This window comes from Shewanella marina JCM 15074 (assembly GCF_000614975.1).
GTDB lineage: Bacteria > Pseudomonadota > Gammaproteobacteria > Enterobacterales > Shewanellaceae > Shewanella > Shewanella marina.
This window is the reverse complement of sequence record NZ_BALM01000004.1, coordinates 1-57,671: the sequence shown is the minus strand read 5'-3', so window position 1 is coordinate 57,671 and position 57,671 is coordinate 1. Positions and strand designations below refer to the sequence as shown.

The 57,671-nt window shown below is 40.2% G+C and carries 49 protein-coding genes and 6 pseudogenes (1 of these 55 running past the window's edge); 21 read left to right on the top strand and 34 right to left on the bottom strand.

Features of this window, described 5'->3' with window-relative positions:
- From hisD to JCM15074_RS20925, 7 genes and pseudogenes are all read left to right on the top strand, one after another.
- Nucleotides 1–1,605, top strand: the 3' portion of a protein-coding gene (gene hisD, locus JCM15074_RS25465) for a histidinol dehydrogenase (protein ID WP_025820163.1). The gene continues 747 nt to the left of window position 1, outside the view; 1,605 of the gene's 2,352 nt are visible here — the last part of the coding sequence; its start codon lies off the left edge, out of view; its stop codon occupies nt 1,603–1,605.
- Nucleotides 1,602–2,674 (top strand): annotated as a pseudogene (hisB, locus tag JCM15074_RS20935) (bifunctional histidinol-phosphatase/imidazoleglycerol-phosphate dehydratase HisB). Before hisD ends, hisB begins: the two are co-directional and overlap by 4 nt.
- Nucleotides 2,640–3,278, top strand: coding sequence for an imidazole glycerol phosphate synthase subunit HisH (gene hisH / locus JCM15074_RS04655; protein WP_025820162.1), 639 nt, complete (start codon nt 2,640–2,642; stop codon nt 3,276–3,278). The pseudogene hisB and the gene hisH overlap by 35 nt, the downstream one beginning before the upstream one ends.
- Nucleotides 3,275–4,023: pseudogene (hisA, locus tag JCM15074_RS20930) on the top strand (1-(5-phosphoribosyl)-5-[(5-phosphoribosylamino)methylideneamino]imidazole-4-carboxamide isomerase). Before hisH ends, hisA begins: the two are co-directional and overlap by 4 nt.
- On the top strand, nt 3,993–4,769 hold the full coding sequence (hisF, locus tag JCM15074_RS04645) for an imidazole glycerol phosphate synthase subunit HisF (protein ID WP_025820161.1): 777 nt from the start codon (nt 3,993–3,995) through the stop codon (nt 4,767–4,769). The pseudogene hisA and the gene hisF overlap by 31 nt, the downstream one beginning before the upstream one ends.
- Nucleotides 4,770–4,780: 11 nt before the next feature.
- A complete protein-coding gene (gene hisIE / locus JCM15074_RS04640; RefSeq protein ID WP_037469104.1) occupies nt 4,781–5,419 on the top strand; it encodes a bifunctional phosphoribosyl-AMP cyclohydrolase/phosphoribosyl-ATP diphosphatase HisIE in 639 nt (212 codons plus the stop codon).
- 324 nt (nt 5,420–5,743) lie between these two features.
- Nucleotides 5,744–6,945: pseudogene (locus JCM15074_RS20925) on the top strand (aromatic amino acid transport family protein).
- Nucleotides 6,946–7,019: 74 nt separating this feature from the next.
- On the opposite strand, the gene lpxM reads toward JCM15074_RS20925, so the two are convergent.
- The 4 genes from lpxM to pheS all read right to left on the bottom strand — a co-directional run bounded on the left by lpxM (nt 7,020) and on the right by pheS (nt 11,780).
- Complete coding sequence (gene lpxM / locus JCM15074_RS04630) at nt 7,020–7,958, bottom strand: lauroyl-Kdo(2)-lipid IV(A) myristoyltransferase (RefSeq protein WP_025820159.1); 939 nt, start codon at nt 7,956–7,958, stop codon at nt 7,020–7,022.
- Between the two features lie 135 nt (nt 7,959–8,093).
- On the bottom strand, nt 8,094–8,393 hold the full coding sequence (ihfA, locus tag JCM15074_RS04625; protein WP_025820158.1) for an integration host factor subunit alpha: 300 nt from the start codon (nt 8,391–8,393) through the stop codon (nt 8,094–8,096).
- Between the two features lie 3 nt (nt 8,394–8,396).
- Nucleotides 8,397–10,784: a phenylalanine--tRNA ligase subunit beta gene (pheT, locus tag JCM15074_RS04620; RefSeq protein WP_025820157.1), complete on the bottom strand. Its 2,388-nt coding sequence runs from the start codon at nt 10,782–10,784 to the stop codon at nt 8,397–8,399.
- A 15-nt stretch (nt 10,785–10,799) separates the two neighbouring features.
- On the bottom strand, nt 10,800–11,780 hold the full coding sequence (pheS, locus tag JCM15074_RS04615) for a phenylalanine--tRNA ligase subunit alpha (protein ID WP_025820156.1): 981 nt from the start codon (nt 11,778–11,780) through the stop codon (nt 10,800–10,802).
- A gap of 732 nt (nt 11,781–12,512) precedes the next feature.
- Here pheS and JCM15074_RS23430 point away from each other — a divergent pair.
- Together JCM15074_RS23430 and JCM15074_RS20920 are read left to right on the top strand one after the other, a co-directional pair.
- Entirely contained in the window at nt 12,513–13,124 is a 612-nt protein-coding gene (locus tag JCM15074_RS23430) for a PDC sensor domain-containing protein (RefSeq protein WP_051536817.1), read from the top strand.
- The gene (locus JCM15074_RS20920; protein ID WP_051536816.1) at nt 13,082–14,269 is read left to right on the top strand and encodes a PAS domain-containing protein; all 1,188 of its coding nucleotides are present in this window, start codon (nt 13,082–13,084) and stop codon (nt 14,267–14,269) included. Before JCM15074_RS23430 ends, JCM15074_RS20920 begins: the two co-directional genes overlap by 43 nt.
- A 46-nt stretch (nt 14,270–14,315) precedes the next feature.
- Here the strand turns inward: JCM15074_RS20920 and JCM15074_RS04605 are convergent, their stop codons facing one another.
- The 8 genes and pseudogenes from JCM15074_RS04605 to speE all read right to left on the bottom strand — a co-directional run bounded on the left by JCM15074_RS04605 (nt 14,316) and on the right by speE (nt 21,814).
- The gene (locus tag JCM15074_RS04605) at nt 14,316–15,209 is read right to left on the bottom strand and encodes a putative ATP-dependent zinc protease (RefSeq protein ID WP_025820155.1); all 894 of its coding nucleotides are present in this window, start codon (nt 15,207–15,209) and stop codon (nt 14,316–14,318) included.
- Nucleotides 15,210–15,232: 23 nt separating this feature from the next.
- A complete protein-coding gene (locus tag JCM15074_RS04600; protein ID WP_025820154.1) occupies nt 15,233–15,808 on the bottom strand; it encodes a YceI family protein in 576 nt (191 codons plus the stop codon).
- Between the two features lie 47 nt (nt 15,809–15,855).
- Nucleotides 15,856–16,311, bottom strand: coding sequence for a YaiI/YqxD family protein (locus tag JCM15074_RS04595; RefSeq protein WP_025820153.1), 456 nt, complete (start codon nt 16,309–16,311; stop codon nt 15,856–15,858).
- A 9-nt stretch (nt 16,312–16,320) separates the two neighbouring features.
- A pseudogene (gene pdxH, locus JCM15074_RS20915) lies at nt 16,321–16,961 on the bottom strand (pyridoxamine 5'-phosphate oxidase).
- 103 nt (nt 16,962–17,064) lie between these two features.
- Nucleotides 17,065–17,994, bottom strand: a complete 930-nt coding sequence (speB, locus tag JCM15074_RS04585) for an agmatinase (protein WP_025820152.1) — start codon at nt 17,992–17,994, stop codon at nt 17,065–17,067.
- A gap of 27 nt (nt 17,995–18,021) precedes the next feature.
- Nucleotides 18,022–18,951 carry an adenosylmethionine decarboxylase gene (locus tag JCM15074_RS04580; protein WP_025820151.1) on the bottom strand — a complete coding sequence of 310 codons (930 nt, stop codon included), beginning with the start codon at nt 18,949–18,951 and terminating at the stop codon, nt 18,022–18,024.
- Nucleotides 18,952–19,002: 51 nt separating this feature from the next.
- Nucleotides 19,003–20,915 (bottom strand): annotated as a pseudogene (gene speA, locus JCM15074_RS20910) (biosynthetic arginine decarboxylase).
- Between the two features lie 23 nt (nt 20,916–20,938).
- Nucleotides 20,939–21,814 (bottom strand): polyamine aminopropyltransferase, encoded by an 876-nt coding sequence (speE, locus tag JCM15074_RS04570; protein ID WP_025820150.1) that lies wholly within the window; start codon nt 21,812–21,814, stop codon nt 20,939–20,941.
- Nucleotides 21,815–22,591: 777 nt separating this feature from the next.
- Between speE and JCM15074_RS04565 the strand changes: the two genes are divergently transcribed.
- The 4 genes from JCM15074_RS04565 to JCM15074_RS04550 all read left to right on the top strand — a co-directional run bounded on the left by JCM15074_RS04565 (nt 22,592) and on the right by JCM15074_RS04550 (nt 25,970).
- Complete coding sequence (locus tag JCM15074_RS04565) at nt 22,592–23,425, top strand: CvfB family protein (protein ID WP_025820149.1); 834 nt, start codon at nt 22,592–22,594, stop codon at nt 23,423–23,425.
- A gap of 109 nt (nt 23,426–23,534) precedes the next feature.
- Nucleotides 23,535–24,167, top strand: coding sequence for a YceH family protein (locus JCM15074_RS04560; RefSeq protein WP_025820148.1), 633 nt, complete (start codon nt 23,535–23,537; stop codon nt 24,165–24,167).
- A 67-nt stretch (nt 24,168–24,234) separates the two neighbouring features.
- Entirely contained in the window at nt 24,235–25,068 is an 834-nt protein-coding gene (locus JCM15074_RS04555) for an ABC transporter permease subunit (protein WP_025820147.1), read from the top strand.
- Entirely contained in the window at nt 25,065–25,970 is a 906-nt protein-coding gene (locus tag JCM15074_RS04550) for an ABC transporter ATP-binding protein (protein ID WP_025820146.1), read from the top strand. Before JCM15074_RS04555 ends, JCM15074_RS04550 begins: the two co-directional genes overlap by 4 nt.
- A 142-nt stretch (nt 25,971–26,112) precedes the next feature.
- Here JCM15074_RS04550 and JCM15074_RS04545 read toward each other — a convergent pair whose 3' ends face one another.
- The 4 genes from JCM15074_RS04545 to JCM15074_RS04530 form a co-directional block, all read right to left on the bottom strand.
- Nucleotides 26,113–26,322, bottom strand: a complete 210-nt coding sequence (locus JCM15074_RS04545) for a cold-shock protein (protein WP_025820145.1) — start codon at nt 26,320–26,322, stop codon at nt 26,113–26,115.
- A 310-nt stretch (nt 26,323–26,632) separates the two neighbouring features.
- The gene (rlmA, locus tag JCM15074_RS04540; protein WP_025820143.1) at nt 26,633–27,448 is read right to left on the bottom strand and encodes a 23S rRNA (guanine(745)-N(1))-methyltransferase; all 816 of its coding nucleotides are present in this window, start codon (nt 27,446–27,448) and stop codon (nt 26,633–26,635) included.
- An 87-nt stretch (nt 27,449–27,535) separates the two neighbouring features.
- A complete protein-coding gene (locus JCM15074_RS04535) occupies nt 27,536–28,600 on the bottom strand; it encodes a HoxN/HupN/NixA family nickel/cobalt transporter (RefSeq protein ID WP_051536815.1) in 1,065 nt (354 codons plus the stop codon).
- Between the two features lie 192 nt (nt 28,601–28,792).
- Nucleotides 28,793–29,704: a LysR substrate-binding domain-containing protein gene (locus JCM15074_RS04530; protein ID WP_025820139.1), complete on the bottom strand. Its 912-nt coding sequence runs from the start codon at nt 29,702–29,704 to the stop codon at nt 28,793–28,795.
- Nucleotides 29,705–29,841: 137 nt separating this feature from the next.
- Between JCM15074_RS04530 and JCM15074_RS04525 the strand changes: the two genes are divergently transcribed.
- On the top strand, nt 29,842–31,008 hold the full coding sequence (locus JCM15074_RS04525; RefSeq protein WP_025820138.1) for a DSD1 family PLP-dependent enzyme: 1,167 nt from the start codon (nt 29,842–29,844) through the stop codon (nt 31,006–31,008).
- A 1-nt stretch (nt 31,009) separates the two neighbouring features.
- Entirely contained in the window at nt 31,010–31,927 is a 918-nt protein-coding gene (locus JCM15074_RS04520) for an ornithine cyclodeaminase family protein (protein ID WP_025820137.1), read from the top strand.
- A gap of 118 nt (nt 31,928–32,045) precedes the next feature.
- Here JCM15074_RS04520 and JCM15074_RS04515 read toward each other — a convergent pair whose 3' ends face one another.
- Entirely contained in the window at nt 32,046–32,576 is a 531-nt protein-coding gene (locus JCM15074_RS04515) for a beta/gamma crystallin-related protein (RefSeq protein ID WP_025820136.1), read from the bottom strand.
- Nucleotides 32,577–32,953: 377 nt separating this feature from the next.
- Between JCM15074_RS04515 and ppnP the strand changes: the two genes are divergently transcribed.
- The gene (gene ppnP, locus JCM15074_RS04510; protein ID WP_025820135.1) at nt 32,954–33,235 is read left to right on the top strand and encodes a pyrimidine/purine nucleoside phosphorylase; all 282 of its coding nucleotides are present in this window, start codon (nt 32,954–32,956) and stop codon (nt 33,233–33,235) included.
- A 68-nt stretch (nt 33,236–33,303) separates the two neighbouring features.
- Here ppnP and hypB read toward each other — a convergent pair whose 3' ends face one another.
- From hypB to JCM15074_RS04420, 17 genes are all read right to left on the bottom strand, one after another.
- The gene (hypB, locus tag JCM15074_RS20905; RefSeq protein ID WP_025820134.1) at nt 33,304–34,266 is read right to left on the bottom strand and encodes a hydrogenase nickel incorporation protein HypB; all 963 of its coding nucleotides are present in this window, start codon (nt 34,264–34,266) and stop codon (nt 33,304–33,306) included.
- Nucleotides 34,266–34,607: a hydrogenase maturation nickel metallochaperone HypA gene (gene hypA, locus JCM15074_RS04500; protein WP_025820133.1), complete on the bottom strand. Its 342-nt coding sequence runs from the start codon at nt 34,605–34,607 to the stop codon at nt 34,266–34,268. Before hypA ends, hypB begins: the two co-directional genes overlap by 1 nt.
- A gap of 47 nt (nt 34,608–34,654) precedes the next feature.
- Entirely contained in the window at nt 34,655–35,485 is an 831-nt protein-coding gene (fdhD, locus tag JCM15074_RS04495) for a formate dehydrogenase accessory sulfurtransferase FdhD (protein ID WP_148300728.1), read from the bottom strand.
- A gap of 22 nt (nt 35,486–35,507) precedes the next feature.
- Nucleotides 35,508–37,577 carry a sigma 54-interacting transcriptional regulator gene (locus JCM15074_RS04490; RefSeq protein WP_025820131.1) on the bottom strand — a complete coding sequence of 690 codons (2,070 nt, stop codon included), beginning with the start codon at nt 37,575–37,577 and terminating at the stop codon, nt 35,508–35,510.
- Between the two features lie 305 nt (nt 37,578–37,882).
- A complete protein-coding gene (gene fdhF / locus JCM15074_RS04485) occupies nt 37,883–40,027 on the bottom strand; it encodes a formate dehydrogenase subunit alpha (RefSeq protein ID WP_084266954.1) in 2,145 nt (714 codons plus the stop codon).
- A gap of 52 nt (nt 40,028–40,079) precedes the next feature.
- Nucleotides 40,080–40,628, bottom strand: a complete 549-nt coding sequence (locus tag JCM15074_RS04475) for a 4Fe-4S dicluster domain-containing protein (RefSeq protein ID WP_025820128.1) — start codon at nt 40,626–40,628, stop codon at nt 40,080–40,082.
- A gap of 234 nt (nt 40,629–40,862) precedes the next feature.
- Nucleotides 40,863–41,387, bottom strand: coding sequence for a hydrogenase maturation peptidase HycI (hycI, locus tag JCM15074_RS04470; RefSeq protein WP_234400163.1), 525 nt, complete (start codon nt 41,385–41,387; stop codon nt 40,863–40,865).
- Between the two features lie 2 nt (nt 41,388–41,389).
- Nucleotides 41,390–41,839: a formate hydrogenlyase maturation HycH family protein gene (locus JCM15074_RS04465; RefSeq protein WP_025820126.1), complete on the bottom strand. Its 450-nt coding sequence runs from the start codon at nt 41,837–41,839 to the stop codon at nt 41,390–41,392.
- Entirely contained in the window at nt 41,836–42,096 is a 261-nt protein-coding gene (locus tag JCM15074_RS25380) for a hypothetical protein (RefSeq protein ID WP_304621824.1), read from the bottom strand. The genes JCM15074_RS04465 and JCM15074_RS25380 overlap by 4 nt, the downstream gene beginning before the upstream one ends.
- The gene (locus JCM15074_RS20900) at nt 42,093–42,674 is read right to left on the bottom strand and encodes an NADH-quinone oxidoreductase subunit B family protein (protein ID WP_304621823.1); all 582 of its coding nucleotides are present in this window, start codon (nt 42,672–42,674) and stop codon (nt 42,093–42,095) included. The genes JCM15074_RS25380 and JCM15074_RS20900 overlap by 4 nt, the downstream gene beginning before the upstream one ends.
- The gene (locus tag JCM15074_RS04455; RefSeq protein WP_025820125.1) at nt 42,671–43,219 is read right to left on the bottom strand and encodes a formate hydrogenlyase complex iron-sulfur subunit; all 549 of its coding nucleotides are present in this window, start codon (nt 43,217–43,219) and stop codon (nt 42,671–42,673) included. Before JCM15074_RS04455 ends, JCM15074_RS20900 begins: the two co-directional genes overlap by 4 nt.
- 9 nt (nt 43,220–43,228) lie before the next feature.
- Nucleotides 43,229–44,983, bottom strand: a complete 1,755-nt coding sequence (locus JCM15074_RS04450) for a hydrogenase large subunit (RefSeq protein WP_025820124.1) — start codon at nt 44,981–44,983, stop codon at nt 43,229–43,231.
- A gap of 9 nt (nt 44,984–44,992) precedes the next feature.
- Nucleotides 44,993–45,946, bottom strand: a complete 954-nt coding sequence (locus JCM15074_RS04445; RefSeq protein WP_025820123.1) for a respiratory chain complex I subunit 1 family protein — start codon at nt 45,944–45,946, stop codon at nt 44,993–44,995.
- Nucleotides 45,946–47,877, bottom strand: a complete 1,932-nt coding sequence (locus JCM15074_RS04440) for a proton-conducting transporter transmembrane domain-containing protein (RefSeq protein ID WP_025820122.1) — start codon at nt 47,875–47,877, stop codon at nt 45,946–45,948. The genes JCM15074_RS04445 and JCM15074_RS04440 overlap by 1 nt, the downstream gene beginning before the upstream one ends.
- The gene (locus tag JCM15074_RS04435; protein ID WP_025820121.1) at nt 47,874–48,488 is read right to left on the bottom strand and encodes a 4Fe-4S dicluster domain-containing protein; all 615 of its coding nucleotides are present in this window, start codon (nt 48,486–48,488) and stop codon (nt 47,874–47,876) included. Before JCM15074_RS04435 ends, JCM15074_RS04440 begins: the two co-directional genes overlap by 4 nt.
- A 306-nt stretch (nt 48,489–48,794) precedes the next feature.
- Nucleotides 48,795–50,654 carry a selenocysteine-specific translation elongation factor gene (selB, locus tag JCM15074_RS04430; protein ID WP_025820120.1) on the bottom strand — a complete coding sequence of 620 codons (1,860 nt, stop codon included), beginning with the start codon at nt 50,652–50,654 and terminating at the stop codon, nt 48,795–48,797.
- A 757-nt stretch (nt 50,655–51,411) separates the two neighbouring features.
- On the bottom strand, nt 51,412–52,380 hold the full coding sequence (locus JCM15074_RS04420) for a LysR family transcriptional regulator (RefSeq protein WP_025820118.1): 969 nt from the start codon (nt 52,378–52,380) through the stop codon (nt 51,412–51,414).
- Nucleotides 52,381–52,934: 554 nt separating this feature from the next.
- Here JCM15074_RS04420 and JCM15074_RS04415 point away from each other — a divergent pair.
- The 5 genes and pseudogenes from JCM15074_RS04415 to JCM15074_RS20895 form a co-directional block, all read left to right on the top strand.
- Complete coding sequence (locus JCM15074_RS04415) at nt 52,935–53,546, top strand: thiol:disulfide interchange protein DsbA/DsbL (protein ID WP_025820117.1); 612 nt, start codon at nt 52,935–52,937, stop codon at nt 53,544–53,546.
- Nucleotides 53,546–54,160, top strand: coding sequence for a disulfide bond formation protein B (locus JCM15074_RS04410; RefSeq protein WP_037469096.1), 615 nt, complete (start codon nt 53,546–53,548; stop codon nt 54,158–54,160). Before JCM15074_RS04415 ends, JCM15074_RS04410 begins: the two co-directional genes overlap by 1 nt.
- A 24-nt stretch (nt 54,161–54,184) precedes the next feature.
- Complete coding sequence (locus JCM15074_RS04405; RefSeq protein WP_025820115.1) at nt 54,185–55,945, top strand: aryl-sulfate sulfotransferase; 1,761 nt, start codon at nt 54,185–54,187, stop codon at nt 55,943–55,945.
- A 63-nt stretch (nt 55,946–56,008) separates the two neighbouring features.
- Entirely contained in the window at nt 56,009–56,986 is a 978-nt protein-coding gene (locus JCM15074_RS04400) for a porin (RefSeq protein WP_025820114.1), read from the top strand.
- Nucleotides 56,987–57,211: 225 nt separating this feature from the next.
- Nucleotides 57,212–57,466: pseudogene (locus JCM15074_RS20895) on the top strand (transposase); the annotation flags it as partial.
- Nucleotides 57,467–57,671: the final 205 nt, after the last annotated feature.

Here is a 57,671-nt window from a genome sequence, read left to right as displayed (position 1 = left end):
GCTGCTGATTTATTGTCTCAGGCAGAACACGGACCAGATTCGCAAGTGATGCTCGCTACAGACAGTCAATTATTAGCAGAACAGGTGGTACAACAAATAGCGCAACAGTTAACATTATTGCCGCGTAAACAGATAACCGTGCTTGCGCTTGAGCAAAGCCGTATTTTTGTGACCCCCAATATGCAGCTTGCTTGCCAAATCAGTAATGCTTATGCACCTGAACACCTTATCATTCAAACTCAAAATCCAAGACAAACACTTACGCAAATCCGCGCTGCGGGTTCAGTATTTTTAGGGGCTTATACACCTGAATCTGCCGGCGACTATGCCAGCGGCACTAATCACGTGTTGCCTACCTATGGCTACAGCAAAAGTGTTTCTAGCTTAAATCTAGCTGATTTCCAACGCCGTTTTACGGTACAAGAGTTAACGCCTACGGGCTTAAAACAGCTAGGCCCGAGTATTATGCAATTGGCACAAGCAGAACGGTTAGACGCCCACAGTAATGCGGTGCAATTAAGGCTAGCAACCTTAGCGCAACCATCAGAAGGTATCAGCCTAAATGAACCAATTAACTGCGCTGAACAATTAGTGAGAGCCAATATTGCTGCACTTAAGCCCTATCAATCTGCACGTCGTATTGGTGGACAAGGTGATATATGGATTAATGCCAATGAATCCCCCTTTAATAACAGCAATATTGCCAATATAAATCGTTACCCTGAACCACAACCCCCCGAGCTCATTGAGGCTTATAGCCGCTATTGCGGCCTAAGCAGCAAACAAGTGCTCGTAAGCCGCGGCGCAGATGAAGCAATTGAGTTAATCATTCGCTGTTTTTGCCAGCCAGGCCAAGATGCCATCGCCCTATTTGGCCCCACTTATGGCATGTATGCCATCAGTGCTGAAACCATAGGCGTGGATTGTTTTAAGCTAGCCCTTAACGATGAGATGCAACTGCCAACCGATGCGAGCATACGTGCCAGCGCAGCCAAGGTGATTTTTATCTGCAATCCCAATAATCCTACTGGCGATATTATTCAAACCAGTATTATTGAAGAGTTGCTGCAACAAAATCCTAATAAGTTAATTGTGGTTGATGAAGCTTATATTGAGTTCTGCCCTGAATTTAGTATGAGTGCTTTTATCAATCAATATGACAACTTAATCGTATTACGCACTCTATCTAAAGCCTTTGCCTTAGCTGGCGCAAGAGTGGGCTTTACGCTGGCAGATAGCAGCATCATTGCACAGCTCAATAAAGTGATAGCCCCTTATCCATTGCCATTACCGAGCAGTCAGTTAGCAATCAATGCGCTTAGCCAATCAGGAATTGCATTAATGCAAAGCCAAGTGGCGACACTGCAACAACAAGGACAAATATTACAGCAGACGCTCACAGATTATGGCGCTCACGTAAGACCCAGTTTTGCCAATTTCATACTGGCAGAGTTTGATGATGTAGATGCTGAATTAAATAAGCTAACCCAAGCAGGCATTATTGCTCGCCACTATCAAACACCGCGTCTCGCCAATGCGATTCGCTTTAGTTTTAGTGACCAACAACAAACCCAACAAATCTGCAGTTTATATTGTAAAGGATGACTAGCATGCCACAAAAAATACTCTTTATTGACCGCGATGGCACCCTAATTGAAGAGCCCGTTATTGATAAACAGGTCGATAGACTCGATAAAGTCAAATTGGAAACTAATGTCATCCCCTGTTTGCTTAAATTACAACAGGCTGGCTATCGATTAGTGATGATCAGTAACCAAGATGGATTAGGGACATCTTCTTTTCCACAAGCTGAATTTGAAGCACCACATCAATTAATGATGCAGATCTTTACTAGCCAAGGCGTGCAATTTGATGATGTCTTGATCTGCCCACACTTTGAACAAGATAACTGTAGCTGCCGTAAGCCTAAACTAGGATTAGTGAAAGATTATTTGCAACAAGCCAAAATCGATTTTAGCCAAAGTGCCGTTATTGGTGATCGGGCTACAGATATGCAAATGGCACAAGCAATGGCAATTCAAGGCCTACTTTATCAAGCCGACTTTGGCTGGCCACAAATTTGTGATGCACTGTTAAATAAAACCCGAACAGCCAGTGTACGCCGCACCACCAAAGAAACCGATATACAGGTCGATGTTGATTTAGATAATTCGGGGCAAATATCCATTGCTACTGGGATAGTTTTTTTGACCATATGCTAGAGCAAATTGCCACTCACAGTAATTTTAACCTCAGCATCAACATGAGTGGCGACTTACATATTGATGACCACCATTCAATTGAAGATGTCGCGCTGGCCTTAGGTGATGCCATTAAACAAGCGCTGAGTGATAAGCGTGGCATCGCTCGCTTTGGCTTTAGCTTACCTATGGATGAAACCGAAGCGCACTGTCTACTCGATATATCTGGCCGCGCCTTATGCCGAGTTGATGCTAGCTTTACACGCGAAATGGTCGGCCAAATGGCGACTGAGATGGTGCCACATTTCTTCCGTTCATTTGCAGATGGCTTAGCTGCCACATTACAGCTAAAAGTCATAGGCGATAATGATCACCATAAAGTTGAGGCTTTATTTAAAGTGTTAGGTCGCACATTAAGACAAGCCATCAAGATTGAGAGTGATAACTTACCTTCCAGCAAGGGGGTGTTATGAGTCAATCCTTAGTGATAGTGGATACGGCTGCGCCAATATTGCTTCCGTATATTTTGCTTGCCAAAGATTAGGCATTAAAACTGAAGTTAGTGACAACAAACAACGAATTAAGGCTGCGTCACGACTGATATTGCCCGGTGTTGGTCACGCGCAAGTGGCGATGGATAATCTTAAGCAAAAAGATCTTATAGAAACACTGACACAGCTACAGCAACCTGTACTTGGGATCTGTTTAGGTATGCAATTAATGACAAGCCATACCGCAGAAAACAATCAACCAGCACCATTGGCGACGTTAAACCTAATTGATACTCATATTGAGCCATTAATAACAGCCAATTTGCCCTTACCTCATATGGGCTGGAATCAGATTACTCAGCTTAAACATCCCATATTTAAAGGAATTGCAGCACAAAGCTATGTCTACTTTGTCCATAGTTACGCAGCCCCCTTATCTACTGCAACTATTGCGCAATGCAAGTATGGTCAACCATTTAGCGCGGCAATAGCTGAACGTAATTTTATTGGTGTGCAATTTCACCCAGAAAAAAGCGCTCGAGTTGGCCTAACCCTGTTACAAAACTTTATGGAGTATAACGGATGATTATTCCAGCTATAGACCTTATCAATGGCCAAGTTGTTAGGCTCTACCAAGGTGATTACGCCCAGCAAACTGATTTTAATATCGACCCTTTAAGCCAGCTACAACACTATCAAAATCAAGGTGCGCAACTGCTTCATATTGTTGATTTAGATGGTGCTAATGATCCCAATCAACGCCAAGTTGCACTAATTGGTGAATTAGTGAAACAGCTTGATTGCCCGGTCCAAGTCGGCGGAGGCATACGCAATCAACAGCAAGTCGAGCAATTATTTGATGTTGGTGTTGCGCGAGTGGTGATAGGTTCTTTAGCCATTAAACAGCCACAATTGGTACAACAATTAATGCAACAATATGGCGCTGAAAAAATTTGCCTCGCACTCGATATTAATATTAATTCAGCAGGTGAATATATTGTTGCAGTTGCAGGTTGGCAACAAGCTGGCGATCAAACGCTGCAAGATTTAGTCGTTCTATTTCGTCCATATGGCCTGAAATATGCGCTTGTCACCGACATCAGCCGTGACGGCACCATGCAAGGGGCTAACTGGCAACTGTACCAAGATTTGGCGACTCAATACCCTGATATCACATGGCAGGCATCAGGCGGAATTGCATCACTAGAACATATAGCCCAAGTGAAAGCATCTGGTGCAAACGCCATTATTATAGGCAAAGCCTATTAACCCAAGAGTTTACAGTAACGGAGGCGATAGCATGCTGGCCAAACGAATCATCCCCTGCCTAGATGTTAAACAAGGAAAAGTCGTTAAAGGCGTCAAATTTAGAGGCCATCAAATCGTCGGCGATATTATTCCATTAGCGCGCCATTATGCTCAACAAGGGGCCGATGAACTTGTGTTTTATGACATTAGTGCCAGTGCCGAGAACCGTGTCGTCGATCGTAGCTGGATCAAACAAGTTGCCGCTGAAATAGATATTCCATTTTGTGTCGCTGGCGGCATTAAAACCGCGCTCGATGCACAAACTTTACTTGAATTCGGTGCAGATAAAATCTCCATCAATTCGCCAGCACTTGCTGATCCGACTTTAATCGCGCGTTTAGCCCAGCAATTTGGTAAACAGTGCATAGTGGTCGGCATCGACTCCTATTTTGATGAAGCAAGTCAGCACTACCAAGTGAAACAATTCACGGGGGATGAAGCTGCAACTCGTACCACTCAATGGCACACAGAAGATTGGGTTCAAGAAGTACAGCACCAAGGTTGCGGAGAAATTGTATTAAATGTGATGAATCAAGATGGAGTTAAGCAAGGCTACGATATTAAACAACTCAACAATATTAGACAAATATGTAAAGTACCGTTAATTGCCTCTGGTGGTGCAGGAACAATGCAACATTTTAGTGATGTGTTTCAACAAGCCCATGTCGATGGCGCGTTGGCTGCAAGTGTATTTCACCGCAATGAAATTAATATAGCCGAATTAAAACAATTTCTAATTCAGCAACAAATTAACGTTAGAGCGTGCTAAAGGAACCAAATATGCAATTTAATATGGATGAGATTAATTGGGATAAAGTCAATGGGATGCTGCCTGTGATCGTACAGCATGATTTAAACGGTCAAGTACTCATGCAAGGATATATGGATCAAGCCGCACTAACTAAAACGATAACTAGTGGCAAGGTGACTTTTTATAGTCGCACTAAACAGAGGTTATGGACTAAAGGTGAACAATCAGGCCATTTTCTAAATGTTCAAAGTCTCTGTCTCGATTGTGATCATGATTGTTTACTGATCCAAGCCAAGCCACAAGGACCAACTTGCCATTTAGGTAGCGTAAGCTGTTTCAATGATAAGCAAGCCCAGCCCTTTATCATGCAATTAGCGCAAATTATTAATAGCCGTAAAAATGAAGCAAGTGACGCAAGTTACACATCTAAATTGTTTACCAGAGGCACTAAACGTATTGCCCAAAAAGTGGGTGAAGAAGGATTAGAAACGGCATTAGCCGCCGCAACAAACGATAAAGCAGAGCTAATTAATGAAGCGTCAGATTTACTGTTTCACCTATTGGTATTACTCGAAGACCAGCAGTTAGACATGGATAGCATTTATGCTAACTTACAACAACGAAACCGTAGCATGACTAAAAAACAAACAGACAAATCAAAAACTTAACTGCTTTTAAAATAAACGTTCGAATTTTTATATCAAGTTAATCTATTTTTGTAAAATGTTTGAATTAGGCAATTGACAGTTAGGCTATGCTTCTCTATTGTAGAGCCTAACTTTTATTAGCCTAATCAACTAAACATACCATGACCTACACAACTCGATATTGTAACTATCTGTCGCCACAGTGGCGTAGATAGGCAACTCAGAACAATATGCCTTTCACACCATTGTGGCCATTATTTCCGATCTGGAGATAGGCTTTGGTGTCACCTTCCTGTCCCAAGATCCATATAACAAATAATTAAAACAATTTTAGGGACGTACACAATGAACAGTAACATTTTTGGCAGCATGCTTATTATTGCAGGTACCACCATAGGTGCTGGTATGCTGGCATTACCGCTTGCATCAGCAGGTCTTGGTTTCCCCACCGCAATTACCATTATGATCTTAATTTGGGCATTAATGAGCTATACCGCTTTATTAATGATTGAAGTCCATCAACATGCACCAACCGATGCAACACTGCATTCATTAGCACTTAAATTATTAGGCCGTAAAGGACAAATCGTTGCCAGTGGCGCGATGATATTTTTATTCTACGCACTATGTGCAGCCTATATTGCTGGCGGTGGTGAGCAACTATCTTCACGTTTAATTGATGATATGGGCTTTAATGTACCCGCCCAAACAGGGGCAATTATCTTTACCTTGCTTATTGGTAGTATTGTTTGTGTCGGTACCCACTCGGTCGATCTGATTAACCGCGGTTTATTTATCTTAAAACTGATTGCACTGGTCTTAATGCTCGGCTTTATGTTCCCTCATGTTCAAACCGTACATTTACTGGAAATGCCGATGGAACAGGGGCTTATTATTGCAGCATTACCTGTGATCTTTACCTCATTTGGTTTCCATGGCTCAATTCCATCCATTGTGAAATACCTAGGTAAAGACACCAAAGTATTGCGTAAAGTCATGTTAGTCGGCTCAAGCTTACCACTGATTGTTTATATCCTATGGCAAATCGCTAGCAAGGTACCTTAAGCCAACAAAGTTTACTGGCAAGTGGTAGTTTAAAGGGCTTTATCGATAACTTAGGCTTTATGCTCGATAACCCATATATTGCTAAAACGGTTTCAACTTTTGCAGACTTAGCCTTAGCCACTTCATTTTTAGGGGTAAGTTTAGGACTCTTTGATTTTGTAAGTGACTTTTTACATCAAAAGAGCAAAGGTATCGGTTCACGTATTAACAGTGCGGTGGTGACTTTTATTCCGCCATTAGGCTTTGCCCTGTTCTACCCTGAAGGCTTTATTATGGCGCTAGGTTACGCAGCGATTGCATTAGTGATTCTAGCCATCTTCTTACCTGTTGCCATGGTCATTAGTCAGCGTAAACAATTGAGCGCCGATAAAGGCTACCAAGTGGCAGGTGGTAAATTTGCATTAGGATTAGCCACTGCTGCAGGTGTTGTTATTATCTCAAGTCAGATATTACAAATGTTTGGTTTACTACCAACAATCTAGCAGCAAACGAAAAATTGCGCACAAACAAAAAAGCTCTGCCAATGCAGAGCTTTTTAATATTGCATAAAACTCGATTAATAAATCGATGACTCACCTTCTGGTCGTGTTCTTAACACCCGTAAGAACCACATATATTGTTCTGGATAAGCAAGAATCACCTGCTCTACCGCTTTATTCAATGCAATAGCTTCTTGCAGCTTACCTTGCATCGTTTCAGGCTCAATCGCTGGCATAACGGTTAAATCAAACTGACGAGTCTGCTGGTTATAACCAATCTTTAAAGGCATTACCTGCGCATTTCCGGCGCTAGCCAAACGACCCACTACGGGCAGTGTTGCTTTAACTGTCCCTAAAAATGGCGCAAATACACTTTTCTCAGGCCCTAAATCTTCATCAGGCAGATAAAAGAAGCTGTTGCCTTGCTTAAGTTCCGACAATAAAGCACGAATACCCGCCTCACGCATATATACGTTAGCCCCTAAACGACTCCGCATACGGTTATTAAACCAATCAAATAAGCCATTACGGTGTGCTTTCGCCATAGTGACCATGCTAGGTAAATCTAAATTAAGACGTAAACCTGCGTAATCTATGCCCCAAACATGCGGCATAATAAATATAATCGGCTGTTCCGCAGCTTGCGCTTGCTGTACATGTTCAAAACCATGCAGTTGTACACGCTCTCGAATATTCTGCTTACTCTTGACTAATAATTCCGCCTGCCCGAGCAAAATCATCACAAAATTCTGCACATTTTGCTTAATTAAGCTTTCAATTTCAGTTGATGATTTTTCTGGAAAACAAGTTGTTAAATTTGCCCTCGCCACATGAATAGGTTTTTTAGCAATGTTAATCACAACCAGCGCAAATCCTTTGGCAATAGGATCACGTAACCATGCCGGTAAAATTGCAAAAAAGACCAATAATCCAATCGCTAACCAAGTAAGCCAATATTTTGGATGTAATAATGCCCATGAAAAACGACGATCAAAATACTTTGGAGCTTTCGACAAAAGGAAAACCTCATCAATAAATAAACTACACAGATTATATCAATCTGCTGATTATTGTCACAAGCACAGAAAACAAAAAGCCACTGCTTTTGCAATGGCTTTTTAGTGCGATAAAAATAAATTACTTACACGTAATTACTTCTTACCTTTGTTCGCTTCTTCAACACGGCTCTTTAACTTCTGGCCAGGTCGAAAAGTTACAACGCGACGAGCTGAAATTGGAATATCTTCGCCTGTTTTTGGGTTCCGTCCCGGTCTTTGATTTTTATCCCTAAGGTCAAAGTTGCCAAAGCCAGATAATTTGACTTGTTCACCATTTTCAAGCGCGCCTCTGATTTCCTCAAAGAACGTCTCTACCATCTCTTTGGCGACACGTTTATTTATGCCTAATGTTTCAAAAAGATGCTCAGCCATTTCAGCTTTGGTCAGTGCCATACTTTAATCCCTCAACGATCCATTAAACTCTGTTTGTAGAGCAGAAACGACAGAATCCATTAATTCAGTAATCTCTTTTTCTTCCAGAGTATGTGTGTTGTCTTGTAACGTCAGTGCGATTGCTAAGCTCTTTTTGCCTGGCTCCACACCTTTGCCTCGGTATACATCGAATAAGTTTAAGCCAACCAACTGATTTTCGCCAACTTTTCTTATCAAATTTATAACATCATTGGCTAAAACTGCTTCATCAACCACTAATGCGATATCTCGACGGTTTGCTGGAAACTTAGATACAGCCTGTGCTTGAGGTAATTTAGCCTCTAGCAATTCAGCTAATTCTAATTCAAAAACAATCGTTTTGCCATTTAAGCCGAAAGGTTTTTCTAGGCTTGGATGAACCGCACCAATAATACCAATCACTTTATCGTTTCTTAGAATTTCAGCACATTGACCTGGGTGCAGTGCACTGTGAGTCGCAGGTCTGAAACTAAACTCGTTATTTGAGACAGTTAAACCGATAATCGCTTCCAAGTCACCTTTTAGGTCAAAGAAGTCTACCGTTTTAGATGTCATGTCCCAATGTTCTTCACACTGAGGACCGGCAATCACAGCACCAAGCATTGCTTGTTGACGCACACCTGACTCTGCTGATTCATCAGGAACAAAACGTAAGCCTGTTTCAAATAAACGTACACGAGTTTGTTGACGATTTTGGTTATAACCTACTGCACCTAAAAGACCAGTGAACATAGACAAACGCATCTCAGACATTTCACGAGAGATAGGGTTTGGTAGCACCATTGTCTTTTCATTAGGGTGAACTAATGACTGTAATTTAGGATCAACAAAGCTATAAGTCACTGCTTCTTGGAAACCACGAGCCACTAACATATCGCGAACACGCTTTAGGTTAATGTGACTTTCTTTATGGTCAGACATCTTTAATGCTGCAACAGGTGCAACGTTAGGGATGTTGTTGTAGCCATAAATACGTGCGACTTCTTCGATTAGATCTTCTTCAATCGCCATATCGAAACGATATGTTGCAGTAGTAACTTGCCAGCTATCAGCTTGAACTGCAACACTAAATCCTAAACGAGTTAAAATTTCTTCAACATCAGCATCGCTAATGTGGTGTCCTAAAATGCGATCAAGCTTACTGCGACGTAAGGTAATTACGGCAGGTTTTGGTAAAAATTCTTCAGCTTTAGCCTCAACAACTGGGCCAGCTTCGCCACCACAGATATCAAGCACTAAACGAGTAGCACGATCCATTACTTTATGTTGTAGCTCAGGATCAACACCACGCTCAAAACGGTGTGAAGCGTCAGTATGCAGACCTAAACGACGTGATTTACCCATAATGGCTAACGGTGCGAAGAAAGCACACTCAAGCATGATATCTTGTGTCTCAGTAGTCACACCTGAGAACTCACCACCAAATACGCCCGCTAATGCCAATACTTGCTTGTCATCTGCAATCACTAATGTATCTGCAGGTACAGTAATTTCATTACCGTCAAGTAAAGTCACTTTCTCTTCGCCATTACCTAAACGCACTTGAATATCACCCGCTAATTTAGCAAGATCAAACGCATGCATAGGTTGACCAAACTCAACTAAAACATAGTTAGTAATATCAACAATAGGATCAATTGAGCGAATACCGCTACGACGTAATTTTTCTTGCATCCACTGAGGTGTTTGCGCTTTTACATTTACGTTTTTAACCACACGGCCTAAGTAACGTGGACAAGCATCAGCTTGCATCACATTAACATTAACTTGATCTGCAATTGTCGCTTCAACTGCTTGCCATGTTGGCTCTTGAACTGCTTGACGGTTTAATACGCCAACTTCACGAGCTAGACCAGCCATACCTAGACAGTCAGCGCGGTTAGCGGTTAAATCTACATCAATTACCGCATCATCTAGATCTAAATATTCGCGAATATTCATTCCAAGTGGCGCATCTAGTGGTAATTCAATAATACCGTCGCTTTCGATATCAATACCAAGCTCACCAAATGAGCAAAGCATACCGAATGATGGCTGACCACGAAGTTTTGCCTTCTTAATTTTAAAATCACCAGGTAGTACTGCGCCAACCATAGCTACAGCAACTTTTAAACCTAAACGGCAATTTGGTGCACCACAAACAATATCAATCAGCTCTTCGCCGCCAACATTGATTTTAGTCACACGTAATTTATCTGCATCAGGGTGTTGACCACATTCAACAACTTCACCGACTACCACACCAGAAAAATCAGCGGCAACTGGGTCAATACCATCAACCTCTAAACCAGCCATTGTGATTTGATGTGATAAAGCATCGCGGTCTACACTTGGGTTAACCCATTCACGAAGCCAAGATTCACTAAATTTCATTTTAAATATGCTCCGTTATTTGAATTGCTTAAGGAAACGTAAATCGTTTTCGAAGAATGAACGTAAGTCATTCACGCCATAGCGCAGCATAGTTAAACGCTCCACGCCCATGCCGAAAGCAAAACCGGAATACTTTTCAGGATCGATACCAACGCTACGAAGCACGTTAGGGTGTACCATGCCGCAACCTAGTACTTCTAACCAACCATTCTTACCTTTTACGTCTACTTCAGCTGAAGGCTCTGTAAATGGGAAATAAGATGGACGGAAACGTACTTCTAAATCTTCTTCAAAGAAGTTGCGTAGGAAGTCATGCAAAATGCCTTTAAGTTCGGCAAAGTTTACATGCTCATCAACCAATAAACCTTCAACCTGATGGAACATTGGAGTGTGAGTCTGATCGTAATCGTTACGGTATACACGACCCGGAGAGATAATACGTAATGGAGGCTGTTCATGCTCCATAGTACGAATTTGCACACCCGATGTTTGCGTACGTAACATCAACTTTGGATTAAAGTAGAATGTATCGTGGTCTGCACGAGCAGGATGATGTTCTGAAATATTTAATGCATCGAAGTTATGGAAATCATCTTCAATTTCAGGACCGTGCTTAACAGAAAAGCCTAGCTCACCAAAGAATGTTTCAATACGTTCGATTGTACGAGTAACAGGATGTAAACCACCATTTTCCATGGTGCGGCCTGGTAACGTTACATCAATCTTTTCTTCGATTAATTTTGCTTCTAATTCTGCTGATTTTAAGCCTTCAATTCGTTCAGACAATTTTTGTTGAACGGCTTGTTTTGCTTGATTGACTGCTTGACCAAAAGCTGGCTTTTCAGCTGGGCTTAGGGTGGCCATCATTTTCATCATGTCAGTAATTTTACCTTTCTTACCAAGGTAATCGACACGGATATCGTCTAATGCTTTTAAATCACTAGCATCATCAATAATCGCAAGGGCTTGCGCTACGATCTCTGTTAACTGCTGCATCTTCTCTTCCACTGCATACTAGCTCAACATTAAGCTAAAGGTGTTAGTGCGGGTATTGTCGTTTCTAGCTAAAAGCGTTTCTAACTAAAAGGCAGAAATTTTACGCGACTCCCCGATCTTTGACTAGGGGTAATATACTCTTTTTGAATATAAAATCCCCGTAAAACCACAAAAATAACAAAAATAATCTGATTTTTTTTACAACATATTAGTTATAGCTGAATTATCAAGCAGCGCCTAGGCTTTATCGGCTTTGACAAAAATACCGAAACGACTTGAAGTTATAGCGTTCTATAGGAATTTAACCCGCTGTAGGCAAGACATTGATAGCTGTAAATGGTTATTCCCTTATCAAAAGCACTTACGCAGCAGAAGCACGTTAAACACCATCAAAAAAGCCATCAGCAAGCACTCTTCGTTGTTACATCGATTTAAAAGGGAGTCCCATACATAGATGCACCTAGCATTGAACTTGCTTAAGTGCTTCAGAAAATAGCAACTTCAGGTTGTCTGGGTATAAATTAGACTAATGTCAATTATCAACAAACTAAAACGATTCAATTAGCTTTAATTTGACGAATAATTAATGATTTTATTCAATCAAACTATTATTATTAATACATAAAACATTTACAGATTACTGATGTTATCTAACATTTTGGGTGACATATGCCAATTTGCATCAACTAGTTAACTATTTCTAGAGCAGCTTAATTTTTAACGGAGTAAATAATGCCTGCTGGTCGTTCTTTTAAGACTCGATTTTATCCATTTAATCAACTTGGCTTTTCAGTCAAGTTTAGTCTTATTCAATTTTTATTAGCGACGCTTTTAATTAGCAGTACCTTATGGGTCATTGCCACATTACAACACCAGCAATTAATTAAGCAGCAACAAGAACTCAATGTCAGTCAAGGTAAAGTCATCGTTTCACGCTTACAAAGCTTTACTAACCGTATAGAATCACAAGCGATCTCAATTGCTAATATCGTGATTCATTTTGGTAATGATTACCAAGAGCTTATCAACACAATCCCTATTGTACTGGGCGAAGATAAACGCGATATTCTGATCGCTGGCGGTGGTATTTGGCCTGAACCTAATGCGCTGACAGATGGTAAAGATAGAGATAGTTTATTTTGGTTTAGGAATAACACAGGCAAACTTGAATTATCAACGGCTTATAATCAGAGTGAAGACTATGATTATCATCAAGCACAGTGGTATCGTCCAAGCCAATTTTTCCCACGCAATCAGGCATTTTGGAGCGAGTCTTATCAAGACCCAATAAGCATGAAAAAATGCTTACGGCAGGCGTGCCCATTTGGCAAAATCATAAATTAGTAGGTACTGCAACAGTCGATGTTAGCCAACCACAATTATCAAATATGTTGACGGATTTAAGTCACTATTTTCATGGCTATACCATGGTATTGGATCAGCACAACCAAATATTAAGCATCTCTAACAATGCATTAATCAATGATCATAATGTAACGTTCCCTAGCCCGTTAGAACAGCTCGGTTATATAGAATTAAACAAATCTGTCTCCCGTGCCGACAAACAGTTTATTCAAGAAAATTTAACTGGCCAATACCAACAACAAGAAGTCCAACAACAGTTAAAACAAGCCATTATTCATCATTCGCTTTCAAGTCCAAATGCATCAGTAAAAATATTGGCTACTTTTAGAGTCAAGCAAGACCCACAATTTGGTACCGAAGCGTTAGTCTCAGTGCTACAAATGCCAAGAACATACTGGAAAGTCGTCATTGTTAGCCCATTAACAGCATTAAACAATGAAGCCACTTTAATCACCAGTAAAGTGGGTGGTTATCTCATTTTTGCGCAGCTGCTCACACTCATTATTTTATTTATTGTACAACATAAATTATTAATTAAACCTGTTAATGATATGATTGAAGCACTCGATAAAAATCAATTGGCACCGCTCGAGATCATGGCCAAACAAAGGCAAGATGAACTCGGTATTTTAAGCAAAACCATCATATCTCGCTCGCAACAGCTACAGGTTGCAATTGATAGCTTAGATGCAAATAACTTGGCATTAACAGAGCAAATTGAGATCCATAAACAAACTCAAAATCAATTAAAGATCCACCAAGAACAACTCAATGCAATCATGAACTCTTCGCCTAACTATATTTATATCAAAGATATAGAGGGTCGATATTTGATCATTAATAACAAATATACTCAGTTATTAAACCGAGAATACCAAGAGATTATTGGCCGTAAAGACTGTGAACTCTTTAGTTTAAAGAATGCTAAAAAATATGCTGAAACAGACGAATTGGCTTTAAAAAGCACCGAAGCAATTAGCTTTGAAGAGACTGTCCCCACAATGCATGGTGACATTAAACTAACAGTAACTAAATTTGCAATTTTAGATAATAATAATCAGGTTGATGGTATTGGTGCAATTGCCTACCCTACTCCGCAAAGTAATTTAACTGACGAAACCTAATCGACATAACAATAAAGAGCCTTAACGGCTCTTTATTATTTATTGCTTAACTTTTTGATGAGTATTTCTTACTGACATCGACAATATAATGCCCTTGTAACCAATTACGGCCAATGAGCAATTTATAGGTCATATGACGGCGATCTTTTAGGTTAACCTTAACCTTATACTCTTTACCTTTCTCGCCTAACTTCAACTGCACCATATAGCGTACTTCGCTACCTTGGGCATTGCGAATAAGTGATGTTTCAATAATACGCGTGGTAATGCGCTTTTGTTGGCCTTTTTCATTTTCAGTAGTAAAACTAATCCACTTACCAATGTTCTTGACCATCTTATCTTTAACGCCATCATGTACTTCTAAATCAAAAGCATTTAATGACGTTTCAACGGCGCCTGTATCAATTCGAGCCTTATAAGCAAAACCCGCTTTTTCAATATTGATTTTAGCAATAGGGCCAATAATATTCTTATCCGATACATCAACTAAATAATGACCTTTTTTAAGCCAATTGCGACCAATCAACAATTTATAATCCATATGTGAACGATCACGTAAATTAACCTTGATGTTCTCCATATGGCCTGCAAAACCGATGCCTAGCTCAACCATATAGCGCGTTTCAGTACCCTGCGAATTACTTACTGTGGAAGTATGAATAATTTTAGCGCTCAATCTTTGCTTCTGGCCGCGTTCATTTTCAGTGGTAAAATGCACAATTTTGCCGATATTGGCTTTCATATTGTCAGGATCACCATTTTCGACCTTAATATCAAAAGCGTTAATCGAGCTATTTGATGCCCCTGTATCAATACGCGCATGAAAATCTAATCGTGCCTCAGCCACTTTAAGTTCAGCGGTCTGTCCTATCAATGGATTATCTAACGCCCAAGTCGATGAAGAAATTAGCAACAACATCAAGCCAATTATTCTGTACATATTTTACCCTGTTAAATGTTAACTTATATTACTGGCGTTAATGTCAGCACAAAAGTGACTGGCACCGCCGTAGAAATAGAGCTTAACTTTGCTAACGCTCTTAACTTATTTATCCCTGCTACTAAATCAAATTGCTGTGCCTGAATAATCACGGCTTGTCGACTATTTATCTGCCAACCACCATCAACTAACGGAGTGATCAAAATAGGAAACGACAAAGTTTGTGTCATACCATGCAAACTCACTTCAGCATCAACATCCGTTTTAAACGGCAATTTATTAGTTGCTTGCACTAATGCTTTAGATAAATCGGCCACAACTGAGATTTGTGGATATTTAGCTGTATCAAACAGAAACTGCTGCATCCGCTCATCTCGAATTTGAATACCAGTATTGACACTGCTAACAGGCACATTCACCGTTAACATATTATCAGCAGTGAGTTGTCCTTGCAGTCGTTCAAAACGGCTAACTTCTGCAATATTTTCTTTCTTAATCGTGACAAAACTCAACTGAGACAAATCATTATCTAGCTGATATTGCATCGCACATGCGCTATATGACACCAATAAACTGACAAATAAAACCAACCATTTCATAGCAAAGCCCTCATTGACTAATTGCCATGAAGTATAGTCAGCCTTATCTATGCTTGCTTACATAACCATTTATCAAGTTGTGCAGCAAATGCATGCTTATCTGCTGCACTAAAAGTATTTGGACCACCAGTCTGAATACCAGCGCTACGTAATTCTTCCATAAAGTTACGCATAGTAAGTCGCTGTTTGATACTGTCCGGCGTGTAAAGTTCACCGCGAGGGTTTATTGCAAGCCCTTTGTTCTCAATCACTTGCGCTGCAAGTGGGATATCAGCCGTAACGACTAAATCACCCTCGACTACATTATCAGCAATATAATTATCTGCCACATCAAAACCTGCGCCAACACGCACTGTTTTAATCACGCTAGAAGGTGGTACTTTAATAAATTGATTTGCCACTAAAATAAGTGGGATCATTTTGCGCTCAGCAGCGCGAAACAGTGTTTCTTTAATGGTGTTTGGGCAAGCATCTGCATCAACCCAGATTGTATTTTTAGTCATAATTACTACTTATGGCGCTAATCGGTCAATAATCCATTGATTATCGATATTTTTTTGATAAATAAAGCGGTCATGTAATCGATGTTCGCCGCCTTGCCAAAACTCTATAGTTTGCGGTTCTACCCGATAACCGCCCCAAAACTTGGGCAAAGGCACTTCGCCATCAGCAAACTTTTGCTTCATTTCACCAAATTTAGTCAGTAAAGCCTGTCTTGCTGAAATGGTACTCGATTGCTTGGATACCCAAGCAGCAATTTGGCTTTCTTTCGGACGAGTTAAAAAATAACGCATCACATCAATATGAGATAGTTGGGTCGCAGTGCCGTTAATGGATACTTGTCGTTCCATCATATGCCAAGGAAAATGGAGATTAATCTTGTTATTTTTTGCAAGATGTTGCGCTTTACGACTTTCTAAATTGGTAAAAAAGACAAAACCACGATGATCAAACTGTTTTAATAACACAATTCGCTGGTAAGGTTGACCCGTTTCATCAACGGTAGCAATACACATGGCACTAGGTCCATTAGTTCAGCAGCGCAGGCCTGCTGCATCCATAATTCAAAGAGTTGCATCGGATCGTCAGGTAAATCTTTACGTCGTAAACCACTTTGAAGATATTCACGTCTTATATTGCCTAAATCTGCCACGTTCTCTCCTTGTCCTAATTGAGTCTTCTTAATTTTAACAAAAAAATAGCGACAAAAAAGGCCAACATAATGTTGACCTTCTTTAATAATAATCGAAGTAAAATTACTTGATTAAATCTTTACCAACAGCCCATACGTGTAGCATCTCTAGACCTAGAGTTGCAGCAGCAAGTGCTGTTACTTCTGAATTATCATAAGCAGGCGCAACTTCAACTACGTCCATACCCACAATATTCATGCCTTTAAGACCACGAATAATCTTAAGTGCTTTATCACTTGTCACACCGCCGATTACAGGTGTACCTGTACCTGGTGCGAATGCTGGATCTAAACAGTCAATATCGAAAGTCACATAAAGTGGTAAATCACCAACACGTGCTTTGATTTGAGCAACAATTTGATCAACAGTCATGTCATTTGCAGCAGCTGCATCGATCACTTCAAATAAGTGAGTTGAACGATCGTAATCAGTACGGATACCAAGCTGTAATGAATGAGCAGGATCGATGATACCCTCAACTGGCGCATGGTAGAACATAGTGCCGTGATCGTACTTGCTACCTTGGCTATAAGTGTCGGTATGCGCATCAAAATGCAGTAATGCCATTTTGCCGTGCTTCTTATAATGAGCACGTAAAAGCGGCAGAGTAACGAAATGATCGCCACCAAAGCTTAATAGTGTTTTACCAGACTCAACAACTTTAGTTGCAAAATCTTCAACACGTTGAGTAAAGTCAGCACTGTCACCACAGTTGTATACTAGGTCACCAGCATCAACTACTTTAATGTGTTCATTTAGGCTGAAATCCCAAGGCCAACGCACTTCTTCCCAAGCAAGGTTTACTGATGCATTACGGATTGCACCAGGGCCCATACGGCCACCGCTGCGACCAGTCGTTGCCATATCGAATGGTAAACCAATAACAACCACATCTGCATCGCCGTCTAAAGGACGAAAATCAAGTGGCTGGCGCAAATAACCAAACGCATTAGAATATAATGAATAATCTGGTTTTTCTGCAATTGTAGTCATATAAAACTCCGAACAAATCTTAATCTATCAAATTGACTCTGGGATCAGCACTTCGTGACACATCTGCTGATAGTGACTGAAGTCTAAACTATAGCCCTGTTTTGTCTCTAATGCGCAACTACCTAAACATAAATGTTCAGGATAGCCTTGGGTACTCCTTGGCGAATTAAACCCAATTACATCCCATGAGCCCGGATTTAAAATAGCTAATAACCGAGCGATAATATCGACCGGATAATGAGCTAGGTCCAGATTGGTTTCAAAACTCACATAGGAGCTGGCTTCCTGCGGCGTAATATGAATTGTCATATATTTATCGCCATTAATGCCATTTATCGAATAACCAAAGGGTTCGAACAAGAAGTCATCAAACCTAAAGTTTGGTAACATCTCATCCAGTTCCAAGATACGGCGAACCCCTTCAGCCGATTGATTACTACTGCGTAAATAGTCAGCAGCCTCACCTTGAATATGGTACATCAACAATTCACTAGTATGGTCACCTTGAATTGTTGTGTGTGGCTTATCAGTCATAAAGATATAATGATGATGAGAATCTAAATGACCAATTCTAAAAGCCGGACCAGAGATGCGTTCTCTGATCACATGTAAATCTTGTTCAAATGAACTTGTCTGTAGATGCGATTGGTATTCATTCTTACGTTGATATGATGCGAAAGCGATCAGATCTGCGCCTATTTTATCAATAAATAACATCACCGCGTCAGCGAGCGTAGTTGTACCACAAGTCAGCATCAAAAAGCGATCTTTCCAAACAAATAAACTCGATTCGCTTAATAGATAGGCATCACACTCATCATTACTAATTGATGACAGAATTTCGGCATTAGCAGAAGCAACAATACTCTGCCAAAAATCAATGCCTAATTCACGTAAAGAACCGACTTGAGGTGCAACTATCACCTCAATTTTCTTTTCAGAACCTTCAAAAAACATCAGCTTTAATTACCTAGCAGGCGCAATGCACCTGCTTTATTTAATTAATAATTACGAAAAATCTTCTAAGTATGTGTAACCTTTCAAGCCTAATTGCAGCTCTTCAAGGATCTGCGCACGCTCTTGCTCAACAATGTGCTTATTCACTAACTCTTCGTAAGTACGCATAAAGGCAACAGCATCTAGATTCACATAACGTAATACGTCAGCAACGGTATCACCAGAAAGCACTGATTCAATATTAGCAATACCCTGCTCTTCAATACGCACGACAGCAGAGTTGGTATCACCAAATAGATTGTGTAAGTCACCTAAAATTTCTTGGTAAGCGCCCACCATAAAGAAGCCCATTAAATACGGACTTTCGGCGCTCCAAGCTGGAACTGGTAGTGTTGTTTCAATACCTTGACCATCAACATATTGATCAATCATACCATCTGAGTCACAGGTAATATCAAGCATCACTGCACGGCGCTCAGGCTTAGTATCTAAACCAGAAAGCGGCATCACAGGGAATACTTGATCAATACCCCAAGCATCTGGCATAGACTGGAACAACGAGAAGTTAACAAAGAATTTATCTGCTAACTTACCATTTAACTCATCAATAATTGGACGATGGTAACGGTTGTTGTTACTTAACAAACCTTGTAGTTCATGGCACACACGTAAGTTAGCTTGCTCAGCCCATGCACGCTCTTCTAGACTCAATTGACCTAATGCAAATAGCGTTTGCGCTTCAGCAATATCATTTTGAGTATCGTGATAAATTTCAATTAACGCACGCTGACCCACTCGGCTACTTAAATCTAACCATGATTGCCACATATTATGTAATAACTGTGGTGCTGAATCAGTCGGCGCACAAATCTCTTCAGCACTATAGCTTCAGTGCCAATTACATCGGTAATTAATACCGCATGATGTGCAGTTAAATGACGACCAGACTCAGAAATAATACGAGGCATTGGTAGCTGGTATTCATTACAAACATCGGTTAGCACATTGACAATATTGTTAGCATACTCAGTTAGACCGTAGTTCATTGAGTTATTACTTTGGCTACGTGTACCATCATAATCCACCGCAAGACCACCACCCACATCAAAAGTATCAATGTGTGCACCAAGCTTGCGTAATTCACAATAGAAACGAGCAGCTTCACCTACACCTTGGCGAATATCACGAATATTGGCCATTTGCGAACCTAAGTGGAAATGCAACAACTGCAATGTCTCAAGCATATCGCAATCTTTTAACTGCTTAATTACACTTAAAATTTGTGATGCAGATAAGCCGAACTTAGACTTCTCGCCGCCACTTGCTTGCCATTTGCCTTTACCTTGAGAGGCCAAACGAGCACGAATACCCATACGCGGCGTTACGCCAAGCTCTTTAGCCTGTTCTAGCACTAACTTAAGCTCAGACATCTTCTCGAGTACGATATAAACCTTATGGCCGAGTTTCTCACCGATTAACGCAAGACGAACATATTCTTTATCTTTATAACCATTACAGACAATGACAGAGCTGGCCTTTTGCGCCATTGCTAACACAGCCATAAGCTCAGGCTTACTGCCTGCTTCTAAGCCTAGCTGCGGAACCGCTTTCTCTTTTTGACTCGCTAAGATCTCTTCAACAACCGCTTGCTGCTGATTCACTTTAATTGGGTATACCAATAAGTAATCGTTTTGATACTCATACTTAGTAATTGCTTGGTTAAATGCCTGACATAGACTATTAACACGGTGATGCAAAATCTGTGGAAAACGTACTAATACAGGTAATGAAACGCCTGCTTTAACCATATCTTTAGCAAGTTCATTTAACCCTACTTGATATTCAGGATGCTGTGGATTAGGTGAAACTGTAACTTCACCAGTATCACTTATGCCATAAAAACCTTGGCTCCAGTAGTTGACATTGTAGCCTTCGCGCGCATCATCAATTGACCAGTTATTCATTATTTTCGTGCCTATTTTAAGGTTTATTCAGTGATAGACATTGCGCTTTGCAATGCCTGCTCCACAAATGCAGGTAATGCGAAACTTGCTTGATGCACTGCCGGAGTGTAATAGCGAGTTTCAATATCAGCTTGCTCAAAACGAGCAGTCAACGTTGCTAAATCAAGTTGGCGCGCCTGTACGTTATCGGTCGCCCACGCAAACGCCATACTGCCACCAATGTAAGTTGGCACCGCTGCCATATAAAAAGTACATTCTTTAACGTACTGGTTCATGCGTCTAACTGTATTTTGTAGTTCTTCAGGCTGCATAAATGCCACACCATTTTGAGCAACAAAAATACCCTCTTCAGTTAAACAGCGTTTACAATTTTGATAGAATTCAGAACTAAACAACACCTCGCCCGGCCCCACAGGATCGGTACAATCAGAGATGATGACATCAAACTTCTCGGTACAGTTTTTGACAAACTCTAAACCATCAGCAATCACTAGATTCACTCTCGGATCATCAAAAGCCCCCTGAGAGTGTTGCGGAAAATAAGTTTTGCACATATCAACCACGGCCGCATCAATCTCAACCATAGTAATATTGGTTAAATTTTTATGTTTGACGACCTGACGTAACATACCACCGTCACCACCACCAATAATTAACACTTTTTGAGCTTGACCATGCGCTAACAAAGGTACGTGCGTTAACATTTCATGGTATACAAATTCGTCATTTTCAGTCGTTTGAATGGCGCCATTTAATGCCATAACCCGGCCAAATCTGGGGTTTTCAAAAATACTCAAATGCCATTGACTCGTTTTTTGTTCAAACAATACTTGACCTATTTCAAAGTATTGCCCATAGGCATTATGCAGTGTTTCGTAATAAATATTTTTGCCTTGCATGTAAGCTTCCCAGAAAATATGGAATTGATATAAAGCGCCAATTGCCTTACTTAATATAAGGTGTGCTAGCTAACCAAAATATAAGGTTAAAGCTGCTTTCAAAAAGGTATACTGGCCTGTTTAAGACAATAAATTGAATGTCTTAGCCTATGAGTATATTCGGCAACAATAAGTTGCGAATGAGGTGAACATGCCAATGAACATGACATTGATGTAGCGTTATTTTGCATAAAAAAATCCTCAATACCCCGTGTAAATAAACCCTTATTTACACGGCAAATAACTCGTGAGCCATAACAACCTTAACTGTCTTGTTAATATGTGAATTTATCAATTTTTTGCTTTTATAAGCGGCGCAATTAAACCCTGCAATTTGAGCAATTGCAAGTCTGTTTATATGATTAATTGCGATAATATAAAATAATCAACAAAATGCACTTTTTGTCAGCAAAAAAACGGCTTAATTAAACACAAACAAACCATATAAATTACATATTATCAACCTTTAATGTAATCAGGTCAGATCAACCTAATTAGCGCCTCGCATGGTGCAATACCACGAGTCTAAAGCAACCTGAAGTTACAGAATTAAGTAGGAAACCTAATGGGCTTAAAGCAAGCCCACTTCGTTATACCCCCTTTAAAAGGAAATACTATTCCAGCATAGATGCACCTTTAAATAAACAAGCTTAAGTGCTTCTGAAAATAGCAACTTCGACTCATTTGGGTATATAATTAGCAATAAAGCGACATCCCATATAATTTAGGTATTTCTTCATGATCCAAATCGGTACAACTCATCAGCTTGAAATCGTTAAGCAAGTAAACTTTGGTGTGTATTTAAATGCGCACGAATTAGGCCAAGTTTTATTACCCAATAAAGTAACGCCTAAAGATTGCCAAATTGGCGATATGGTTGAAGTGTTTTTATATCTAGACTCTGAAGATATGGTGATTGCCACCACTAAGAAGCCTTATGTAGAAGTCGGTCAATTTGCTTATCTAAAAGCAGTTGCTGTTGGCCCATACGGCGCATTTTTAGATTGGGGCTTAGATAAAGATCTATTTTTACCCTTTGGCGAACAGCACAAGCCTATTGAAGAAGGCCGTAGTTACCTTGTTTACGTGCATATTAATCATGCAGATGATCGCATCCTAGCTTCTTCAAAAATTGAAAAATTTCTCGATAACACACCGGCTAACTACCAAGATGGTCAAGCTGTTAATCTTATTATTGGTGGTACCACTGACCTTGGTTACAAAGCCATTATCAATAATGAGCACTGGGGCGTAATCTACAACAATGAAGTATTCCAAAAATTACGTTTTGGTCAAAGTCTAAAAGGCTTTATTAAGCAAGTTCGCCAAGACGGTAAAATTGACTTAGTACTGCAACAAGGCAGTAAGCAAGAACTGGATAAGTACGCCAGTATCATTCTGGCTCAGTTAACTAAAAACAACGGTTTTTTAGCGCTAAATGATAAAACTTCACCAGATGAAATCTACTCACAATTAGGTATGAGTAAAAAAGCCTTCAAAAAAGCGATCGGTGGCTTGTACAAAAATAATCTGATCCGCATTGAAGATCACGGTTTAACGTTAATTCAATAATTTAACGCTAAACTTAGCTGGTCGAATTCACCAAGCTTTGCTATTAATATAGCTGTGGCAGAAATTACCCTCTGCCACAGCACAATTAGACGTAGTAATAGGTGAAGTTATGGAACTAACGAGTATTGAAACACGTGTCATTGGTTGCCTCCTCGAAAAAGAAGTCACCACCCCAGAACAATATCCCCTTTCGTTAAATGCACTCACCCTGGCCTGTAATCAGAAAAGCAGTCGTTGTCCTGTAATGGAACTTACAGAAACTGATGTACAGCAAGCTGTAGACTCATTAACTCAAAAGCGCTTAATTAGCGAACAAACAGGCTTTGGTAGTCGTGTCGCTAAGTATAAACATCGTTTCTGCAATACTGAATTCAGTGATTTACAGTTTAACCAAGCCCAATTAGCCATTGTCTGTTTATTGATGTTACGTGGTCCGCAAACCGCAGGTGAACTTCGCACCCGTAGTAATCGTCTACATGATTTTAAAAATATTGTCGAAGTCGAACAACAACTCACACAAATGGCACAAGCCGATCCTGCACAAGTTAAATTACTTGCAAAAGAACCCGGTAAGCGTGAAGCAAAATATTGCCAGCTCTTTTCAGAACAAAGTGAACAGCTACTTGCAGATGAATCGACCTATGTCAGCCCATCAAAAACTGCCCTTGAACAGCGCGTTACCACATTAGAGCAGCAAGTTGCCGAGCTTCAATCGCATATTAATGAATTATTAGCACGTTAAGCATCTCGTGTTTTACCAGCCTTTTCTGTTAAGCTGACGACATAATAACTTAATGAAAAGGTTGGTTTTGAATACACTAACACCTCACTCATCGCCACATAAATTGTGGATCTTAATTCAATTTGAACTCAGCAAGTTCTTTTCCACCTCAAAAGGCTTGTGGTCAATCATCTTATTTGTCGTATTGTGGGGGCTTTCACTTAGCTATCTGATTAACGATGCAGCCACAACCGTCTACGATCCCTCTTTCAGAGCTTTTATTAGTGGGTTATTGGGTGGACATAGAGTCGGAGGTTGGTTTGCATGGCCTCTTGCGCAGCTTGCAGTTTGTTGGCTTATTGTACTTTATCTTTTCCCTATGTTGGTGATTTTTACCAGCAACGATATGTTCACTACAGATAAGCACAATAAAACCTTACGATTTTTACTTATACGTGCCAGCCGTGAACAAATCTTCTTTAGCCGCATATTGAGCCATTTAATCATTATTTTTATTTTTGCATTAGTTGCTGTAGTGAGCTGTTTGGTCGTCACCATCATTAATCAGCCTGATCAATGGTTAACGGCACTGACCAATAGTGGCTATATTCTTACCAATGTCATCATTATTAGTGCGCCATTTACGGCCTTAATGGCACTGGTATCATTAGCGGCTAATAGCGCTAAACAGGCGGGTATTATTGCCATGCTACTGTTAACACTCGCTAATTTACTAGTCATTATGCTCACCAACTATATCCCTAGTTTAGCCGTATTAAGTTATGTTATTCCGGGTGTGCAGTTATCCGATATGATTGCCCAGCATGGCGCAGCCACTTTTAGCTTAAGTGCTATTCCTATCATTCAAACCCTAGTGTTATTGGCCTTAGGTAATTACTGGTTAAAGCGGAGTCAGCTATGAGTCTTATTTCATGTAAACAACTCAGCAAACAGTATGCAGGCAAAACAGTATTAAATAATATTGATATTGAATTGGTTAAGGGTAAACCAATTGCTTTAGTAGGCCCGAATGGTGCGGGTAAAACCACATTTTTAAGCATACTTTCAGGTTTTATCAGTCCATCAAGTGGCAGCATTAGCATTAATGGCCAAGAGCCTAATCATCCACAAAATATAGGGAAAATAAGTACCCTGCCACAAGATGCTTTGCTTGACCCACATTTGAGTATCACCAAACAATTAACCTTTTTCGCTCGATTACAAGGTTTCTCTGCTATCCAAGCAAAAGATGAAACCAAACGAGTGCTTGAGTTAGTGGGCTTAACAGACTCTGCTCAACAAAAGCCCACCAGCCTCAGTCATGGTATGGCAAAACGAGTATCGATTGCGCAAGCGTTAATAGGTCAGCCTGAATTAGTCTTATTAGATGAACCGACGGCAGGATTGGATCCGATCCATGCGAAACAAGTTCGCCAGATAGTCGATCAATTATCAACAACCACAACCTTTATTATCAGTTCACACAATCTAGAAGAGCTAGAGCAGATGTGTGATCAAGTACTTTATTTAGAGCAAGGTAAACTCACTCGCCATCTATCGTTAAATGCACAACAAGAAACAGCGCAATTAACCTTAACCATGAGTGATTGTGAGATACCAACCTTAATCAATGAGCTTGAACAGTTAGAATATGTTGTTGAGATCAAGCAAAAGAATAAGCAGACATTAATTATTGAGCATCGTCTTAATAGTGATAGTCCATTGCAACTTGAACATACTGTACTTGAGCTATGTAGCCGATACTCATGGCAATATAAAGCGATTTATAATGGTATCAAACTAGAAGATAGTTTATTTAGTTAAACAGGGATTTTCATGACAAGAAAGCTGGAGGACTCCAGCTTTTTTTATGTCTTTAAATTAAATATTCGCTAATTTCAGGCAATAAAAAACCGTGGATAAACCACGGTTTTTAAGAATTCTTTTAACTAATTTAAATTAGTTATTAAGCAACGATTGTTACGTTCTCAGCTTGAGGACCTTTCTGACCTTGAGTCACAGTGAAAGATACTTTCTGACCTTCGTCAAGAGTTTTGAAACCGTCAGAGTTGATAGCACGGAAGTGAACGAATACGTCTGGACCAGACTCTTGCTCGATAAAACCGAAACCTTTGTCAGAGTTGAACCACTTAACAACACCAGTAACTTGAGACATGATATAAATCCTGTGTAACTATAAATTAAAAGCCTTAACGGCGATGGAGCTGAATTGCCGGTATTACTTTTGTTAACAGGACGAACTGGTTCGTAACGTACAAAAAAATAAGCCCAACCTTCAAGCTAATATGACTATAAATCATTCTCATCATAAGTCAACAGAGTTAACTCGCACTTTCTTACTTTTTTACTTAAAATTCTGCATCTTGCTCACAAATACAAATTATGTGTGCTACATCAAATTTTAAGTATTTTATCTCTCTAAATTAGCGAACAAACAGTAAGTATCACCAACATATAGTTAACAATTAGCTTAATAACTGGTGTATTTCTATCTGAAAATCCAGTTCACAGCTCAATCCATTCTGCATAAGTTGCTGTTTTTGGTCAGATGTTAATTTCCATGCGTAAGGTGTCATTTCTAAAAAATGACCAATCATTGCTGCATCTGTCATCTCAAGCTGCCAACTTAATTGCTGTTGTTCAACTAACTTAAACCCATCGAGTTCAGCTTCTGATACAGGATGTAAACGAGGCTGTTCATAGATAAGTTCTTTAATCGCATAATGATGTTTAGGGGCGGGTGAAACCGTAATCAAATAGCCCTCTTTTTTTAGCACGCGTTTAATCTCATCAAGTTTAGATGGTGCATAAATACGTAGCATCAAATCAATACTGTGATCTTCAAATGGCATATCATAAGCACTTGCAACACAAAACTGCAGTTGCTTATACTTTTTAGCGGCATATTTAATGGCAGACTTAGAAATATCAAGTCCAACTAGCTGTGCTTCAACTTGTTGGTTCAGTGCTTCAAATAAACGATTACTGTAATAACCTTCACCACAGCCAATATCCAGTATTTGGCAATTCTGCTTAATAAGCCCACAAGCAATTTGATTCACCTTTTCGCTTAAAGGCTGATAAAAACCCGCCTCTAGAAATTGACGGCGTGCCAACATCATTTGCTGATTATCACCAGGATCTTTTGAGTTCTTGTTTTGCACCGGCAATAAGTTAACGTAACCTTCTTTGGCACAATCAAAACAATGGTTATTAGAACAACGCCAAGTTTTGTCAGTAAGCTGCAAAAGTTGACGACAAAGTGGGCAAATATAAGCCATACAATACTCATTTATCTATAAATCTTTATTGGCGCAGACCTTACCTTAACTCAGTTAAATATGCATCCAATAATTGCTGTAAATTCACTAACCGATGGCGTTATTGGCCAGCTTGTCATAGCCACGTAATTTGTAATTAATAATGGAAAATGCCCAGCATAAAATAAATATCGCAATCACAATAAACCCGACATCACTCCATTTATCACTGATCATATTAATCAGATCCCACATCCCACCACTATGATGAAATGCTGAAGATAATGCACTGAGCGATTCTAAACCACCAATCATCAATGCAATAACTACCGAAATACCTGTAATCGTCATATTGTAGTATAGCTTTCTCGCCGGATGAGAGAATGCCCAGCCATAGGCGCCAACCATCACATAGTTATTTAACGTATCTACCAATGACATTGCCGCGGTAAATAGCGCAGGAAACAGCATAATCAACCAAATATTCATCCCATGAGAGGCGTTAGATCCAGCCATTGCCAATAGCCCAATTTCAGTTGCAGTATCAAATCCAAGCCCAAATAAAAACCCGATAAAATACATATGCCAGCTTTTATTGATTAACTTAAAAGCGAAATTAAATAGCTTAAACAAAGGCCCACTCACCACCACATGCTGATCAATCTCAGTGGCCGGTATCTGTTCTCCACGTTTAACGCGGTTAAAGGTTTTATAGACAGAAATAAAAATAGTTAAATTGATATATGCCATCACCAGCAAGAAGATGATCGATACACTCGTACCAATAACACCGCCGATATTTGATAATTCAGGCAGATGAGACTTAAACATTCCAACAGTCACTGCAATGGCAACTGTAGCTAAAATCACTACGGTCGAATGACCTAACGAAAAGAAGGTGCCAATAGCTAATGGTTTTTTACCCTGCTGCATCATTTTACGAGTGGTACTATCAATGGCTGCAATATGATCGGCATCGACAGCATGACGTAACCCAAATGACCAAGCGAGAAAAGACATAGCCAACATCGCGGGATGCCCACTAAAAGCGATAAAGGTGAGTGACCATACCAGCAAGTTTACCAAAGCAAGCCCAGCAATTAACCATAATGCTCGTCGTTTCAAACCAATATCAATGTTGGGTAAAATGGCTAAAGTCGATAGATTTCTCATGAAAACAAACTGAATTAATGACAGAGGCCGATAAGATAGCCATTATTTAGCATAATCACAATTAGCATTAATTAAATCTTCTGTTTCAATAACTCAGCCATATATTATCTAACAAAATTAGCCCGATATATCTATCTAACCATATCAATTTGGCTGCAATTAGCGGCGAAAACCTACATTTATCTAGTTTAATTAAGATGACCAAGGCTCAGGTGATAAATGCTGTTTTAGCAAATCAATAAAGCCTGATATTCTGGCACTGCGAGCCTGAATTGGGCTACTTAATAATGCCACAATATTAGCATTGGGTAGATGATACTCTGGCAGGAGACGCACTAATTGACCGCTATTAATCAGGGGTTGAACATCCCATTCAGAGCGCATAATAATGCCCATACCTGCTAATGCCCAATCCTTAATCACCCGACCTTCATTACTTGCCAAGCTAGGGGAAATTCTAACCTCATGTTGTTGACCATCGTTAGCCGCTATAAATGACCACAAAGTCACATCTTCATTATTCTCACGCAGGGCAATACATTGATGCTGGCTTAATTGCGCCGGCGTTTGTGGGGTGCCCATTCGCGCTAAATACTCAGGTGAGGCGCAAATAAAACGCTGATTAGCCGCTAACGTGACCATTTTTAATGATGAATCATTCAGCGCACCAATATAAATAATAATGTCCCATTTATGATGGCTCGACCAATTAGGATTATCAGACAATTCAAGCTCAATATCTAATTGCGGATGACATAGCTTATATTGTGCCAATAGCGGCGCAATATAGTCATTACCAAACCCCAGAGGCGCCAATACCCTTAATTTACCGCAAACAGATGATTTACGAGCGTCAATCAACTCTTGTAGTTCATCTAATCGCTGTAAGATTTCAATGCCTTTATCTAACAATAACTGCCCTTCTTCAGTCAGGCTAACGATCCTTGATGGCCGCTGAATTAAGCTCATCGATAGCTTTTTTTCTATATGTTGCAACCTTAATGTGACTGAGGGCGGCGTGATATTAAGCGTTCTAGCGGCATCAGCAAGGGTTCTATGACTCGCAATCACCACCATAAAACGTAAATCTTCAGTACTAATCATTAAGTTCAAACCTAATCTATATCTTGATAATAGTTAATATAAAAGAAAACTAACTTGTTAGATACTAACCACAATCATAGAAATATGAGCAGCTTCAAACTGTTTAATTAAATATTCACTTTCGATGGATTTACTCAATGACCATGCCTATTAGCCAACGCCCTGCCCTGTTAACTCACTATCAAACTATTGATACGCCATTTCTATATGTTAACAAGCCCGTATTCATCAATAATTTGCAGCAACTCCGTTCAAAGATTGAAGGACTAGGGGCTAATTTGCGGCCCCATTTTAAAACAGTAAGAGCACTCGAAGCCGCAGAGTACTTACTGCCAACTAAAGATGCGCCCGTTACCGTATCTACCGTAAAAGAAGCAGAAGCATTAGCAAGTAAGGGTTATACCGACATTATCTACGCTGTCGGTATTGCCGATACCAAATTACCCAGAATCGCCCAATTACAAGCACAAGGTATTCACGCCCGAGTTATCTTAGATAGCCTTGAGCAAGCCAAGCAATTAAATCATTTCTGCGAAGCGCACCAGTGCAGTATTGCGGCACTGATTGAAATTGACTGTGACGGTCACCGTGGTGGCATTCCACCTGAAGATCCAAAATTAATCGAAATTGCACAATTACTTGAAACAGGTGCCGCAGATTTTCAAGGCGTATTAACTCACGCAGGTGAGTCTTATCAATGTTTTGAGCAACAAGCACTGATTGCAGCCGCGGAAAACGAAGTGGCAGCAGCAGCACTCGCCGCCGAACGTATTCGCCAAGCTGGAATCGCGTGTCCTATCGTCAGTATCGGCTCAACGCCAACCGCGCAAAGCTATCAACATCTTGATGGCATAACCGAAGTTCGCGCTGGTGTGTATACCTTCTTTGACTTGGTCATGGCGGGCTTAAATGTGTGTCAACTAAGTGATATTGCTGCCAGTGTCGTGACCAGTGTTATTGGTCATAACCATGACAAAAACTGGATATTTGTCGATGCAGGTTGGATGGCGCTTTCAGCTGACAGAGGTACCGCTGAACAACCTAAAGACTGCGGCTACGGTTTAGTCTGTGACACTAACGGCCAAGTATTAACGGGACTACAAGTTATTACGGTTAATCAAGAGCACGGAATTATTCAAGCGACCGATGGCAACCAGATTGATCTCAGTTTATTCCCCGTGGGCAGTCGCTTACATATTCTGCCAAATCATGCCTGCGCAACGGCATCAATGCATGCTCAATATCATGTATTTGATCTGAACAACAATGACTACCAAATCTGGAATCGCATACAAGGCTGGTAATATGATTTATCTATCTGAAGCACAAACATCAAAACTCATTTCGCATGAATTAGCTTATACCGCAGTAGAACAGGCATTTGTTGCAGCAATTGGCGATCAAGCTCAATTATTTCCAGTCGTCAACGCCGCTGGGCCACAAACAGACGCCATGTTTTCATTAAAATCAGCTTGCACGCCTAACTTAGTGGGATGGAAAACAGGAAGTTACTGGCCAGAAAACCAAAATAAAGGGCTCCCTTGCCATGGCACAACGGTATTTTTATTAAATCCTGCCACAGGTGAGCTTGAAGCAGCAATCGCCGCCACGAAAGTCAATGCTTACCGCACCGCAGCAGCAGATGCGGTTGCAGTTAATCATCTAGCAAAAGAAGATGCGAGTGTACTCACCATTTTTGGTAGCGGCCACCAAGCTGAATATGAAGTGCTAGCAATCAGTAAAATCCGCCAGTTAACACAGGTTTATGTGGTTGGCCGTAATCCTGAGAATGCGGCTAAGTTTGTTGATAAAATTGCAGCTTATGGCATTAATTGTGAAGAAGCAGAAGCACAATATGCTTGTGAACAAGCAGATATGATTGTGACTGCGACCACGGCGCAGACCCCATTATTCAAAGCAGAATGGGTTAAAGCCGGCACTCATATTTCAGCGATGGGCGCGGATAAAGTGGGTAAACAAGAGCTACCAATTGCACTATATCAACACGCTAAACTTTTTTGTGATTTTAAATCGCAATCAAAAGTGATTGGTGAATTCCAACATTGCACGCACGATCAAATCACTGAGATTGGCCATATTATTAATCACCGCCAATTAGGTCGCCAAACAGATGCTGAAATCACCGTCTTTGATAGCTCAGGAATTGCCATTCAAGATCTATTTGTTGCAGCCAATATTTTAGCACTGGCAAAAACTGAATAAGCTTATTGCCTACAAAACTACCCTTCTGATGCTAACGATAACGTGTTAATGATCGTTAACACGTTATTGATTCACTTGGCGATATCAATACTAAGCCAAAAACATCAATACAAAGCAGTTAATGTCGACTTAACACCTTGATTGAACTGATGCTGTTGTCAAATCCAGTTGCGTTTGCATAACCCCCCGTTCGAGTATAATAATCACCCGAAAAATGTTTACCGTCATAAAAACGAACAGTCCATCCCATCGGAATTGAAAAAGAAGACATTTGATTATTAAAATTGTATTGAGATAAATCGGCAATATCGCTATTAATTCGTACCGTTTGGCCCGTCTGATTAAGATCCGCATAAATAACGACCCCTTCAGTATTATGACTTGGATATCCTCGACCCAGTGATGACACAATACAACTCGCCTTATTCGCTCGACAAAAAATACTATTATCACCTTGAGTTAGCTGACATCGCTTAGACACTTTATAACGCGCAATATCCTCGCTCAGCCCCACATCAACAAAGGTTTCACTGAATGGTCTAATCGTGCATACATATACAGGAATCTCATTTGATTGATTAAAATATGAATTAGCATTAGCAACAGCCGAAAAACAAAACAATACGACTAAGATTAGCGATTTAAACATAATAAATTTCTACTAAAAAGGTGGGGGAAATAAACTGATAATACAAATTACAACATTAATCACACTACTAATTAACAAGTAACAATAAAAATAATTAACACAAAGAGAGATATTGTATCTTTTATCATTCACTAGATAAAACTAAATATTCTTAAATACACGAAGTTAAAACCCAGCACCATATGTTGAATATTATAATTAATGTGAACTATATTATTTGATATTTGTTATTAGCATTAATTGCAATATCTATCCTAAATCTAAATAACTTGCCGCAATAAGGTTTATCGCTATGATACTGCCATTAAGTTTATTCTTATTAACGTGCTCATCGGTTTAATCGCTGAACATATATACTAATTAAAAAAGGAATCATCATGCTAACAGTAAACGAATATTTTGAAGGTCAAGTTAAGTCTATCTCTTTCGCTGGTACTGACAAGCCCGCATCAGTAGGCGTAATGGAAGCAGGTGATTATGAATTTGGTACAGCTGCACCAGAAGTGATGCAAGTGATCTCTGGCGCACTTACAGTAATGCTACCAGGCGAGAGTGAATGGCAGACTTTTAATGCTGGCGAGCAGTTCTCAGTTATCGGTGATGCTAAATTTCAAGTCAAAGTAGCGACTCAAACCGCTTATCTTTGTATCTACGGTTAATAGTTTATAAACCATCATTACAAAAATGAAACCCGCTAGCGCACTAGCAGGTTTCGTTTTATTCACTTTTATACTTTAATCGATAATTGCTGCAGATGTTCAGTTAACCAATTTAACCATGCATCCATACCTGCCCCAGTTTTTGCAGATAACTTAATCACTTTGATTGTAGGATTAACTTTTTTTGCATTAATAATGCAATCGTCAATATTAATATCGACATAAGGAAGTAAATCGATCTTATTGATGATCATTAACTCGGCTGCAGCAAACATATTAGGATATTTAAGCGGTTTATCCTCCCCTTCTGTCACTGACAATATAGCCACTTTTGCAGCCTCGCCTAAATCAAAACTGGCAGGGCAAACTAAGTTACCAACATTTTCAATAAACAAAAATCCTGCATCATTAAGCCCAAGTTGATGATAAGCATCATGGATCATTTGCGCGTCAAGATGACAACCTTTACCTGTATTCACTTGTATTGCCGGTACTGTAGTTGCACGAATACGATCGGCATCATTACTGGTTTGTTGATCCCCCTCAATAACGGCACAAGCATAATCATCTTTTAAACGCATTAAGGTTTCAGTGAGTAACGTGGTTTTACCAGAGCCAGGGCTTGAAACTAAATTCAATACCAACTGTTGATTTTCAATAAAATGTTCGCGGTTATGGGCTGCAAGGTGATTATTATTACCTAAAATATCCATCTCTAAAGTTAATAATTGACGTTGAGATACGCCACTCACATGTACTTGTGCTTCACCTTTACCATAGTGTAAATCACCACCAGTTAGCTGTTCAGGTTGATGTTCATTATGGTGGGGTGGAATATCAGCCATCGCAGGTTGCATGCCCGCAGGTAAGGTATAATGAACATGATGATGCACATCGCCTTGATGATGATAATGATGATGGATTACCACCGTTTGTGGCGTTTCAGTAGTAGATGGTGCATCTGTCACATGATGATGCTCATGCGAATGCGCTTCTATTTGGCTCTCACCACAGCCACATACATTACACATTATTCAACCTCGATATGTTTAATCATTAATTCTTCGCCGGCTTCAACTTTAAGTTGATAACCTTGGCATATAGGGCAGCAAATTCCACGCTCAGCAATCAACACATATTGCTGACAATCTAAACACCAAACCTTTGCTGCAACCGCCTCAATTTCGAATATTGCTGCTTCAGCAATGGTGCCTCGACTAGCAAATTCAAAACCTGTTGCTAAGGCTTGATGCTCAATACAAGACAAAGTGCCAATTGCCAAAGTCACTTTAGTCACACGCTTAAAACCTTGTTTTTGAGCTTGTGCAACAACAGTATCAACCGTGTTTAAGCTCAATGATAATTCATGCATAATTGCCTTTCTCTATGGCGTCAATCATTGACACTACCGCGATATAATTAAATGGTGCCTATAATCCGCTGTGGGTGACTATAAGCATCAGCTCTACCCAATCGACAATGACCAACCAAGGTGACATTTAACTGCCGAGCCAAATCAATCGCCATCTGTGTAGCCGACGAAATAGCAAGCAACACTTCAATACCTGCAGCGGCTGCTTTTTGTACCATTTCAAAACTCGCTCGGCTGGTCACTAATACAACACCACCTGATAATTGCTGTTGATGAATATGGCCAACTAACTTATCTAGCGCAATATGACGACCAACATCTTCATAAATAGTCACAATATTGCCATCACTATCAATGTAAGCTGCGGCGTGTGCGGCACCTGTAAGTTGGTTTAATTGCTGTAGCTGTAATAACTGCGCCAAAATATGATCAAGTTGACCTAAATCAAACCTTACAGACGAACTTAATGGCGTTAACGGGTGGCGTACTGTTTCAAGTTTTTCTTCGCCGCAAATGCCGCAACCTGTCATCCCAGCTAAAGAACGACGTTTTTGCTGCAACCGGGCCAAACATCGATTTGCTACCGTGATATTAATATTGATGCCTTGGCAATTAGGCACAATAGCAATATCGTGAATTTCACGATGATGATTAATAATCCCCTCAGATAACGAAAAACCAACAGCAAATTGCTCTAAATCATGTGGAGTACACATCATCACGGTATAAGCGATATCATTATACGATACCGCTACAGGTGTCTCTTCAATAATAAAGTCCACCTCTTGACTATCATTTTTACCTTTTCGATAACGAACAATAGTCTGTTCATTGGCACTATCGAATATTGGCTCAAGTAACACCTCTAAAGCCCCCAAACTCTTTTCCTCATAATGATGTTCAACTCATTAGTCGATAATCTTGGCTATTAATACCAAGCTTTTGCATACGAGATAATAATGTTGTGCGTTTTAGCCCAAGTTGTTGCGCAGCACCATTGGGGCCTGCGATTACACCATGACAAATAGTTAACGCATCAATAATGGCTTGCTTCGCAATCACAGGTTTACTGCTATTGCTACTGGGTAATACAACGGAAGTCTCGCTAGGTAATAGGCTCGGTTCTACAGCAATAGATTTCTCAGAAAGGTGCAATTCTTCAACGGGTACGTTTAATATGTGACCACGGGTCAAAATAACTGATCGCTCAATAAAATTACGCAATTCACGTACATTTCCGGGCCAATTAAACTGTTGTAAACATTGCATGTCATCAGCGGCAATTGCGGTAATAGTTTTACCCATATTGTTCGCCAGCTCACGAGTAAAATGCTTGACCAACAATGGAATATCTTCGACTCGTTGACGTAATGGTGGGATCTCAATTGGGAAAACATTTAAGCGATAATAGAGATCATTGCGGAATTTCTTTTGCTCGACCATCTGCAGCAGATTAACATTGGTTGCAACCACAATACGTACATCAACACTAATACGCTGATTTTTTCCTACTCGCTCAATTTCATTTTCTTGCAACGCACGCAATAATTTGGGTTGAAGTTCAAGTGGCATATCGCCAATTTCATCTAAGAATAATGTGCCTTTATGCGCTTGCTCAAAACGGCCTACACGTTGGGTTGTCGCCCCAGTAAAAGCCCCCCGCTCATGGCCAAATAACTCACTTTCAAATAACCCAGCAGGAATAGCAGCACAATTCATTTTCACCATATCGGTTTTACTGCGACGGCTCATTTTATGAATTGCACGAGCAATCAACTCTTTACCTGTACCAGACTCCCCCAAAATCAATACTCGGCTATCACAACTGGCTACCATAGCAACTTGTTCAAGCACTTTATTCATCACTTCACTTTTGCTGATAATATCGTCAAAAATAGTGTATTCATCATCACTATCTTCAATATTAATAAATTTTGTTTTAGGGCGATTAGGTGCCATCGCTTGATGCGCTTTTATACTGTGCATCGCTAACGCGACACGCGATGAAATTTGTTTAAACAGCTCAATATCTTTAGCTTCAAAACATGTTTCAACCATTTTGGTATAACAGATATAGCCAATGGTCGAGCCCCTAAATATCATAGGGATAACACACGCGCTTTTTACGTTATCAGAAAAATATGGACTATTGTCACTGCACCGTAATAGATTGATATCCTTATCATTTAAAATTACAGCTTTATTATTTTTAACCGCAACTCGGATCTGACTATCATCACTAAACAAATGGTGTCTATATTCTATTTTGTCATCCAGCAAACAGCTTGAATATTGATTATAGTGACCATCATTTAATTGAATAATTGACAATTCAAGCATGCCAAATCGTTGATATAAATAATGTAATAAAGAACTACTTAATTCTTTTTTAGTCGTTTGATTAATCACCGTATTGGTCACATCAACTAAAAATTGATAATTCTTATGCTCATGGCTCAATTGCTTGGTTAATGTGGACGTCACTTGATGTTCAAGAATATGTTCGATGACAGCAGCAACCATATTATTGAACAACTTAAATTGTTTCTCGACATCATCATGATCGGGTAAACATAAATTAATGTATTCAATTGCACCTAATGATTGATTTGCAATCAATAGGGGGATCTTACTATAAGTGGCAATATTGCGATAAGCGGGATGTTTAGCCAGTTGTGGAAAGGTACGATAAAGCTCATCACCATCAAGATAGTGTGAATACTCGCAAGCAGCAATTTTATGCAGGGTCAAACTGTCTTGGGAATAATCATAACAACGGAATTGTTTATCTTGATCCTGATAATAAAGCGCAGGCTGTGAGTTACTGTCTTTTTTTAAAATAATATTAACACGATCTGCATTTATAAATAATAATCCTTCATTATTTAAAAAATCAATTACACCAGATATATCATTAACTGATAATAAGGCATTAAAGAACGTCATTAAATCACTTTCAAAATTTTCCATGCTTACCTTTATTTTGTTGCCAATCTAACTAAATAACAAACATTGATTCATGCATATTGAATACAAATAGCGACCAGTTTAATAACCATATATAAAAATTAACGAACTAAAGTAATATAAAATCAATCTCGTTTAAAAAACTGCCGACCCCACTCACTTTTATTATTAATAACAGATGATTATAAAATTGAATGGCAGTATAAGGCCCCAAGATAAATTTAATCAATAATTTACCTTAGGACCTTAAATTTAATTAATGTTCACCAATTATTAATTTAAAACAAAGTATTTCAAATTAATAATGATTAAGCATTAGCAACATGACTTTTCAAGCGCGCTTTTAAACTACTGTATTCAGTTTGTACATAATTCTCAGCCCAAGCTTGATCATCAATGTGTTCAACCTTAACAGCACAATATTTAAACTCAGGAGTACTTGAGATAGGATCAACATGTTCAATGGTTAATTCGTTACAAGCACCAATCCACCACTGGTATGTCATATAAACCACACCTTTATTAACTCGATCATTATAATTTGCGCGTGAAATAACTTTACCTCGGCGTGAAGAAACCCACACCAATTGCTGATCATCAATACCAAGCGCTTTAGCATCGTCGGGATGCATTTGCACATAGCCAGGTTCATCAGCCAACGTTTGTAATGCCGAACAGTTACCCGTCATTGAACGACAAGAATAATGCCCAACTTCACGTACCGTTGATAAAACTAAAGGATAGTCACTGTCAGGTTGCTCTAATGGCGGACGCCACTCAGCACCAATAAAGATACCTTTACCCGATGGTGTCGAGAACTTATTACCTTCAAACAGATATGAAGTGCCAGGATGATCTTCAGTTGGGCAAGGCCATTGCACCGACTTTAAATCAGCCATTTTTTCATAAGTCACGCCAGCATACAGTGGTGCTAATGCTCGTAGTTCATCCCAAATCTCTTCGGTATTACTGTACGACATAGGATAGCCCATACGTGTTGCCAATAAGCTGAAGATTTCCCAATCTGGCTTAACATCACCACTTGGATTAACCGCTTTATAAAAACGTTGGAAACCACGATCGGCACTACTATAAACACCTTCATGTTCGCCCCAGCTAGTTGCAGGGAAAATAACATCTGCAAATTCAGCGGTTTGGGTCATAAAGATATCTTGTACGATAACAAGTTCCATTTTACGCATGGTGGCACGCATTGCAGCAAGGTCAGCTTCAGTTTGCGCAGGATCTTCACCAAAGATATAGAAGGCTTTACAAATACCCTCATCAGCCTTATGACCGACTTCAGTTAAACGATAACCAGGGGTTCCTGATAATGTCACGCCCCAAGCTTTTTCAAACTTGTCACGAATAACATCGTCAGCCACACTTTGATAACCAGGGAACTGGTGCGGCAACATGCCCATATCACAAGTGCCTTGTACGTTATTTTGACCACGTACAGGACCACAACCAACACCTGGGCGACCAAAGTTACCTGTTAACAGTGCAAGTCCAGCCAAACCACGAACCACATCAACTGCTTGACCATACTGAGTCACACCCATGCCCCAAAGGATCATCGCTTCAGATGCCGCAGCATATGTGCGTGCAGCCAAACGAATATCAGCAGCTTTCAGGCCGGTCACCTGCTCAACTGACTCTGGCGTATAATGAGATGCAATCTCTCTAAAGGCATCAAAACCTTCAGTATTATTTTGGACAAACGCTTTATCGTATAGATCTTCTTCAATAATCACGTTCGCAATCGCGTTAACCAATGCCATATTCGAACCATTGTTTAATGGTAGCCATTGGTCTGCAATTCGAGCAGATTCAATCTTACGAGGATCACATACAATAATTTTCGCGCCATTAGCACGAGCTTTAAGAATGTGTCTTGCTACAACAGGATGAGAATCAGCCGCGTTGTAACCGAATATGAGTAAACATTTTGCTTGTTGAATTTCAGTAATTGCGTTACTCATTGCGCCGTTACCTACAGTTGTCTCCAGACCGGAGACTGATGGTGCATGTCACACCCTAGCACAATGGTCGACATTGTTGGTTCCGATCACCGCCCTTGCGAATTTTTGCATCACATAGTTGGCTTCATTACCCGGACCGCGGGCTGAACCTGTTGTCATAATTGCATCTGGACCATATTGCTTTTTAATTGCCATTAATTTATCGCTGGCAAATTGAATCGCTTCGTCCCAAGACACGGCTTCTAATGCTGATTCGCGCGTACGGCGGATCATCGGTTGCTTTAAGCGTGGTGTTAATAAGTTGGTATCGTTGAGAAAGTCCCAACCATAGTAGCCTTTTAAACAAAGTTGACCTTCATTGGTACGACCCATAGCAGGTTCAGCAGCAATGACTTTGTTATTTTCGACAACCAACTTTAGTTTGCACCCGGTACCGCAGTATGGGCAAACAACAATTGATTTTTTCATACTAACCTTTTGGCTGTAATTGTAATTTATTCAAAGCATATTGCTTATCACACTAGCGAAAACTCGCTACCGCAGCATTTAACGCAGCTGCTTCACGTTTTTGTTTGCTGGTTTCGCTCAACGTTTCAGGCTTAATAAGCTGAATTGCACTGGTAGGACAAACCTCTACACAGGCAGGACCCGCTTCACGATGAGCACACAAATCACATTTCAACGCTTGCGACTTCGGCGCCATGCGATTAAAGAGTGATCCGCCTTTAGACTCTTCAACCATAGTTGTGACAACATTCATTGCCCCATAAGGACAAGCTATCACACAGGTTTTACAACCAATACAACGTGATTGAATCACTTTTACATAGCCATCTTCTAAAACGATAGCGTTATTAGGACAAACTTGAGCACAGGGCGCATCATCACATTGACGACACATCACTGGCGTAGTTACGTGCACATTTTTTACCAAGGTTAAACGAGGCGCAAATGCTTCAGGGCTGACACCGTCTAACTTGCCATCTACTTGATGAGAAACAACACAAGCAATTTCACAGGTTCGACAGCCAATACACATATTTGGATCTGCAAAAACAAACCGATTCATGGTCTATACCTTGTTGATGTCGATACACAGTAACATCTGATGATGCCACGACACTTTTACTAGCATTTATTATGCCAGTAATTAAAAATCGAGATAATATCTCTCAACCATATGATATTTTAACAAAAAACTGAAAGTGTAACTTGAGTCACATTCTCATTTTTTACGTTTTTGATAGACAAAATAACGCAGACTATCATCTCGACACTCTTCGACAGACAATTCGACACGTCATTAGCAGTGTTCAAACTCAGCCAATCCCTGCCAATTTGATAAACCTTGATAGACAGTTTCAACCGCACTGCGGACCATTTCAGTTAACGGAAATGAGAAAGCCACAATCGCAGGTTGAATACCAATAAAAACCACCTCAGGAACAAATGTTTTTAAGTCATCAATCAAAAAATTAAGCGGCAAGCTATGGGTCGACACCACGTACATATCAACGATAGTTTCAGGATCAATAATACGAATGTCACCCGCAGCCTCCCCCATATCCGCAGCATCAACCACTATCACCCGCTGCGGCTGCGCTTGACGAATAAGATGCAAACAGTCTTCAGGCATTGAGCCACCTTCCAACACACACCAATCAACAATTGGCTGCTGTTTAATCATCTGTGCTAATAGTGGACCGGCACCGTCATCGGCCATCATGCTATTGCCCACTGTTAATACGATATTGTTCACATTGAGATCAACACCGTCATTGCTCACACTCGGGCCGATTAAAGTCGACAAGTTCACTTCTTGCAACACAGTTAACGACCTCCTCTAATCATCATGTACATCGTTGGTTCACGATGAATAGCGCCAAGTGCCTCAATAAATTTTTGGGTGAGTTGCTGCGAACATTCGGTTTGAATATCGCGGTCAATAGCCGCAAACGCCACTGCGAGCATATTAATATGTTCTGGATAAATCGTAATCTCACCAAAAACAATAAAGCCCTGCATTTTACGAAATGCCTCACTCTGCGCAGGTAAGTCACTGATCCACGCTAAATACTGTTTACCATCACAATCCATTACCGAATTTAAGCAATCAACCACCCCTAAATGGTGACCAATCGCCAAGCTGTAATACATGATTTGCTTGGCTTCTTCCGGTACGTCATAACTTTCATCAACAAATTTACGGCTCAGTGAATAAAAGTAAATATGGCCAGCAAGATGCCGAGATTGCGCTAATTCGGTTAAGTTTTGACTCATTGAGCACAACCCTCACATTGTTGCTGACCATCGACTTTGGCAGGGCAAGTTGTCGTCCCAGTTAAGGCTGCCATGGTTTTTGCCAGTAAAATATTCACAATTTCAGTTAACCGTGGATCATTTTTTTCCGCTAAATACTGGCCAATTTTTTGGTCAACATTATCTGCGGTGCAATTAGCCAGTACGGTCATCACATCATCGGCAATACGTTGACCTTGTAGGTAACCCGCTAATAAGCGTGCTTGACGTTCAATCATACTTTAATATCGAGTGGAATATTCGTGTGTTTTAGCTGTGCTTTTTGAGCTTCAGGCTGATGCTGTTTAGATTTAAGTTTTTGATCAAGTAACCCTAATGCCACTGCAAAACCATAAATGGTTGCCGCGGGAGTTGGTGGGCAGCCGGGAATATAGACATCGACAGGCACAATTTTATCGGTTCCGCCCCAAACACAATAAAGATCGTGAAAAATGCCACCGTCACAACCGCAAGCCCCATAAGAGATCACAATTTTAGGATCAGGCGCAGCTTCATAAGCCCTTAACGCTGGCGCTCGCATTGCACGAGTGACCGAACCGGTATAAAGCAAAATATCGGCATGCCTTGGTGAAGCTACAATTTTGATACCAAAGCGTTCGGTATCAAAAATGGGGGTTGTTGCGGCAAAAATCTCAATTTCACACGCATTACAGCCACCACAGTCAACACGATATACATATGCCGAGCGGCGGATCTCTTTAAGCAAGGCATCTTTTAGCTTTTGGCTATTAGGTGGCAATACAACAGGTACTGTTTGAGTGTGAGCAGTTCCCACCAGCTGTTTAATACCTTTCACTGTTGCTCCTTAATAAAACGTAAATGGCTAATATTGTCACTATCAAGCATATTGTTGGCTCGGCGACATGCTGGGCAGGTTTGTAACTGCTTACGACGCTCGCTAAGTTGTGCCGCGGGCACTCCACTTTGGGCCAAGGTATCTAATACATACTCAAGTAATTTTTGCGCCACAAATGGACGCTGACACTGGCTACAATCAGCTAAGCTAAATACGGCATGTTCATAAAGGTCAGCTTTGTTAGTGACCGCCAACTCAAAATTTTGAGTCAGTTTAATCGCATGGGTTGGACACACTTCTTCGCAGCGACCACAAAAAATACAACGTGCCGTTGAAAGTTCCCAGCGGCGCGTCCCCGCCTTTTCATCGGTTTCCATAATCAAGGCATTAGCAGGACACGCTCGGGTACATGCACCACAAGATAAACATTGCGCCGCATCTAACTCTGGCTTACCACGAAAGTCTTCACTCACTGACATTGGTGCAAATGGATATTTAGTGGTAACGCTGCCAGTGTTAAAAACCGTTTTGATTAACTTAAACACATGGCCTCCCTATAACTTGAATGGTGAGTGTTTGCGGTCAATGCTGTACTGCTCAATCGCTTTATATGGAACAGTTTTGCTTCGTTGCTTTTTAGTATCCACAATGGTGACGCGGTCAGTACATGAATAACATGGATCTAAACTACCAATGATCAACGGCGCATCTGCAACCGTATTACCACGCAACATATAACGCAGTGTTGGCCAATTAGCATAAGTGGCCGCGCGGCAACGCCAGCGGAATAACTTTTGGTTATCGCCTGTCATACTCCAATGAATGTTTTCGCCGCGAGGAGCTTCGGTAAAACCTAATGCAAATTTGTTAGGCTTATAATCGAAGCTTTCAGTTAAAATTGCGCCTGCTGGTAGATGATCTAATCCATATTCAATCACATTTAATGACTCGAATACTTCACGCACTCGTACCATCACACGTGAATAAACGTCGCCATCTTCCATGCTTTGTAATTCAATAGGCACACTGCCATAAGCTTCTAATGATTGACCATGCACAATACGCACATCGCGTTTAAAACCACTGGCACGAATTAATGGCCCTACCGGGCTATAATCACGAGCAACCTGCTTTGATAAAATACCAATACCTTGGGTACGACTATTGATATTAGGCGTCGCTAATAGCACTTCCACCAGCTCAGAGAATTTTTGGCGAACCTCTCGAACCATAGCAATGCCTTTAACACGCTGCTCTTTTAAAAAATCACGGCGCACACCACCAATCAGGTTCATACCATAAGTTTTACGCGCACCCGTTAGTAATTCAGCCAACTCCATGGTTTTTTCTCGTACGCGGAAAAACTGCATAAAGCCTGTATCAAAACCCACAAAGTGACTCGATAGCCCGATATTAAGCAAATGGCTGTGCAACCGTTCAACTTCAAGTAAAACAGTACGGATCATTTTGGCGCGAAATGGCACATCAACCGATAAAGCATTTTCAATGGTATTGCTATAACCCACACTATGAGTAAAACCACAAATACCACAAACGCGATCGGTCAATTGTGCAACTTCGTGATAACCCATACGTGTTTCAGCGAGTTTTTCCATGCCACGATGCACATAGAACATGCGATAATCGGCATCAACAATATCTTCGCCATCAACAAACAGACGGAAATGTCCCGGTTCATCAGAGGTAATATGCAGCGGTCCTACAGGCACAATTCGGTTACTGTCATTGCCTAATTGGTTATCAAACTGATACGTTTCAGTCTCAGTTGTTGGTTGCGGACGTTGGCGATAATCCATTGCATCTTTACGTAATGGATGCAGATCTTCAGGCCAATCATCAGGTAGCACTAAGCGGCGTTCATCAGGTAACCCAACGGGGCGTAGGCCATACATGTCGCGTACTTCACGTTCACCCCATACGGCTGCTGGAATGGTCGGCGTAATAGAGATAAACTCTTGGCTTTGCGCATCAACTAGAATTTTAACGGTGACAAAACTCTTCACCTCACCTTCCATTGATAACACATGATAAACCGCAAAATGGCCGTTTAGGCTACGTTCATCGTTACCAAATGAAACCGTTAACCAACCGCCTTGATCGTAATAAAGCCATTTCATCACCTCAACTAATGAGGTCATCTTTACGGTAATAGTCACTTGATTTTCTGTTTGCCACTCTTCATCAATAATGGCTGATGGGAAGAAATGATTAACACCATCGACATAGTTCTTACCAATACGACCAGCCTGAGGCTGAGAGTGAAATTGTTCAGATGTATTGTTTGTCATTATTGTTACTTACCAACCCAAAATTAAAAAGATCAGCGCCAAAACGGCCACTAAAAATGCAGGAAAAATAGTGCGATGGATCTTAGTAAAACGCACTCGAGCCATGCTGTTTTCAATAAGACCTGCAATCAAAAATACAATAAATAATTTAACCAATAGAATGATTGTGGCAGAGATAAGCGCACCAGCAGTTAAGCTGCTAGCCTTGCCCCAAGGGATAAAAATAGCTAAAAATAGCTGCACCACAACCAGTTGTTTTAGCCCTAAACCAAGCTTAACCATGGCTAAAGCAGAACCTGAATATTCAGTCACAGGTCCCTCTTGCAGTTCTTGCTCTGCTTCAGCGCTATCAAACGGCAATTTTCCCATTTCGATAAACAGCGCAAATGCACACACAATCCCAGCCAAAATAATGGTTAACGGACGGTGCCAACTATTATTGGCTAATGCGTGGCTGATATAACCTAAGTCAGTGGTACCTACAACAAGTGCAACCACCACAATGGCTAAAATCAAAATAGGCTCAACTAAAATACCTAAAGTCAATTCGCGGCTACTACCAATACCAGCAAACATGCTATTGGAATCAATCCCCGCCAATGCAAAAAAGAAGCGGAAAATAGCCAATAAATAGATATCCGTAATCAAATCACCAGAAATAGGAAATGGCGACACTTGCGTCACTGTCGGTAAAGCCATACCAATCAATAACATAGTCACAACCAATACCCATGGCGTCATCCAAAAAATCATACCGGCATTAGCAGGCGCTACTGACTGACGACGTAATAACTTGGCAATATCACGGTAATCTTGCAAAACACCAGGGCCTTGACGCGAATGCATTTTGGCACGAATAACCCGAGAGAAACCTGTTGCTAGCGGCGCTAAAAACAACATCAGCAGTGCTTGTACAACGGCCAATACAATCCAACTTGCAGTTGGCATTTCAAGTGGTGACATTAGCAACTAACTCCTGAAATGAAAGGAATAAACAGCAACACAAACAGCACGCTAAAGATGCAGAATAGACACACTTTCGAGCCACTTAACACGGCTGTGTCGGTGCCCTTATAAAACACAGGTAGAATGAAGCGTTCAGTCAACGATTGGCTAGGTCGATTATTGTAAATAAACCCAAACATTTGACGCATTGGTCGTGTAATACTGGCTGCAGAAACCGTCATACGCTGCTCATATTGATAACCACATGCCCAAGGATCACCTTGATGGCGACGCTCAAGACGGCGTTGACGGAAAAGATAAAGTAACGCTGTAGGCACTAAAGTTAATAGTGCTAGTGCAATCATAATGACTGGCGTCGATAGAATGGCTTGATCAGCAACGGCGGGATAAACCGATAAACCATGGGCAACAGTAACAGGAGCCAGTTGCAACACAGATGCGGCAATAGCAGAAAAATAAGGGGCAATCCAAGGTGAACATACACCTAATACAATACACAAAATAGCAAGTGCAGTCGTTGCCGTTACCATTGCAGGGCCAACTTCACGGGTATTGGCAGCCTGCTGAGTTTTAGGTGCACCAGTAAAGCAAATACCATACACCTTAACAAAACACATGCACGCTAAAGCACCGGTAAATGCCAACATTACCATCCCAAATGGCCCAAAGATCAAGTTAGCAACAGTGCCTGTTTTACCCATGCTAAACAGTGACTGATAAATAAACCATTCAGACACAAAACCGTTCAATGGCGGTAAAGCACAAATAGCCAAGGTACCGATCAAGAAAGCAATGGCCGTTTTTGGCATGGTTTTAGCCAAGCCGCCCATATCATCCATCTCTTTGCTGTGCATACGAAAGACAATAGAGCCAGAACCCAAACACAATAAGCCTTTAAATACGGCGTGGTTAAGTAAATGGTATAAACCACCTAATAGACCAAGTAATGCTAATAGCGGTTGATGTGATGCGATACCAATCATACTGACACCAACGCCGATTAAAATTATGCCAATATTTTCGATAGTGTGATAAGCCAATAGCCGTTTAATATCATGTTCAGCAAGGGCATACATTACCCCAAGCACGGATGATAATGCACCGAACACTAACACCACAAAGCCCCACCATAATTGGGTCGCCCCCAAAAACAAAATGGCGAACTTTAAAATGCCGTAAATACCAATTTTAACCATCACACAAGAGATAAGCGTTGAACAATATGAGGGGGCAATTGGATATGCTTTAGGTAACCAACCATGTAAGCCTATCCCAGCAGCTTTAATACCAAAGCCAGCGAGTGCAAACAGGAATACAATAGAAGCCGTCGCGCCAGTAACAGGGTTAGCCATAATGACGCTAAATTGATAGCTGTCAGCATTACTCACCACAATTAAGAAGGCACATAAAATCAACACACTGGCGATATGATCAATAATAAAGTATTGAAAACCTGCCTTTTTACTTTGAGCACTGCCATCGCTGATCACGATCAGCCAAGAAGCCACTGAAATGATCTCCATAAAAACAATAAAGATCATTACATTGGCCGACACGACAAGTGCCGTCATGGCTGCAGCAAAGATATTGAACAAGATATTAACTTTCCATCCACCCTTACCAAAATATTCTTCTAAATAATTGATAGAGTAAACAGAGGCAGCCATAGTCACTACAGAGATAACCACCACCATAAGTGCCGATAGCATATCCATGCTAAAAAACTGACCGAGGTGAGCAATACTATGCCCGTGCGTTCCCATCACAACCGTGCTAACGCCAGCGATGATGCCAAATAAACCACCAAAGGCACTGATAACCCCAGCAAGGCGCAAGCTGGCCTGCTCATGGTGACGGCCAGCAAAAGACAATACGGCGGCAACGGCATAACTAATGACACAAAAACAAACTAAAACTAATGGGTTCATCGTGTTATTACTCCATCTTTGACCGACGCAGCATTGTCTGCCGCACACTCACGCTTCATCGCACGTGCCGTTGCAATACGTTGTTCATCAATCATGACAATGGCTTGAGTTGGACAGACAGAGACACAGGCAGGCCCCTCTTCACGAAAACCACATAAATCACATTTAACCGCAATGCTTTTTACGCCGGGTTCCCAAGCAAGAATGTCTTGTCCAAATACACTTGCGATAGAAGTCGAGGGATTACTCGAACGCACAGTTGATGGAATATAAACGTCATAACTATTTGCCATAGCAATAGGTCGACTCCCATCAAATGCAATAGCACCAAAAGGACAAGCTACGGCACATAATGTACATCCCACACATAAAGTTTCGTTTAACAGTACACGATCATCTTGCTTGGCTATCGCTTGTACTGGACATACAACCGCACAAGGTGCATCTTCACAGTGGCGGCACATTACCGGCGCAGTGGCATTATCGAGTTTAACCACCGTAAGGCGTGGATGGCTTTGCAGTCCTTGTTGTTTGTGTACAGTCGAACACGCTGCCATGCAGGTGCCACAACCAATACACTTTTCAGGATCTGCAATTACGAAGCTTTTCATTATCTACCTAGGTCAATTGCAAAACCTGAACATAGCAATTAACATGCCAATATTAGCAACTCAAAATATACCTTTTAAATTCAATAGCATGGAATAAAACAAGATAAATAATAAAGCTCAATTAAACTATAAAATGCAACTCGTCATATATCGACATATATATCGACACAACTTTCGACAGCGGATCTCGACAGCGGATCTCGACAGTGACGTCGACACACTATTCGACAGCCACAAATTAATGCCATAAAAAAGCCTGTTAGTCATCACTAACAGGCTTAATTTACTCGATAAAACAGGACTGAATTAATGTGATTGAGCAGGCCAAGTTCTTAAAATAATACGTTCATCACCATCACGTTTAACCCAACCATCCTTTTCCATTCGATTAGCAAGCGGAATTGAGTATTTACGGCTTAATTCAGTACGGTCTTTAATTTCAGCCATAGAAATACGATCATTAACTTGATGATCCATCAACACATACTGCACCAATTGCTGATAAACCCCCATATCAAAATAGATACTTTCATCTAATGCGGTAATATATTTTTGATGACTCAGCTGACGTAGCCATTTTTTGCCATCAGGCAAGGTCACTTTATTCAGCTCAAGCCCAGCCTTACCAAACTGGCGGATCTGCAACAAAATATCTAATGCAACCTGAGGTAAATCGTCTTCATTATCGCCTTGACCACTGCACCACTTGCCATAGCTAAGATGTACTTTATCTTGCTGCTTCAAGCATTGCATCAATAACTCAACTACGTCAGCATTAACCCGTAAATGATGACTTAACTCAGCAACTGCCATCGAAATCCCAGCCGCTAATAATGTTTCAATCTGTGCCATTGTTTGCGTAAGCCAACTATTATCAAAACAATATGGCGCAATATACGTTTGCTCATTAGCCGCGCAAAAATCACTGGTATCCGTTTCAAAATAGCCTTGTAAAGCTAATAACATTTGACGTTGCGATTGTGGCGCAAGCAGCTTTGGTAGATGATCTAATACCTCATAGAGACGACGTTTTTGATAACCAAAAATATACTCCGTCCAAACCACTTCAGCACCATGCTGCAATCCACTTCCGCCCTTTTGGATCATCGCCAAACGCTGTCCAAATAATAACGGTAACGGTTTATCAAAAACCAAACGGGCTAATTGAGTATGCGGAATATAACTTAAACGAGCGCTACCATGCCAAGTCCCCATCGCAACCTCAACTTGGCGTTGTTTTCGCGATTTTAATGTCGCAGCAGTTTTAGTTAACCGCACAATACATTGATCACGCACCACCAAAGGTTGATTCATACCAGTAATAAGATGACCGCGGCCAACATCTTTACGGCTAATACCTTTGACATTAATCGCGACTCGGCAAGTTGCTGCCACACTGGATAACTGTTGATGATACGCTTGCAAACTGCGAACAGTACCGATCAAATTAGCAGGTTGACAACGAACCTTATCGCCAACACTTAATTGACCTTTCGCGAGCGTACCAGTGAGTACCGTACCGATCCCATTTACCACAAACACGCGATCAATATACATTAATGGCACTTGCGCTTGATGAGGCGAATTAACGTCATCATTCACCGCAATAAGGTGTTGTTGGCGAGCAATATTCATTTTAGCTGTATCAATCAATAACTGTTTTAATGCCTCAATATTGTCTTTCTTTAGCGCAGAAACAGTGACAATTTCAGGTAGTAATCCTGTCATATCCATCACTTGTTCTAATGCTTGCTCTTCTACCTCAGCTAATTGTGCCGCACTGACTTTATCGCGCTTATTGATGCAAACAACAATATCTTCAATCCCCATCGCATGGGCAACATGCAGGTGTGAAGTCGTCATGGGCATCCAACCTTCATCAGCAGCAATCACTAACAACAACACATTAAGGTGCCACACCCCCGCGACCATATTCCGTAAATAGCGCTCATGCCCAGGCACATCAACAACACCAATGGTATTACCATCTTCATCTTGAAAATGGGCAAAACCTAAATCCTGAGTCATCCCCAACGCTTGCTCATGGGGCCTCGCTGTCATCATGCCTGTTAAGGCTTCAATCAAAGCCGTTTTCCCATGGTCAACATGACCAGCAAGCCCAACAACAGCTTGATAATGCATTAACTTAGAAGATGGAGACAGCATTACAAATCCTCATGCTCACAAAAAATTTGGACGTAAATAGAACCATCCAATAAAGCGAAAGCGATAAATTATTCTCGAGTATCATCGAGTAACGTCGCCACATTCAATAATAATGGATTGTTATCGATATAACTGATAATCACGTTGAAAACCCACGCAATGCATTTAAATATTAGCCACGTAAATGCTGGCGCATCATAAAGTAACTTGAAAATTAACAACTTGATTTGTATCAAAGCGAGATACATACATCACAATTTTTAAGTATTTGCTAATATTAGTTTTATTGCTCTATCTCAATTTGAAACATGAGCAATTCTAGCGAATATTGACCTTAAAGTTACAGGTTTAATCATGCTAACCACCACTACTTGTAGTGGTCAATAAATCTTGGCCATGTTCTTATAATTTAACCAGACTTACGTTATAGTGAATTGATAGAGCAATTAAGACTTTAAATAAACTCTTAGCTCGGGATCCCATTAATATGGTATTTTAACAGTTTCATAATTTAAACTTTCCTTTTATGTGTCCAATATATACCGAATTAAGGTGCTAAGGTGGCAAAATAAGACAACAAAGTAGCACTAAATACTCTTGTTAATAGTAAAGCCAAAATAATTATTACTGCTTTGAGTTGGCCGTTCAAAAAGCCACATAAAGGATAAGGTTAGCTTTTACTTTTCTATATGTAATAACTTCCGACAAAGAGAAACATTATATTTAGAAGTATATTTTAATAGATACCAATAATGCTCTAAATATCTACTGGTAAGATACTGTTAGCCCGATAATCACTACACATTTCCATTAATTTAATAACTTCACTATTCAATACATCACGAAGCCATTTATTGAACAATGTATTACCTCTACTCCGAGAGTAGATACTATAGTAATTTAAATTAGCATCTAACTCTCTAGGCGCCTTAATTATCTCAATTGAATCCCTCACTGTAATCAAGCCAGCAGCAGAAGAATAACAAAGGCTATTGCTCGTTTTTAGTATCGAAACTATAGCGGGAAGATTAGCTATTTTTGCAGTAATGTTGGGACTAAGACCATTATCTCTACATGCCAGTTCTATTAGAGAAGATCCATATTCATTCCAGCAAGGAATACTTTGCAAAATGATAGGATAATTACACATATCAGCAAGTGATATTTCTTGTTCATTTTTTAAAATTGGGTGGTTCTTTCGACATGCAAGCCATCTTTGTGAAGCGCAAACTAATTCACTTTCTACATAATCAGAATCAAGTGATTGCACCGTTAACCCAACATCTATCTTCTCTTTACGGATCATCTCTAAAGTATTTTCATTCCAATTACTTACACTCAACTGAACATGCGGACACTCCATTGCTAGCCTATGGTAAAGAATCGGTATTAAACTCACAGCTAACGGCTCTAAAACTGCAATACTCACCTGACCTTGATATATTGATGGAGTGAAGTCTGGCGTAATATTATAGAGGCTTTCCATACTAAGTAGGGTTTCAGGCAACTTCTTATAAATCTCTGTCGCTCTCTCACTAGCTAGTAATCCAGTCTTACATCGGATAAATAGAGGATCATTAAATATTTCTCTTAGTCGTTTCAATTCATAGCTAACTTTTGACGGTGACTCCTGAAGAAGTTTTGCCGTATTCAGGATTGATAACTCTTCATACAACACCTTAAACATCTTCAAAGTGCCATATTTCATTTCATTTAAATTTTTCATTCCACCGCCTAAAATGCAAGAAAAAAACAAATTCAAGCATAGATAACTCACTTAATAAACCTTTAAGTCAAATATAACATGCTAGATTTTAAAAATTAAATTTCAAACTATATTTTGAGACTTAAACTTTACAATTACAAAAACATTGAACAGAAACACAAACTTTGTAAAAAATTTAAAATATATCCAGGTAAAACTAATTTTTAAATTTTACATAATCAAACAATACTCCAATCATAATTATTAACACGGTATTTTATAGGCACACCATTGAGTGATCAATATCACAACAAGACTCCTTGTATTTAATTAATTTATTAAATGAAAACTAAATAACATAAGAAACTTTACTGATGATGTATTTTTTATTAGCAGAACTAATCAACTAATACCGAATTAGAAATGCATATCAAACCTATATCACTAAAACAGGCACCGTAACGTTCATTCGATACGGCAACAACAACTCTCACTTAATAACTTAAACCATTGAATCAGATATGGCTCTCACTCATTTAGCTTTATATCCGATATTTTAAGAGATGATCAATATTATGAAAAAATCACTAACATGTATCGCAGCAAGTATATTTTTATCATTTGGAGTTTATGCCGCAACAGAAGGAGTTGAGTATCAAGTGCTCCCCGCATCAGCTCAATTCGATGCTCCTAATACAGTAACTAAAATCTACTCAATTAACTGTCCTTTCTGCTTTAAATATGAAAAAGCTGGGATTCCAAATCACAAGATTATCCCTGCTGGCAGCAAAATAGAACAATACCATATTTCACCTAAGCCACCCTTTGGTATAGAGAAATCCACAGCACTTGCTATCGCCAAAGAAATCAAAGGAGATCAGGTATTCAAACAAGTTAAAGCAGAATACTACAACCAGTATCACGTTAAAAAAGTTAAGTTCGAATCATCAGATGCGACCATTAACTTTGTATTAGATGATTTAGATATGACTCGCTCTGAGTTCGATAAGCATGCTGAAAACCCAAAAGTTAAAGCATTAATCGCTGAGTGGGACCAGGGGGTTGCTGTAGCTAATATCCAAGGAGTTCCAGCTATTACTGTTAATGGAAAATACCTAATCAACACCAAGTCTATTACGTCTATGAATATGCTTAAAGACCTTATCACTGAACTGAGTGCTAAATAATGATCTCTATTAAAGATTTTTGGAAGGGCTTTAAGTCCGACCCGATGAATGGCTTAGTCACAATGCAAAGCCAGCGCCCTATTTGGGTAGTGATGATTGGTGGAGCCCTGTTCGCCATCCTTTCTGCAATCTTTTACTTTCAACTGTTTTTAGCAATGGATCCGTGTGAATTATGCGTTTATATCCGCTTTAGTCAGTGTTGCATTGTTATTGCTGGACTTATCATTTTGATTGACCCACATAACCACATCCTAAAAGGCCTAGGGCTTTTGTTAGCTTGGTACGGTGTGATTCAAGGCTTCATGTGGTCATACGAACTAATGGGGATTCACAATGCTGCTCATATGATTGTTGATGATTCGATGGACTTTTTCGCGGCCGCAGGTGATGCAGCAGGAGCCGCTTGTTCCACTGAGCCAAGATTCCCTCTAAACCTACCTTTAGATGAGTGGCTACCATTTGAATTCATGCCCACTGGTGGTTGTGGTGAAGATGATTGGACATTCCTTGGGGGCGGAATGGCTCACTGGTGCATGATTATCTATTCGCTATTTGGTTTAGCAGCTGCGCCTTTAACGGCAGCTTGGTTAGTACAGTTGTTTAAAAAGAAGTAATAATAACTCGGAGATTTACAAGTAATGAAACTAACAAAAATCACGCTTGCACTTGCTTTAATAGTATCTGCGCCAACGATGGCGGCTAAATTTAACGCTATATCTGCCCCTGCAGCACAAGGTCAATTAGGTTCGGTAGTTGTTAACCCTTATGGCACATCACCACAAACGGCAATCGTTGACTTAGGTGGTTACGAAGTTAATTGGGCTAAAGTTGTTGTTCATGGTAAAGACAAAGATGGTGTTGATATCAAGTATGATGTCAGCCGTGAAACTATCCTAGACCATAACGGAATACCAATATTTGGCCTATACGCAGACTTCGACAATAAAGTAACTCTTACTTATAAAAAGAATGGCAAGCATGTAATTGAAGATTATTCAATCTACACTCAACCAAGAACTGGTGGTGCATCGGTTAATGGTATGAAACTTAACTTTCCAAAAGTTACTCCTATCAAGGTTGATGAAAAATTCAAAGATCGCCTATACCTAATCAACTACATTATGCCAGTTGAAGGATCTACAGCAGTTACTTGGACCGGTGGTATGGGGGCTCTAGAATGGGACCGTCACCCAGTTACATTCATCACAGATACCCAAGGTGAAACTCGCTGGTCTTTAGATGTGTCTGATATCCACGATGTTAAACACTTAGAAAAACGCGGTATAGTGATGGGTATTCACCAGATGGACAACGGTGACATCATCTTTGGTCAAGGAATGAAAATCTTCCGCATGACTATGATGGGTGAAACGGTTTTTGAGTGGAACTTGCCACGCGGCTATCAAGACTTCTCTCATGATATGCAACTGATGGAGAACGGTAACTATCTTGTTCGAGCAGCTAAGACCAGTTACCTGCGTGAAGATGGTCTACGCGTTCACACTGTACGTGATCAAATCCTTGAAATTGACCCAACAGGTAAGCTAGTTGAAGTTTGGGACTTGAACAAGATTCTAGATAATATGCGTGATTCGCACCTTGTAGCCTTAGATGCTGGCGCAGTTTGTCTAAACATTGATGATGAAAAGATGGGTAAAAAGGCAAAGATTGAGCCTGACGCCCCATACGGTGATATCCCTGGTGTTGGTGCAGGCCGCAACTGGGCACATGTAAACAGTGTTGAATATGATCCTGCTGATGACTCTATCATCTTGTCTCTACGCCACCAAGGCAACGTGAAGATTGGTCGTGACAAAGAAGTTAAGTGGATTTTGTCACCACGAGAGGGCTGGACAGGTGACCTAGCTAAGAAAGTTCTTCAGCCAGTGAATAGCAACGGTGATGAAATCCAATGTACTGAAAAAGGTTTATGCGAAGATCCAAGCAAATTTGACTTTACATATACACAGCACACAACTTGGTTAACAGGTAAAGAAGAAGGAGATGATGAAGTCTCTATCGTTTCATTCGATAACGGTGATGGTCGTTTCTACGATCAGCCGACTTTCCCAACAGACAAATATTCTCGCGGTGTTGAGTTCTTAATCAACGAAGATGATATGACTGTTGAACAGCGTTGGCAATATGGCCAAGAACGAGGCTTCGAGTGGTATTCAGTCGTAACCTCTAATATTAGCTACGAAAAAGACCGCGATACTATGTTCATGTATTCAGCTAATACTAAAATGTCAGAGCCAAAAGAACTTACCGTTGGTATCCTAAACGAAGTTAGAGATGGTACTCATGACGTTAAAGTCGAGCTACACGTAACATCGCCTATGCCACGTAGTACAGGCTACCGCGCAGTGATTATCGACCCGAACAAAACAATTAAGTAATCAGTAACAGCCTAAGCCACCTTATAAAGTAGGGTGGCTTTTCTATTTTATAGAGTATTAAAAATGAAAATTAAGTATTTAACGCTTTCTATTCTGCTTGCCTCAATTGGTGCTCAGGCTGCTACTGTCAATAATACCGTATATGGTAAAGCTCAAGGTCAATTAAGTTGGAAAGATAACAAAGACTTCCAAACGCAAGCACAATTTGTTGCTGTCGGCGATAAAGGTTCGTACAAAACGGATGACTTTAAAATTATCTATGAAGCAGAAGTACAATACTCTGATAACTTCGCTAAACGCGGCCTAGATGATTTCGAGCTGAACACCGCACGAATTATTATTATGAATAAGTTTGGTGCAGCCGTTGCTGGTCATGGCTATTCTGGTATTTATAGTGATGTTTATAAGCGTGTTGATATCCACCAGTCAAACAACGCTGAAATTTTTAGCGGTAATAAAATGTTATGGGAACAGGCTGCTTACGCCAAAAATATTTTAGCTTATGCAACTCCGTCTCTTGCTGTTGGTCAAGGTAAGCTAAAGCTTGTGGGCTCTATCGTTACGCCAAAAGAAGATAACGGTAGCAATGGCGACGTAGTAACTGCGCGTCTTGTTTACAACTCTACTAACTTCAATGTGGCTGTTGGTTTCGCTCAGATCGATAAAAAATTCCCAGCTAATGAAGCTGATGATGACTACAAACGCTACTCTATCGGTGCTGATTATGAGTTCAGTGGTTTAACGCTTGCTGGCCTAATAGAAATTAACAAAGAATCATTTAATAAGTCAGAGAATACTTATGTCGGCGCTATCAAGTATCAATACTCTGCTGTTGACATTGGCGTGTCATATCAACTTAAGACTTATCAAGATACTACTGATAATTGCGATCAGTCCTTATTTATAGCAAGTATTAACTATAACTATGATGAACACTTATCTTTCTTTGTTGAGGGGGCATTCTACGAAGAAGAACCAGTGATCTTTAAAGATAATTATTCAGCAGATGCTATAAATCTTGGTATTAAATTAAAAATTTAATGTACCACTAAAATAGAAGAGTAAATTACTTTAATCGATAAGTGTACTAGCTCAGACCCTATCTGATAGCAGCATCATACTCAAAGGCTACGCCCTGTAGCCTTCCCCCACTACTCGAAGGAAATCTAAACGAACCATGATACTGTAACCCTCCCATAAAATCAGAATTTATTGAATAGAGTTTTCCATTACACTAAAACAAATGGAGAATCACAATGAAAAAATATCCGTTTTACTGAAAGCCAAATCATCAATATCCTCAAAGAAAGCGAGTCTGGCGTACATACTGTACCTGAGCTATGCCGTAAACATAATGTCGGTCAAAATACATATTACAAATGGAAGTCAAAGTATGGTGGGATGCAAGCCTCTGATTTAATTCGTATGCGTGAATTAGAAGCTGAAAACGCCAAACTGAAAAAGATGCTTGCTGATGTGAGTTTGCAAAACATGGCACTTAAGGACATTGTTGATAAAAAGCTATAAAGCCTGCAGAGCAAAAGAGATTATACAATCTGTAAAACAAACTGATCATTCGGAAATTTATAATGACGCATGTTCTTAAATGATATGTCTAGAGTCATTTAATCTATACATATAGAGCGATATCATCATTCTGATCATATATTTATTTAGATTGGTACAATTGGCAGAGCGGACGGGACTCGAACCCGAGTGCCTTCGG

What these genes read in the sequence shown, in the direction of transcription:
- rlmA (WP_025820143.1), bottom strand. Translation starts at nt 27,448, where the DNA reads ATGGCTTATATTTGCCCACTTTGTCGTCAACTTTTGCAGCTTACTGAC.
- ppnP (WP_025820135.1), top strand. Translation starts at nt 32,954, where the DNA reads ATGCTAACAGTAAACGAATATTTTGAAGGTCAAGTTAAGTCTATCTCT.
- JCM15074_RS04445 (WP_025820123.1), bottom strand. Translation starts at nt 45,946, where the DNA reads ATGTCACCACTTGAAATGCCAACTGCAAGTTGGATTGTATTGGCCGTT.
- JCM15074_RS04475 (WP_025820128.1), bottom strand. Translation starts at nt 40,628, where the DNA reads ATGAATCGGTTTGTTTTTGCAGATCCAAATATGTGTATTGGCTGTCGA.
- JCM15074_RS04600 (WP_025820154.1), bottom strand. Translation starts at nt 15,808, where the DNA reads ATGAAATGGTTGGTTTTATTTGTCAGTTTATTGGTGTCATATAGCGCA.
- hypA (WP_025820133.1), bottom strand. Translation starts at nt 34,607, where the DNA reads ATGCATGAATTATCATTGAGCTTAAACACGGTTGATACTGTTGTTGCA.
- JCM15074_RS04560 (WP_025820148.1), top strand. Translation starts at nt 23,535, where the DNA reads ATGGAACTAACGAGTATTGAAACACGTGTCATTGGTTGCCTCCTCGAA.
- JCM15074_RS04530 (WP_025820139.1), bottom strand. Translation starts at nt 29,704, where the DNA reads ATGATTAGTACTGAAGATTTACGTTTTATGGTGGTGATTGCGAGTCAT.
- JCM15074_RS04440 (WP_025820122.1), bottom strand. Translation starts at nt 47,877, where the DNA reads ATGAACCCATTAGTTTTAGTTTGTTTTTGTGTCATTAGTTATGCCGTT.
- pheS (WP_025820156.1), bottom strand. Translation starts at nt 11,780, where the DNA reads ATGCAGCAGTTAACAGAGATCGTAGCGCAAGCCCTTGCGATTATTGAT.
- JCM15074_RS23430 (WP_051536817.1), top strand. Translation starts at nt 12,513, where the DNA reads ATGCCTGCTGGTCGTTCTTTTAAGACTCGATTTTATCCATTTAATCAA.
- ihfA (WP_025820158.1), bottom strand. Translation starts at nt 8,393, where the DNA reads ATGGCACTGACCAAAGCTGAAATGGCTGAGCATCTTTTTGAAACATTA.
- JCM15074_RS04605 (WP_025820155.1), bottom strand. Translation starts at nt 15,209, where the DNA reads ATGTACAGAATAATTGGCTTGATGTTGTTGCTAATTTCTTCATCGACT.
- speE (WP_025820150.1), bottom strand. Translation starts at nt 21,814, where the DNA reads ATGCAAGGCAAAAATATTTATTACGAAACACTGCATAATGCCTATGGG.
- JCM15074_RS04545 (WP_025820145.1), bottom strand. Translation starts at nt 26,322, where the DNA reads ATGTCTCAAGTTACTGGTGTTGTTAAGTGGTTCAACTCTGACAAAGGT.
- hisF (WP_025820161.1), top strand. Translation starts at nt 3,993, where the DNA reads ATGCTGGCCAAACGAATCATCCCCTGCCTAGATGTTAAACAAGGAAAA.
- hisIE (WP_037469104.1), top strand. Translation starts at nt 4,781, where the DNA reads ATGCAATTTAATATGGATGAGATTAATTGGGATAAAGTCAATGGGATG.
- JCM15074_RS04580 (WP_025820151.1), bottom strand. Translation starts at nt 18,951, where the DNA reads ATGTTTTTTGAAGGTTCTGAAAAGAAAATTGAGGTGATAGTTGCACCT.
- JCM15074_RS04520 (WP_025820137.1), top strand. Translation starts at nt 31,010, where the DNA reads ATGATTTATCTATCTGAAGCACAAACATCAAAACTCATTTCGCATGAA.
- JCM15074_RS04595 (WP_025820153.1), bottom strand. Translation starts at nt 16,311, where the DNA reads ATGACTAAAAATACAATCTGGGTTGATGCAGATGCTTGCCCAAACACC.
- selB (WP_025820120.1), bottom strand. Translation starts at nt 50,654, where the DNA reads ATGCTGTCTCCATCTTCTAAGTTAATGCATTATCAAGCTGTTGTTGGG.
- JCM15074_RS04415 (WP_025820117.1), top strand. Translation starts at nt 52,935, where the DNA reads ATGAAAAAATCACTAACATGTATCGCAGCAAGTATATTTTTATCATTT.
- JCM15074_RS04565 (WP_025820149.1), top strand. Translation starts at nt 22,592, where the DNA reads ATGATCCAAATCGGTACAACTCATCAGCTTGAAATCGTTAAGCAAGTA.
- JCM15074_RS04490 (WP_025820131.1), bottom strand. Translation starts at nt 37,577, where the DNA reads ATGGAAAATTTTGAAAGTGATTTAATGACGTTCTTTAATGCCTTATTA.
- JCM15074_RS04535 (WP_051536815.1), bottom strand. Translation starts at nt 28,600, where the DNA reads ATGAGAAATCTATCGACTTTAGCCATTTTACCCAACATTGATATTGGT.
- JCM15074_RS04450 (WP_025820124.1), bottom strand. Translation starts at nt 44,983, where the DNA reads ATGACAAACAATACATCTGAACAATTTCACTCTCAGCCTCAGGCTGGT.
- JCM15074_RS04465 (WP_025820126.1), bottom strand. Translation starts at nt 41,839, where the DNA reads ATGAGTCAAAACTTAACCGAATTAGCGCAATCTCGGCATCTTGCTGGC.
- hypB (WP_025820134.1), bottom strand. Translation starts at nt 34,266, where the DNA reads ATGTGTAATGTATGTGGCTGTGGTGAGAGCCAAATAGAAGCGCATTCG.
- JCM15074_RS04405 (WP_025820115.1), top strand. Translation starts at nt 54,185, where the DNA reads ATGAAACTAACAAAAATCACGCTTGCACTTGCTTTAATAGTATCTGCG.
- pheT (WP_025820157.1), bottom strand. Translation starts at nt 10,784, where the DNA reads ATGAAATTTAGTGAATCTTGGCTTCGTGAATGGGTTAACCCAAGTGTA.
- JCM15074_RS04435 (WP_025820121.1), bottom strand. Translation starts at nt 48,488, where the DNA reads ATGAAAAGCTTCGTAATTGCAGATCCTGAAAAGTGTATTGGTTGTGGC.
- JCM15074_RS25380 (WP_304621824.1), bottom strand. Translation starts at nt 42,096, where the DNA reads ATGATTGAACGTCAAGCACGCTTATTAGCGGGTTACCTACAAGGTCAA.
- JCM15074_RS04515 (WP_025820136.1), bottom strand. Translation starts at nt 32,576, where the DNA reads ATGTTTAAATCGCTAATCTTAGTCGTATTGTTTTGTTTTTCGGCTGTT.
- JCM15074_RS04525 (WP_025820138.1), top strand. Translation starts at nt 29,842, where the DNA reads ATGACCATGCCTATTAGCCAACGCCCTGCCCTGTTAACTCACTATCAA.
- JCM15074_RS20920 (WP_051536816.1), top strand. Translation starts at nt 13,082, where the DNA reads ATGCTTACGGCAGGCGTGCCCATTTGGCAAAATCATAAATTAGTAGGT.
- JCM15074_RS04400 (WP_025820114.1), top strand. Translation starts at nt 56,009, where the DNA reads ATGAAAATTAAGTATTTAACGCTTTCTATTCTGCTTGCCTCAATTGGT.
- JCM15074_RS04420 (WP_025820118.1), bottom strand. Translation starts at nt 52,380, where the DNA reads ATGAAAAATTTAAATGAAATGAAATATGGCACTTTGAAGATGTTTAAG.
- speB (WP_025820152.1), bottom strand. Translation starts at nt 17,994, where the DNA reads ATGACTACAATTGCAGAAAAACCAGATTATTCATTATATTCTAATGCG.
- JCM15074_RS04410 (WP_037469096.1), top strand. Translation starts at nt 53,546, where the DNA reads ATGATCTCTATTAAAGATTTTTGGAAGGGCTTTAAGTCCGACCCGATG.
- JCM15074_RS04550 (WP_025820146.1), top strand. Translation starts at nt 25,065, where the DNA reads ATGAGTCTTATTTCATGTAAACAACTCAGCAAACAGTATGCAGGCAAA.